This window comes from Ruegeria sp. CDSB013, from assembly GCF_059611165.1.
This window is the reverse complement of the sequence record NZ_JBXWPA010000006.1, coordinates 114,617-171,578: the sequence shown is the minus strand read 5'-3', so window position 1 is coordinate 171,578 and position 56,962 is coordinate 114,617. Positions and strand designations below refer to the sequence as shown.

At 54.1% G+C, this 56,962-nt stretch carries 54 protein-coding genes and 1 pseudogene (2 of these 55 cut by a window edge); 33 read left to right on the top strand and 22 right to left on the bottom strand.

What is annotated here, in order from left to right; all coding sequences use genetic code 11:
• Together AC2FJF_RS12590 and AC2FJF_RS12585 are read right to left on the bottom strand one after the other, a co-directional pair.
• On the bottom strand, nt 1-1,352 hold the 5' portion of the coding sequence (locus tag AC2FJF_RS12590) for an aldehyde dehydrogenase (RefSeq protein ID WP_496725712.1). Its footprint begins 109 nt before the window's first position; 1,352 of the gene's 1,461 nt are visible here — the first part of the coding sequence; the start codon lies at nt 1,350-1,352; its stop codon lies beyond the left edge, outside the window.
• Nucleotides 1,353-2,375 (bottom strand): succinylglutamate desuccinylase/aspartoacylase family protein, encoded by a 1,023-nt coding sequence (locus AC2FJF_RS12585; protein ID WP_496725711.1) that lies wholly within the window; start codon nt 2,373-2,375, stop codon nt 1,353-1,355.
• 130 nt (nt 2,376-2,505) lie between these two features.
• On the opposite strand from AC2FJF_RS12585, the gene AC2FJF_RS12580 reads away from it, so the two are divergent.
• Genes AC2FJF_RS12580 through AC2FJF_RS12570 form a run of 3 tightly spaced genes read left to right on the top strand, consistent with a single transcriptional unit; the run spans nt 2,506 to nt 4,717 of the window.
• Nucleotides 2,506-3,600: a pyridoxal phosphate-dependent aminotransferase gene (locus AC2FJF_RS12580; RefSeq protein WP_496725710.1), complete on the top strand. Its 1,095-nt coding sequence runs from the start codon at nt 2,506-2,508 to the stop codon at nt 3,598-3,600.
• The gene (locus AC2FJF_RS12575) at nt 3,600-4,148 is read left to right on the top strand and encodes a decarboxylase (protein WP_496725709.1); all 549 of its coding nucleotides are present in this window, start codon (nt 3,600-3,602) and stop codon (nt 4,146-4,148) included. The genes AC2FJF_RS12580 and AC2FJF_RS12575 overlap by 1 nt, the downstream gene beginning before the upstream one ends.
• Nucleotides 4,145-4,717 (top strand): thiamine pyrophosphate-dependent enzyme, encoded by a 573-nt coding sequence (locus AC2FJF_RS12570; RefSeq protein WP_496725708.1) that lies wholly within the window; start codon nt 4,145-4,147, stop codon nt 4,715-4,717. The genes AC2FJF_RS12575 and AC2FJF_RS12570 overlap by 4 nt, the downstream gene beginning before the upstream one ends.
• Here the strand turns inward: AC2FJF_RS12570 and AC2FJF_RS12565 are convergent.
• The 6 genes from AC2FJF_RS12565 to AC2FJF_RS12540 form a co-directional block, all read right to left on the bottom strand.
• On the bottom strand, nt 4,704-5,594 hold the full coding sequence (locus tag AC2FJF_RS12565) for a LysR substrate-binding domain-containing protein (RefSeq protein WP_496725707.1): 891 nt from the start codon (nt 5,592-5,594) through the stop codon (nt 4,704-4,706). The genes AC2FJF_RS12570 and AC2FJF_RS12565 overlap by 14 nt on opposite strands.
• A 119-nt stretch (nt 5,595-5,713) precedes the next feature.
• Nucleotides 5,714-6,292, bottom strand: a complete 579-nt coding sequence (locus AC2FJF_RS12560; RefSeq protein ID WP_496725706.1) for a helix-turn-helix domain-containing protein — start codon at nt 6,290-6,292, stop codon at nt 5,714-5,716.
• A 1,149-nt stretch (nt 6,293-7,441) separates the two neighbouring features.
• Nucleotides 7,442-8,467, bottom strand: coding sequence for an adenylate/guanylate cyclase domain-containing protein (locus AC2FJF_RS12555; RefSeq protein ID WP_496725705.1), 1,026 nt, complete (start codon nt 8,465-8,467; stop codon nt 7,442-7,444).
• Nucleotides 8,460-8,801 carry an Hpt domain-containing protein gene (locus tag AC2FJF_RS12550; protein WP_109310482.1) on the bottom strand — a complete coding sequence of 114 codons (342 nt, stop codon included), beginning with the start codon at nt 8,799-8,801 and terminating at the stop codon, nt 8,460-8,462. Before AC2FJF_RS12550 ends, AC2FJF_RS12555 begins: the two co-directional genes overlap by 8 nt.
• A gap of 3 nt (nt 8,802-8,804) precedes the next feature.
• On the bottom strand, nt 8,805-16,211 hold the full coding sequence (locus AC2FJF_RS12545) for a GAF domain-containing protein (RefSeq protein WP_496725704.1): 7,407 nt from the start codon (nt 16,209-16,211) through the stop codon (nt 8,805-8,807).
• 681 nt (nt 16,212-16,892) lie between these two features.
• The gene (locus tag AC2FJF_RS12540; protein ID WP_496725703.1) at nt 16,893-18,350 is read right to left on the bottom strand and encodes a pyridoxal phosphate-dependent decarboxylase family protein; all 1,458 of its coding nucleotides are present in this window, start codon (nt 18,348-18,350) and stop codon (nt 16,893-16,895) included.
• Nucleotides 18,351-18,945: 595 nt separating this feature from the next.
• On the opposite strand from AC2FJF_RS12540, the gene AC2FJF_RS12535 reads away from it, so the two are divergent.
• Complete coding sequence (locus AC2FJF_RS12535) at nt 18,946-19,929, top strand: ornithine cyclodeaminase family protein (RefSeq protein ID WP_496725702.1); 984 nt, start codon at nt 18,946-18,948, stop codon at nt 19,927-19,929.
• A gap of 448 nt (nt 19,930-20,377) precedes the next feature.
• A complete protein-coding gene (locus AC2FJF_RS12530) occupies nt 20,378-21,271 on the top strand; it encodes a helix-turn-helix domain-containing protein (RefSeq protein ID WP_496725701.1) in 894 nt (297 codons plus the stop codon).
• A 294-nt stretch (nt 21,272-21,565) separates the two neighbouring features.
• Here AC2FJF_RS12530 and AC2FJF_RS12525 read toward each other — a convergent pair whose 3' ends face one another.
• The gene (locus AC2FJF_RS12525) at nt 21,566-22,480 is read right to left on the bottom strand and encodes an NAD(P)-dependent oxidoreductase (protein ID WP_496725700.1); all 915 of its coding nucleotides are present in this window, start codon (nt 22,478-22,480) and stop codon (nt 21,566-21,568) included.
• A 75-nt stretch (nt 22,481-22,555) separates the two neighbouring features.
• On the opposite strand from AC2FJF_RS12525, the gene AC2FJF_RS12520 reads away from it, so the two are divergent.
• Nucleotides 22,556-23,449 carry a LysR family transcriptional regulator gene (locus AC2FJF_RS12520; RefSeq protein WP_496725699.1) on the top strand — a complete coding sequence of 298 codons (894 nt, stop codon included), beginning with the start codon at nt 22,556-22,558 and terminating at the stop codon, nt 23,447-23,449.
• Between the two features lie 88 nt (nt 23,450-23,537).
• Here the strand turns inward: AC2FJF_RS12520 and AC2FJF_RS12515 are convergent, their stop codons facing one another.
• The 5 genes and pseudogenes from AC2FJF_RS12515 to AC2FJF_RS12495 form a co-directional block, all read right to left on the bottom strand.
• Nucleotides 23,538-23,933, bottom strand: a complete 396-nt coding sequence (locus AC2FJF_RS12515; protein ID WP_170337324.1) for a nuclear transport factor 2 family protein — start codon at nt 23,931-23,933, stop codon at nt 23,538-23,540.
• 244 nt (nt 23,934-24,177) lie between these two features.
• Entirely contained in the window at nt 24,178-24,810 is a 633-nt protein-coding gene (locus tag AC2FJF_RS12510) for a tyrosine-type recombinase/integrase (protein WP_496725698.1), read from the bottom strand.
• A 231-nt stretch (nt 24,811-25,041) separates the two neighbouring features.
• The gene (locus tag AC2FJF_RS12505; protein ID WP_496725697.1) at nt 25,042-25,452 is read right to left on the bottom strand and encodes a universal stress protein; all 411 of its coding nucleotides are present in this window, start codon (nt 25,450-25,452) and stop codon (nt 25,042-25,044) included.
• 139 nt (nt 25,453-25,591) lie between these two features.
• Nucleotides 25,592-26,008: pseudogene (locus AC2FJF_RS12500) on the bottom strand (TRAP transporter large permease subunit); the annotation flags it as partial.
• 143 nt (nt 26,009-26,151) lie between these two features.
• The gene (locus AC2FJF_RS12495; protein WP_496725696.1) at nt 26,152-26,898 is read right to left on the bottom strand and encodes an IclR family transcriptional regulator; all 747 of its coding nucleotides are present in this window, start codon (nt 26,896-26,898) and stop codon (nt 26,152-26,154) included.
• A 216-nt stretch (nt 26,899-27,114) separates the two neighbouring features.
• Between AC2FJF_RS12495 and AC2FJF_RS12490 the strand changes: the two genes are divergently transcribed.
• The 11 genes from AC2FJF_RS12490 to AC2FJF_RS12440 all read left to right on the top strand — a co-directional run bounded on the left by AC2FJF_RS12490 (nt 27,115) and on the right by AC2FJF_RS12440 (nt 36,739).
• Nucleotides 27,115-27,951 (top strand): cyclase family protein, encoded by an 837-nt coding sequence (locus tag AC2FJF_RS12490; protein ID WP_496725695.1) that lies wholly within the window; start codon nt 27,115-27,117, stop codon nt 27,949-27,951.
• Between the two features lie 61 nt (nt 27,952-28,012).
• Complete coding sequence (locus AC2FJF_RS12485; RefSeq protein WP_496725694.1) at nt 28,013-28,357, top strand: cupin domain-containing protein; 345 nt, start codon at nt 28,013-28,015, stop codon at nt 28,355-28,357.
• 11 nt (nt 28,358-28,368) lie between these two features.
• A complete protein-coding gene (locus AC2FJF_RS12480; protein ID WP_496725693.1) occupies nt 28,369-29,154 on the top strand; it encodes an SDR family NAD(P)-dependent oxidoreductase in 786 nt (261 codons plus the stop codon).
• Nucleotides 29,155-29,157: 3 nt separating this feature from the next.
• Nucleotides 29,158-30,081, top strand: a complete 924-nt coding sequence (locus AC2FJF_RS12475) for a 3-hydroxyacyl-CoA dehydrogenase family protein (RefSeq protein WP_496725692.1) — start codon at nt 29,158-29,160, stop codon at nt 30,079-30,081.
• A gap of 43 nt (nt 30,082-30,124) precedes the next feature.
• Nucleotides 30,125-31,405 carry an ABC transporter substrate-binding protein gene (locus AC2FJF_RS12470; protein ID WP_496725691.1) on the top strand — a complete coding sequence of 427 codons (1,281 nt, stop codon included), beginning with the start codon at nt 30,125-30,127 and terminating at the stop codon, nt 31,403-31,405.
• A 50-nt stretch (nt 31,406-31,455) separates the two neighbouring features.
• Entirely contained in the window at nt 31,456-32,184 is a 729-nt protein-coding gene (locus AC2FJF_RS12465; RefSeq protein WP_496725690.1) for an ABC transporter ATP-binding protein, read from the top strand.
• Nucleotides 32,177-32,884: an ABC transporter ATP-binding protein gene (locus AC2FJF_RS12460; protein WP_496725689.1), complete on the top strand. Its 708-nt coding sequence runs from the start codon at nt 32,177-32,179 to the stop codon at nt 32,882-32,884. The genes AC2FJF_RS12465 and AC2FJF_RS12460 overlap by 8 nt, the downstream gene beginning before the upstream one ends.
• A 1-nt stretch (nt 32,885) precedes the next feature.
• Nucleotides 32,886-33,749, top strand: a complete 864-nt coding sequence (locus AC2FJF_RS12455) for a branched-chain amino acid ABC transporter permease (RefSeq protein WP_496725688.1) — start codon at nt 32,886-32,888, stop codon at nt 33,747-33,749.
• Nucleotides 33,746-34,774, top strand: coding sequence for a branched-chain amino acid ABC transporter permease (locus AC2FJF_RS12450; protein WP_496725687.1), 1,029 nt, complete (start codon nt 33,746-33,748; stop codon nt 34,772-34,774). The genes AC2FJF_RS12455 and AC2FJF_RS12450 overlap by 4 nt, the downstream gene beginning before the upstream one ends.
• 4 nt (nt 34,775-34,778) lie before the next feature.
• Complete coding sequence (kce, locus tag AC2FJF_RS12445) at nt 34,779-35,717, top strand: 3,5-dioxohexanoate:acetyl-CoA acetone transferase (protein ID WP_496725686.1); 939 nt, start codon at nt 34,779-34,781, stop codon at nt 35,715-35,717.
• Nucleotides 35,718-35,794: 77 nt separating this feature from the next.
• On the top strand, nt 35,795-36,739 hold the full coding sequence (locus tag AC2FJF_RS12440) for a YHYH protein (RefSeq protein ID WP_496725685.1): 945 nt from the start codon (nt 35,795-35,797) through the stop codon (nt 36,737-36,739).
• Between the two features lie 539 nt (nt 36,740-37,278).
• Here the strand turns inward: AC2FJF_RS12440 and yghX are convergent.
• The 5 genes from yghX to AC2FJF_RS12415 all read right to left on the bottom strand — a co-directional run bounded on the left by yghX (nt 37,279) and on the right by AC2FJF_RS12415 (nt 42,169).
• On the bottom strand, nt 37,279-38,166 hold the full coding sequence (gene yghX / locus AC2FJF_RS12435; protein ID WP_496725684.1) for a YghX family hydrolase: 888 nt from the start codon (nt 38,164-38,166) through the stop codon (nt 37,279-37,281).
• Between the two features lie 88 nt (nt 38,167-38,254).
• Complete coding sequence (locus tag AC2FJF_RS12430) at nt 38,255-39,778, bottom strand: malonate--CoA ligase (protein WP_496725683.1); 1,524 nt, start codon at nt 39,776-39,778, stop codon at nt 38,255-38,257.
• Nucleotides 39,775-41,073: a malonyl-CoA decarboxylase gene (locus AC2FJF_RS12425; protein WP_496725682.1), complete on the bottom strand. Its 1,299-nt coding sequence runs from the start codon at nt 41,071-41,073 to the stop codon at nt 39,775-39,777. Before AC2FJF_RS12425 ends, AC2FJF_RS12430 begins: the two co-directional genes overlap by 4 nt.
• A 1-nt stretch (nt 41,074) precedes the next feature.
• On the bottom strand, nt 41,075-41,731 hold the full coding sequence (locus AC2FJF_RS12420; RefSeq protein ID WP_496725681.1) for a GntR family transcriptional regulator: 657 nt from the start codon (nt 41,729-41,731) through the stop codon (nt 41,075-41,077).
• Nucleotides 41,732-41,782: 51 nt separating this feature from the next.
• Nucleotides 41,783-42,169, bottom strand: a complete 387-nt coding sequence (locus AC2FJF_RS12415; protein WP_496725680.1) for a YciI family protein — start codon at nt 42,167-42,169, stop codon at nt 41,783-41,785.
• Nucleotides 42,170-42,253: 84 nt separating this feature from the next.
• Here AC2FJF_RS12415 and AC2FJF_RS12410 point away from each other — a divergent pair, with 84 nt between their 5' ends.
• The 11 genes from AC2FJF_RS12410 to AC2FJF_RS12360 all read left to right on the top strand — a co-directional run bounded on the left by AC2FJF_RS12410 (nt 42,254) and on the right by AC2FJF_RS12360 (nt 52,126).
• A complete protein-coding gene (locus tag AC2FJF_RS12410) occupies nt 42,254-43,138 on the top strand; it encodes a fumarylacetoacetate hydrolase family protein (RefSeq protein ID WP_496725679.1) in 885 nt (294 codons plus the stop codon).
• On the top strand, nt 43,135-43,800 hold the full coding sequence (locus AC2FJF_RS12405) for a malonic semialdehyde reductase (protein WP_496725678.1): 666 nt from the start codon (nt 43,135-43,137) through the stop codon (nt 43,798-43,800). Before AC2FJF_RS12410 ends, AC2FJF_RS12405 begins: the two co-directional genes overlap by 4 nt.
• A gap of 18 nt (nt 43,801-43,818) precedes the next feature.
• A complete protein-coding gene (locus AC2FJF_RS12400; RefSeq protein ID WP_496725767.1) occupies nt 43,819-44,274 on the top strand; it encodes an OsmC family protein in 456 nt (151 codons plus the stop codon).
• A gap of 29 nt (nt 44,275-44,303) precedes the next feature.
• Entirely contained in the window at nt 44,304-45,377 is a 1,074-nt protein-coding gene (locus AC2FJF_RS12395) for a C4-dicarboxylate TRAP transporter substrate-binding protein (RefSeq protein ID WP_496725677.1), read from the top strand.
• Nucleotides 45,378-45,407: 30 nt separating this feature from the next.
• The gene (locus tag AC2FJF_RS12390) at nt 45,408-45,959 is read left to right on the top strand and encodes a TRAP transporter small permease subunit (protein ID WP_496725676.1); all 552 of its coding nucleotides are present in this window, start codon (nt 45,408-45,410) and stop codon (nt 45,957-45,959) included.
• Complete coding sequence (locus AC2FJF_RS12385) at nt 45,956-47,260, top strand: TRAP transporter large permease (protein ID WP_496725675.1); 1,305 nt, start codon at nt 45,956-45,958, stop codon at nt 47,258-47,260. Before AC2FJF_RS12390 ends, AC2FJF_RS12385 begins: the two co-directional genes overlap by 4 nt.
• 10 nt (nt 47,261-47,270) lie before the next feature.
• The gene (locus tag AC2FJF_RS12380) at nt 47,271-48,137 is read left to right on the top strand and encodes a dioxygenase family protein (protein ID WP_496725674.1); all 867 of its coding nucleotides are present in this window, start codon (nt 47,271-47,273) and stop codon (nt 48,135-48,137) included.
• A gap of 21 nt (nt 48,138-48,158) precedes the next feature.
• Nucleotides 48,159-48,965 carry an amidohydrolase family protein gene (locus AC2FJF_RS12375; RefSeq protein WP_496725673.1) on the top strand — a complete coding sequence of 269 codons (807 nt, stop codon included), beginning with the start codon at nt 48,159-48,161 and terminating at the stop codon, nt 48,963-48,965.
• A gap of 68 nt (nt 48,966-49,033) precedes the next feature.
• Nucleotides 49,034-49,339, top strand: a complete 306-nt coding sequence (locus tag AC2FJF_RS12370; RefSeq protein WP_496725672.1) for a hypothetical protein — start codon at nt 49,034-49,036, stop codon at nt 49,337-49,339.
• Nucleotides 49,336-50,463, top strand: coding sequence for a cytochrome-c peroxidase (locus AC2FJF_RS12365; protein WP_496725766.1), 1,128 nt, complete (start codon nt 49,336-49,338; stop codon nt 50,461-50,463). Before AC2FJF_RS12370 ends, AC2FJF_RS12365 begins: the two co-directional genes overlap by 4 nt.
• 1,447 nt (nt 50,464-51,910) lie before the next feature.
• Entirely contained in the window at nt 51,911-52,126 is a 216-nt protein-coding gene (locus tag AC2FJF_RS12360; RefSeq protein ID WP_496725671.1) for a hypothetical protein, read from the top strand.
• A 423-nt stretch (nt 52,127-52,549) separates the two neighbouring features.
• On the opposite strand, the gene AC2FJF_RS12355 is transcribed toward AC2FJF_RS12360, so the two are convergent.
• Nucleotides 52,550-52,765 (bottom strand): GDCCVxC domain-containing (seleno)protein, encoded by a 216-nt coding sequence (locus AC2FJF_RS12355; protein WP_496725670.1) that lies wholly within the window; start codon nt 52,763-52,765, stop codon nt 52,550-52,552.
• A gap of 7 nt (nt 52,766-52,772) precedes the next feature.
• Nucleotides 52,773-53,096, bottom strand: coding sequence for a hypothetical protein (locus tag AC2FJF_RS12350; protein ID WP_496725669.1), 324 nt, complete (start codon nt 53,094-53,096; stop codon nt 52,773-52,775).
• Between the two features lie 95 nt (nt 53,097-53,191).
• Between AC2FJF_RS12350 and AC2FJF_RS12345 the strand changes: the two genes are divergently transcribed.
• The 5 genes from AC2FJF_RS12345 (at nt 53,192) to AC2FJF_RS12325 (ending at nt 56,217) form a co-directional block, all read left to right on the top strand.
• On the top strand, nt 53,192-53,581 hold the full coding sequence (locus AC2FJF_RS12345) for a MerR family transcriptional regulator (RefSeq protein ID WP_496725668.1): 390 nt from the start codon (nt 53,192-53,194) through the stop codon (nt 53,579-53,581).
• A gap of 536 nt (nt 53,582-54,117) precedes the next feature.
• A complete protein-coding gene (locus AC2FJF_RS12340; RefSeq protein WP_496725667.1) occupies nt 54,118-54,549 on the top strand; it encodes a c-type cytochrome in 432 nt (143 codons plus the stop codon).
• Nucleotides 54,550-54,560: 11 nt separating this feature from the next.
• Nucleotides 54,561-54,902 carry a copper resistance CopC family protein gene (locus AC2FJF_RS12335; RefSeq protein ID WP_496725666.1) on the top strand — a complete coding sequence of 114 codons (342 nt, stop codon included), beginning with the start codon at nt 54,561-54,563 and terminating at the stop codon, nt 54,900-54,902.
• Between the two features lie 2 nt (nt 54,903-54,904).
• The gene (locus AC2FJF_RS12330) at nt 54,905-55,771 is read left to right on the top strand and encodes a CopD family protein (RefSeq protein WP_496725665.1); all 867 of its coding nucleotides are present in this window, start codon (nt 54,905-54,907) and stop codon (nt 55,769-55,771) included.
• An 8-nt stretch (nt 55,772-55,779) separates the two neighbouring features.
• Complete coding sequence (locus tag AC2FJF_RS12325) at nt 55,780-56,217, top strand: c-type cytochrome (RefSeq protein WP_496725664.1); 438 nt, start codon at nt 55,780-55,782, stop codon at nt 56,215-56,217.
• Between the two features lie 525 nt (nt 56,218-56,742).
• On the opposite strand, the gene ureG is transcribed toward AC2FJF_RS12325, so the two are convergent.
• A protein-coding gene (ureG, locus tag AC2FJF_RS12320) for an urease accessory protein UreG (RefSeq protein ID WP_170519465.1) crosses the window boundary here: on the bottom strand, nt 56,743-56,962 show its end. The gene runs 410 nt beyond the window's last position; 220 of the gene's 630 nt are visible here — the last part of the coding sequence; the start codon falls outside the window, past its right edge; its stop codon occupies nt 56,743-56,745.

Here is a 56,962-nt window from a genome sequence, read left to right as displayed (position 1 = left end):
ATCCCACCAATGGGGCAGGCAGGGTCAACGCTGCGATAATGGTTGATGTAAACAGTGCCCGCCTCGATTGCCTCGGCTACCCGCGCGCCCTTGTCGGCATCGGTGGTCCAGACACCGGCAGCCAGCCCGTAGTCGCTGTCATTGGCCAGCGCGATGGCTTCGTATTCGGTGGTGAAAGAGGTGACGGCCAGAACCGGTCCGAACACTTCTTCACGCCAGAGCTGCATGCCGGGCGTCACATCGTCGAAAACCGTTGGTCCGATATAGAACCCATTCCGGCCTGCAGTTGTGGCGGTGCCGTTCAATAAGCAAATCGCACCGTCGGCTTTGGCGCGTTCGATCATTGCCGTAACCTTTTGCAGATGCGGTTCATTGGCCAGCGGTGCGACCTGAGTATCCGGGTCCATCGGATCCCCCATCTGCAATGCGCGGGCGCGGTCGATCAGGCGGGATAACAGCCTGTCCTTCAGCACGGCCTCAACGATCAGCCGCGATCCGGCGACGCAAGTCTGGCCATTTGACAGGAAGATGCCGGACAGAATTCCGTTGACCGCATTGTCCATGTCACAATCGGCAAACGCCACTTGCGGAGATTTTCCGCCCAGTTCCAGCACCGCCGGGATTACACCGGCTGAGGCAGCCTCAGCCACTTTTCGTCCGCCAAAGTCCGAACCGGTAAAGGTGACCTTGCGTGTTAGAGGGTGGCGGACCAGTGCTTCGCCGACCTCATGACCGAGTCCGGTGACAACGTTGAGCACCCCGGGCGGTAGTCCCGCCTCATGTGCCAGCCGTGCGAATTCCAAGGTCGAGGCCGAAGCCATTTCCGAGGGCTTCACTACAACCGTATTGCCAGCTGCCAGTGCCGGGGCCAGTTTCCATGCAAGGATCATCAGCGGAGAATTCCAGGGCGTGATGGCGACCACGACGCCATAGGGCCTAAAGTGGCCCACGCTATGCACGCCGGGGATGGAATTGGCCTGAGGTTCGGGCTGCAGCTTGCGTGCCTCTGTCGCAAAAAATCGAAACCAGCTGTGCAGCCCGGCAAACTGCCCGCGCACCTCAGTAATGCGTTTTCCGTTGTCGCGAATTTCGGGTGTGACAAGGTCTTCCCACCGGGTTTCCAGCATGTCAGCTAAACGGTCAAGCATATCCGCCCGTTCTGTCGGCCCAGCTTTGGCCCATGGCCCGCTGCGGAAGGCCTGGTCGGCGTCCCGGATGGCTATGTCGGCGGTCTGTGCGTCGCTACGGGCGATCATGCTCCACACCTGACCGGTGGCGGGGTCGATACTGGGCAGGGTTTCACCGTCCCAATCGACAATGGCACCGGAAATGAACGGTGAATAGGTTTTCATTCAACTTTCCTCGGACAGAGGTTGAGCCACCAATGCCAACAGATCGCCACGGCGCACCATGCCACGATTGCCATGAGCCAGAACGTGCCCGGCTGTGGGAAATTTAAGTCCGACAGCCGAGCGTTCCGGTTCGGCGGGGAAATGCAGCGTGCCTGCCAGATCGCCTCGTTTAACCTGTTGTCCTGCGGAGCAGCGTCGGTCGAACAGTCCATCTGCGGGTGCATGGACCGAATGCGATGGATCGGCGATTTCGATACATTGCGTCGGAACAGGGTCCGGAGCACCGCCGGGCAAGATACCTAAATGCTGCAGACAGCGTTTAAGCCCGGCTTCGGCAAGGTCCGCGGCATGCGGATCGACACCACCTCCGCCGCTGAGTTCAGCCGCGATCATCGGGACACCAACACGCGCGGCCGCGGCATTCACACTTCGGTTGTCGTTATGGGCGCCTAGCACCCAGATCAGAGGCAACCCGAAAGCGCGTGCCAGTTCCATGTTGGAAGCAGTCAGGTCCGTGTCATTCCCCCGCGCTGCCAAGGCGCAGGGCTCGAATACAGACGCCTTGCCACCCGAGTGCAAGTCAATAGCGGCATCCACGCGCGGCAGCAGTATAGTCTCAACATAATGCGCCAGCATCGCTGTCGGACCTCCATTCGCGGCGCCAGGAAAAGCCCGGTTCAGGTTTTGCCCATCCAATGGCGAAACCCGCGATGAAGCCAGAAACGCGGGGGCGTTCAAGGCCGGGATCAGGATCACCTGTCCGGTCAGGTCAGATGGGTTCAGCTGGGCCGCTAGCCGCAGGATCGCAGCGGGTCCTTCGAATTCGTCTCCATGAGTGCCGCCCAAAATTAGAACAGAAGGTCCGGGTTTCCCACGTAAGCTGATGACCGGGATCGGGTGGTATCCCAACGGTACGGCATTGTCGGACCATTTCAGCATCAGATCACCGGACTGTCGACCTGGCGCATCCAGATCGATGGTCAGGTGAAGCCTGCTGGGTTGGGGTGAAAGCGTATCGGTCATCCAGGTTCTTTTGCTGAGTCACAGTCTTAATAACATAATTTTTTTGAAAGTGAATTGCTTAAACCACGACTCTATGTGATATATGGTGAAAATTGCCATTACCGCCCTCTGGCGGTGCCGGAGGAGTTGGATGGGCATTACCCTCGCAAAATCAGGAATAGGCAGGATCAAACCTCATATGGTTGGTGGAGTATCTGCTGACGTTCCACCGCCTGCGATTCTTTTGAACTCGAATGAAAGCGTGTTTGGTCCCAGCCCGTCTGCCCGCGCTGCTGCTTGTGCGGCAATCAGCAATGTCGAGCGTTATTTGGAAAACCCTGACGATATCCTGGCCCCGGCGATTGCTGCGCAGTACGGGTTGGATGCGGCCCGGATCACCACCGGACAGGGATCGGACGATCTGCTGGCTCGTCTGGCCCGCGCCTACCTAGGGCAGGGCACCGAGCTGATCCGCAGCGCCAATGGCTATCTCAAGGTGCCCAACTATGCTTTTGCCAACGATGCCGAGGTGGTGTCGGTGGCGGATGACGCATTCAAACCTTCGGTCGACCGGATGATCGATGCGTTGACCGAACGAACCCGGATCGTCTACCTCGCCAATCCGGAGAACCCGGCAGGCACCTATCTGAACGGCGCAGAGCTGCGGCGCCTGCATGCCGCGTTACCGGAAAACGTTCTGCTGATCATCGATGCTGCCTATGAGGAATATGTCGATGCGGCGGATTATGAGCCCGCGCATAAGTTGGTAGAGGCTGCCAAAAACGTGGTCATGTGCCGGACGTTTTCCAAGATATTCGGGCTGGCTGGGGCGCGTGTTGGTTGGATGTACGGGTCCAGCGATGTGGTGGACAATGTACGCCGGATCGGCCTGACCTTCCCGGTGGCGTCCTCTTCGGTCGCAGGGGCTGTTGCGGCGCTGGAAGACACGGCACATACCTGTTTCGTGCGAGAGACCAATTTGAACAACCGGGCCTGGATTAGCGCCGCGTTAGTGGAAATGGGTCTGCATGTTGTCCCAAGTCAGGCCAACTTCGTGCTGGTTCATTTTCCGAACCCCGGAAAATCTGCCGAAGCAGCCGATCTTTTCCTGCGCGGACAGGGGACTGCTGTACGCCGGTTCGCCTCACCCGCCTACCGTGATTATATTCGCATCACCATTGGTCACAGGCATGAACTGCAAGCGGCACGGGATGGGCTCGCCGCATTTCTGGACGGAGGTACCTGATGGTTGCGTCCCCCCTACCGACCGAATGTACGCCGCAGGTCAAGCATCCGTCCGGTGCGGCTATCATCGCTGCTATCAAGGCGGCGGGTGTCGGCGAAATCGTAGCATTGCCAGATATCGTTACCAGTGACGGGCTGCTCTGGCCGATCTCGCGAGATCCCGAATTTCGCCTGACCCGTATCTGCAAGGAGGATGAGGGCGTCAGCATCTGCGGGGCGATGTCCTATAACGGCACGCGCGCGATCCTGATGATGCAGCAAACAGGGCTGATGGATTCATTGAATGCGATCCGGGCCATTGGCGTCGATTATGAACTGCCGGTCGTTATGATGGTCGGTCTGCAGGGTAAGGAGCCACATATTCACCCCGACCAATCTGCCTCTTACGGGGTGCGGATTGTTCGGCCAGTGTTGGATGCGATGGAACTGTCACATTCCCTGATCGAATGGCCAGGGCACGAGGCTCATATCCCGCAGGCGATTGAAGCGGCATATGCAACTTCAAGACCCCATATTTTCCTGATCGGCCGAGCACCGGAGGCATCATGACCATGCACCGCGACGCAGCGCTTAAGGCCCTGATCCCTCATATCCTCGAGGACGATATTGTTGTTGCCGTGTATCAGAGCTGTTTCGACTGGCTTGCCTTGAACCCGCGCTACCTTAATTACGTGGCCGTCGGGGCGATGGGGCAGGCGTCGTCCCATGGTCTGGGTCTGGCGCTGGCCAACCCTGACAGGCGGGTCATCGTTCTGGATGGCGATGGCAGCCTGCTGATGAATCTTGGGACATTGGTGACGATTGCCAATGCAGGGGTGACGAACCTCTATCATTTTCTGTCGGCTAACCGGGTCTATGAAGTGAACGGGTCGCATCCCCTGCCTGGTGCGGATAGGGTTGATTTCGCCGCCATGGCCTGGGCCGCCGGGTATGCCAGTGTGCAGCGCTTTACGGATCTGGATCAGTTTTCAGCTGCGGTGCCTCAGGTTCTGTCATCCACCGGCCCGCAATTCGTCTCGATGGAACTGACGGCAGGTGCCCCTTACCCTCGGGACTACGCCTATATTCACAGCGCGCAGGCGCGAGCCAGTTTTCGCGAGGCGCTTAATCGTCGCTGATCTGCGATTGCACGATCTTCAAAAAGGACTGTCCCACAGCAGACAGGGGTTTGTTCCTGGACCAGAACAGGACTGCGCGAAACGTCAGAGGCGCCGCAAAAGGCAGCGCGACACAATCGGGAATGGTTTTGAGATAATCCAGACTTGCTCCGACAACCGAAACTCCTAGACCGCGCGCGACCAGACGGCACACCGCGTCGGTGGTGCGGGTCTCATACTGCATCTGACGTGAGATGCCTTTGGCCTCAAAAAACTGGTCAATCTCAAACCGGAAGCGCGACGATGGCATATATGAGATGAAGTTCTTACCCGCCAGGTCCTGCGCCTGAACTATGGTTTTCTCTGCCAGAGGATGGCCGGTTGGAACGACGCAACAGACGTCGCTGTTCCGGATAACCAGACTGTCAAAGGATGGGTTGGCGGGTTGGGTTGTCGTGATCCCGAAATCGTAATTCTGCGAAACCATCCATTCGACGGCATCATCGCTGGGCGCGATTTCCATTCGGGCCATGGCTTTTGGCCAAGTGGCAGAAAACTCCTGAAGCAGATCCGGAGCTAGCTGAGAAGACACCCCCGGGGTGATCACCAGGTTAAGCCGCGCGTGACCGAACTTTCCAATGGCTGTGGCGGATTCCTTTATGTGCTCCATGCCGCTGACGGCCTGCCGAACTTCTTCCACGAGCAGACGTGCCTCATCCGTTGGTACCAGAACCCGGCCCGAGCGCTGAAACAGCTGAAAACCGACTTCGGCCTCGAAATCCGAGAGCAGGCGGCTGACCGCGGGTTGTGAGATTCCCAGCATCGCTGCTGCCTCAGTTACAGTTCCGGTGGAGACGACGGTTCGAAATGCATCAACCTGTTTGAACGTAATTTTCATGGGGGCTCAGTGCCTGATTGGGATATGCGGTCGGATAATTCATAGTTTCACATAATACAAGAATATGAAACGGTCCGGATAGGTTATACGACCTGAGGGTGCCAAATCACGGTCTGAATTTACTGCGGGCGAGTTGATACCGTGATGAATTCGATCTCATCCGACACGATCTTGCAAAACCCGTGACGCAGCTTGGCATCGAAGCTTAGGGTATCGCCAGTTGCCATAACAAAATCCTCGGTGCCACACCTGTATATAGCGTCGCCCATTATCATGTAGAGAAAAACACTGCCTTCGTGCTGGTAACTGGGCAAGGTCCCAGATTGGTCCTTTGAAATGGTGATACGGGCAGATTGAAACAGACCTCCCGGCCCGCCATGTTTACCAAGTAAAAGGTAGTTATGCACGTGGCCCTGCGTAATACGCCGGGACATGAGACCTTCGCCTGCTTTGACGTGATGTACGTCGGCCGAAACTTCGGTGTCCGCAAACAGGGCCATCAGAGGAACATCCATCGCGTCCGCCAAAGCCTGTAGCGTGCCAAGAGACGGAGAGACGCTACCGTTCTCAATACGGCTGATCATCGAGGTCGAGACCTGCGATGTTGTCGCCAGCTCAGAGAGGATCAGATTGCGTTCCTGCCGTAACCTTTGCAATGTTTGCCCGACTTCACGCTCGATATCTCTTTGTTTGATCACGGATTTCAGTGCCGATACTGCTGTTGCTGCTTAGAAGATTGTTTGCTTTAGTTGTGTCAGTTTTTTGCATTCAGTCAATTGGTCTTTGTCAGGTTATTGAAGGCCGTTCAGCAGATTAACGATACACCATTCTGAAATTACCTGACTTGTCCCGCAGAGTTGATCCTCCGTTTCCTTACTATTGGGGTGGACCATTTCAGTGGAGGAGGATCAGACGGCAAGGGTACATTGAACCCCCACGCGTATGATAAACCCGTCATGACAAGGCTTTAGGACGTGACTGAAGACGCGACAGGGTTAAGCTGGGAGCTCTAGACCAACCGGGTACGATACGGTTGCTGATGCTATGCCTCAAGAGCAGAAATTAGTGCGCGCGTAACATCTGGAAGAACGAGTTCCTGTGAGGCATTGGCCTCTGTGTCGATGAATGGCCGGTATGCATATTGGGTCAGAATTACTTGACGTTTGGGTCAGAATTGAATGACGCGATTTACCGATTTATTGAGGTTTTGGTTGTCAATTGAGCCAAATATTCGTGATGTTCTACATTTACTATGTGGCGACAAATAGTTTTGCTTTTTGCGACAGAAATTTTCCTTTGCGCCGCATAGCTTTGCCTTCTGCCAATTGGTTGCGTTGAGCATGTTTCCCCATAAAAACTGGTTTTGAGCGAAGCCCTTGAGGGCGCTCGTCTCCAAAACCTGCTCCCAGCGAGGGTTGGGTGTAGCAAGTGCAAAACAATTCGACAGGGTGGTGCGCCCACAGGCGTTCGCCGAGGACACGGCCCTGTCTAATTGTATTGCGGGCGCGGGGGGCGACGTCCCCTAGTTCTGCTGTATTGCAGGTCGGGCGGAAACCGGTCGTTCGCTGCGGTGCAAAGAAAATGCTACACTACTCCAAATCAGTCATTGAATCGGACAGACTGCTCAAAAGACCCGGATGATAGTGATCTATCAAAGTTCGCTTCATCTGTTCTCCTCGCATCGAATAAAGCCCGATTTTTGTCTGTGGCAATAGGCCCATTGCCGGGCGTAAAAACAATCGACCCGTTTTCGCGAATCCAAATTGAGTGGCTGCGACGGCGGGGAGTTTAGTAGTAAGCGATCTTACAGGAAATGATATCGGAGAAACGATACTCGTGTCGGAAGATCACAAAGCGTGAATGTCGACTGGATCGGAGAAGCCCTTGATCTGGGTCCCGCCAAATGTCTCCTGAATATCGACCCCGTCGAGCAGATCCAGGGTCTCTTGATCAACCAAAATCCGGCTTCCTGTGTTCTGGGTTTCCGCTTCCAATCGGGCTGCGAGATTTACCGCGGATCCGATACAGGTATAGGTCGCCCGGTTGTCAGTGCCGGCATAGCCCGCGACGACTTCGCCTGTGGCGATACCGATCCCGATCCTGAGACTCCGTTCTCCATCCGCGAGCCGGTCATGATTCAGCATCTCTATCATGCTATGCATTTCATGCCCCGCAGCTACCGCGCTTTGCGCGGTATTGTTCAGAGGTTGTGGAACACCGAAGAGAGCCATCAACCCGTCACCAAGCATCAGGCTGACAATGCCGCCATTGCTGGTCACCGCCTCGAACATCAACGTGTAGAAGGTGTTGAGCAGATCAATTGTTGCCTCGGGCGCGAGGTTTTCCGAAAGGGCTGTGAAACCGCGAATGTCGCAAAAAAGAACCGATGCGTTTGCACGTTTGCCACCGATGGCAAAGCCAGACTCTTGCAGGTCTTGCGCAACTTCGGAGGTCGCGAAACGTTCGAGCAGGCGTCTTTGTTCGTCCCGCAATCGCTTCTTTTCGAGGCCGCTGGAGACGCGGGCGCTGAGAAGCGTCTTGTTCACCGGCTTGGGCAAGTAGTCTTCTGCGCCTAACTCGATGCAGCGCACAATATTGTCGAGCCCTTCGACAGAGGAGGTCACAATCACCGGCAATTCGCGCAGGTCGGGGTCCGCATTGATTGCCTCCAGAACCTGAAACCCGTCCATTTCCGGCATTTCGATATCGAGTAGAAGCAGGTCATAAGACTGACTCGACAACATCTCCATCGCGACGAGGCCGTTTTCCGCGACAGAGGCTTTGTGCCCCAACAATTCAACATTGCGAGACAGGAGTAGCCGATTGACTTTGTTGTCATCAACGATGAGGAGATGGCCGCGTGTATCAGTCATTGTTCAGGGTCCGCAGGGCCGCAGCAGCTTTGGCGAAAGCGGCCTCCAGAGCTTTCGCATCTGTAAGGTCACCAGTCGCTGGTATGTCCCCGAGCTCGATTTTTCTGGCCAACTCGGCCAGTGCAGTCGCACCAAAGGTGTTTGCATTCGACTTAATGGAATGAGCCGCGCGGCGATATCCATCAGCGTCAGACGCGTCGGCAGCCGCTTTCAATTCGGCGATCATGCCAGGGGCTTCGTCGAGGAAGGTGTTCACAAGCTCGGCGGCAAATTCGTCGCCTGTCGCGTCCTTGAGTTCAGCGAAGATATCAAGATCAATTGGACCGTTTGTCATGGATTACTTGCTTTTCCTAGGAACATTCAAAAGGGCTTCGATAAGAATAGGCAGGCGGATCGGTTTGGCGATGTAGTCGTCCATCCCGGCATCTAAACACATCTCGCGGTCGCCTTGCATGGCGTTAGCGGTCATGGCGACTATACGCGGTCGGTCTTCTCCGGGAAAATCTTGGTTTATGCAGCGTGAGGCTTCGAGCCCATCCATTTCGGGCATCTGCACGTCCATCAATACGACATCGTATGCTTGCCGGTTCACGCTTTCGACCGCCTCAGCGCCGTTGCTGGCCAGATCAGCGCGATAGCCCATCTGTTCAAGCAGGCGAAGCGCAAGTTTCTGGTTCACCAAATTATCCTCAGCCAACAGAATACGCAGAGGGTGGCGTTTTGCCATCTCTGGATCGGTCTGGGGTTTGTCTACGGGCTTGGCCGGCTTCACTGGGGTATCTTCGGTTGAAAACAACGTGACCAGAGTGTCAAAGAGATGCGACTGACGCAGCGGCTTGGTGAGGTTGGCAGCAAAGAGGCCGTCTTCGAGGTCAATGTCGCGCGGACCAAGAGAACTAAAGAGGATCAGCGGCAAGTCCGGATGCTTGGCCCGAATTTTCCGGGCAAGTTCCTCACCATCCATTTCTGGCATGTGCATGTCGAGAATTGCCAGATCGAACTTTTGAGCCTTCTCGAGTGTGGCCAGCGCATCGGACGGGGTTTCGCAGGTAGTGGTTTTAGTGCCCCATTTCTCGGTCTGGAGCGACAAGATTTTTCGGTTGGTGGCGTTATCATCCACCATAAGAATGCGCTTGCCTTCAAGCTCGGACTGAATGCCTACCAGATCGCGCGACGACGATTTGACCAGTTTGGAAGGTTTGGTCTGGATTGTAAACGTAAAGGTCGAACCGTGCCCCTCGCCGTCACTTCGTGCCCACATGGTGCCGCCCATGAGTTCCGCAAGACGTTTGGAAATCGCCAGACCAAGACCGGTGCCGCCATATTTGCGAGTTGTTGAGCTGTCTGCCTGACTGAAGGACTGGAACAGACGGCTCATTCCTTTTTCGCTCAGGCCAATACCTGTGTCGCGGACTTTGAAAGTTAGCTCAAGCGATCCTCGTTTCTCGGTGGTTTGTTCAACAGATAAAACCACTTCCCCGCTTTCGGTAAACTTCACGGCGTTTGAAAGCAGGTTCAGCAGGATCTGTCGCAACCGGGTCAGGTCAGCACTGATCGCAAGGGGCAGAGCGTCGTCAAATTCATAGGCCAGATCGAGCTGCTTTTCGGCGGCCTTGCCGCTGATCAGATCTAGCGCGCTTTCGATACATTCACGCAGGTCAAACGGATGGTTCTCGATGTCCATCTGCCCGGCTTCGATTTTTGAGAAATCGAGGATTTCGTTAATTATGCCCAGTAGTGCGTCACCACTGTCGCGGATCGTGTTGGCATAATCGCTTTGCTCGGCATCTAACTCGGTATCCATCAGGAGCCCACTCATCCCGATAACGGCATTCATCGGTGTACGGATTTCGTGGGACATGGTGGCGAGGAACGCACTTTTTGCTTCGTTAGCAGACTCGGCCACCTCACGGGCCTTTTCGGCCTCGCGGAAAAGGCGCACGTTCTCGATGGCAATAACAGACTGATCCGCAAAAGACTCAGCCATTGCAATATCGTCGTCCGAGAACGGTGTCTTTGATTTCCTGATGAAATAAAGCCCGCCCAAACACTTGTCTCCGCGCATTAACGGTATGCCAAGAAAAGCTTCAAATCCGTTTTCTTCGTGAAGCTTCTTTGCTAACCGAGGTAAGCCCTGCGACGTCAAATCGTGTACATGCATGGTTTTCCCGGACAGTAACACGGACGACAGAAAATTATCCTTCGGGTCCAACGGGTGTCGGGTTCGTCCGAAATCACGTAATAGGCCTTTTGGCGTCGCCAAAGCCACTTGCCACCAGAAACTGTCATCTGACAAAGCGGCGCCTGCCATGTCGCATGAAACAAGCCGTGTCGCGGAATTTACAATCGCCTCAAAAACAGGTGTGGTATCTGAAGGCGATTGGCTGATCACCCGCAGTACATCAGCACTGGCAGTCTGTCGCGCTAAGGAAGCCTGAGTTTCATTGAACAGACGCACGTTTTCCAGCGCGATGATAGCCTGATCCGCGAAAGATTCGGCAATGGCTACTTCGTCATCACTGAAAGCCTTCGACGTTTTCCGAATAAAGACGAGAGTGCCGAAACATTCTTTCCCTCGCATCAAGGGTACCATCAAGAACGACTTGAATCCTTGTCGCTCTACGATTTCCGTGTCCCGCGGAGATAGTTCATCAAAGCGCGATTCATCCAATTGCAGCGTCTTGCCGCTCTGGATGACGCGGGATGGCAGGTTGTCGTCGGGATCAATTGGCAGGCGCTCAGTCCAAGTGATTTCCTCTAAACCATCCAGAGTCGCGGCCGCCACTTGCCAGTATTCAGTTTTGTTAGCCTGCATGGCAATCGACAAGTCGCAATCGATAAGAGCTGTAGCCAGTCCGACAATCTTCTCAAAAACCGGTTTGGTATCTGTCGGGGATTCCGAGATCACTCTGAGGACATCCGCACTTGCCGTTTGGCGCGAGAGTGCGACTTGCGTATCGTTGAACAATTGAGAGTTTTGAATCGCTATGATCGCCTGCGAGGCAAAGGTCTCCATCTGCTTGATTTGCTTGTCCTCAAAGGCGGCTTTATTTCGGCTGCCCATACTGATGACACCAATCGTGTCACCGTCGCGTATCAAAGGTACAGAGAGAACCGACCTGTATCCTTGCAAGTTGGACCTAAGGACCGGATCATAGTTAGGGTCCGCTTGAGTATCCTCAACGTAGTCGGCGCGCCCATATAAAAGCGCCCGGGCGGTCGCCGACGTTTCCCCTGGCTCAAATGGATGCGACTCGAGGAATTTGGCAAAACTCTCTGTGAGATTGTGCCCGGCAAAGAAATGGAATTTTCCGTCCTCGGGTTTCTTTAGCGCCACAAAAGCATCCTGTAGGCGGCAGATGCGCGACGAAACCGCTACCAACGCTTCCAAAACCGGCTCTAAAGCGTCAGGGGAACGGGAAATAACCTCGAGCACTTCGGATGTCGCCTTCTGATACCCCAGTGCCTCTTCAACTTCTGCAGTGCGGGCCTGCACTTCTTTGAACAGTCGCGTATTGTTGATGGCGATCACGGCCTGGGACGCGAAGGTTTCGAGTAGGCTGACTTGTTTGTCGCTAAACGCAGCTGCCTGCCGATGCGCCATAACAATAACGCCAACGGTTACGCCATTGCTGACCAAGGGGACACCAAGAGTGGTAAGGTAGTCCCCGATCTCAGCCGCTTTTTTCCATGTGTAAGACGGATCCCCACGCGTATCCCTAATATAGACCGTCTTGCCGTGCAGGGCCGTGCGCCCGATGCAAGAACCCTCCTCTGGAGCGATAGGGTTGTCGGACAGGAACTTGAGAAATGCATCGCTGACATTGTGGGACATGGCCACGCGGTATAGGCCATCGTCAGCATCCTTCATTGCAAAGAACGCGTATTCCGGTGAACAGATCCGCGACGAGACCTCCAGGATGGCGTCCAAAACCGGTGGAAGATCGTTCGGTGAGCGCGAGATGACGTCGAGCACTTCGGACGTCGCCGTCTGATACTTCAGCGCCTCTTCGACTTCAGCAGTGCGTTCCTGAGTTTCCCGGAATAGCCGTGCGTTCTCGATGGCGATGCTGGCTTGATTGGCAAAACCCTGAACGAGCTCGACGCTGTTTTGTTGCGGCGGTCCGGCCTCGGCCCAACCGACAATTATGACGCCCCAAATCCGCGCCTCTGCCCGGATCGGTACGGCCATCAAGCGCCGATACCCAGCCTTTCGGGCAAGCTCTGGACTGAAATACTCAGGCCCCCGCGCATCTGCTAGATGCTGGACTTCGCCGCTTTCCACGACCAATGGAGCCAGATGACCCTTGGAAGCTTCCAAGGGATAATCCGAAGTCAGTGCCTTCAAAGTAGTCTGCGGAAACCCGTATTGTGCGCAGAAATGATAGAGATTGCCGTCAAAGCGTTCGAGGACGCAGAACTGCGCTCCACAAAGTTCAGCGGATTTTTGCACGACAAGGTCAAACACAGGCTGGATGTCGGAAGAAGCTTCGTTGATCAGTTGCAAGATTTCAGCACTGGAACGTTCGCGCACCAATGCGTCTTCAACTTCGGTCGTACGCGCCCGTACTTCCTCGAAGAGTTGAGTGTTATTGATGGCAATCAACGCTTGCGAGGCGAACGTCTCCAACAGAGATATCTGTTTTGAATCGAATGGTGCGACTTTGTCGTGGCAGAGCACGATCACACCGACCACAACCTTATCCTTGACCAAAGGGACACCCAGAAGCGAGCGATACTTGCCAATACGCGCGGCTTCCTTCCAGGCGTATTCGTCAGCTTCAGTGTCCTCGTAGTAGACTGTTTTGCCGCGTGAAGCTGTTTGGCCAATACCGCTTCCATGACCTGCCGGCACTGGGTGTGCTTTCATGAACTTCATGAAATCACTGTCAAAGTCGAGCATGATGTCAGTATGGTAAAGGTTGTCTTGCGGATTCAGGATCGAGATCGCAGCATATTTTGGCTCGCAGATCCGGCCAGCGACTCTCAGTATCTCTTTCAGCACCGGCTCCAGCTCATTCGGAGATCGCGAAATCACCGACAATACGTCTGACGTGGCAGTTTGATACTCCAGTGCCTGCGTGACTTCTTCCGTACGCTCCTCCAACTCGTGGAAAAGGTTTGCGTTGGTAATCGCGATAACGGCCTGATCTGCAAAAGTTTCCAGCAGTTTGATCTGTTTGGCGGAAAAACCCGAGACTACTGGCGCCCCAAGAGAGATAACGCCTACGACTTCACCGTTTTTAACCAGCGGAAGCCCAAGTAATGACTTGTAATCACCTACACCGCTTTCTTCTAACCAGGTGTAGGTGTCGTCCGCTTCGACATCTTCGACATAGCTTGTGCGTTTCGACAGGATCGCACGCCCGCTTACACCGTTCTCCGCTGGTGAAATCGGGTGAGCTTTGACGTACTCTGCAAAGGCCGTGTCTTGTGTGAGCGTCGAGTGCACATGAAAAAGCCCATCGTCCGGGTCGAGCATTGCGACATAGGCATCCTGCAATTCGCAGATGCGCGACGCTTCTTTAAGAATGGCGTCCAGAACGGGCGACAGTTGATTGGGAGACGCTGAGATCACACGCAGCACTTCGGATGTTGAAGTCTGATACTCCAAGGCTTGCGTGACTTCCGCCGTACGGTCCTGCACCTCTCGGAACTGGCGTACGTTATCCATTGCGATCACGGCTTGGGCCGCAAAGGTTTGGACCAGAGCGACATCATCATCCGAAAATGGCGAAACTTCACGGCGATAGAGAACGATCACCCCAAGACCGGTGTCGTCTTTCATCAACGGCACCGCAAGGACCGAGCGAGCACCTTCAATCTCAACCATCTGAACCCGTTTTGGGTCACGGTCCCGGTAGTATAGTGGATCATCGGCGATATCGTCTTGGCGGATAACTTGACCATCGATCATTGGTCTGATCGCAACCAGTTCAGTGCGCGTTAATGGCTCTACGAAATCTTTGAGCGCTTCATCAAAATCAGTTCTCGCACCGATATTGGCTGGAATCGTTGCGTGCCCTTGTTCGTGGTCAGCGACACACAAGAAGGCCAGCGGTGCTTTGCACAAACGGCTTGCGTTCTCGAGAATGCTATAAAAGACCGGTTTGTCGTCATCGCGGCTGCGGCTGATGACTTCGAGTATTTCACGCGACGCTTCTTCCCGTTCAAGTCGTTCCTGAACTTCACGAAACTGGCGCGTGTTTTCGATGGCAATGACTGCATGTTTGGCGAATTCTTCAATCAACTGCACGTCAGGGTCAGCAAATGGCCGCACCTCCCGGCGGCTAACTGCGATGGCTCCGATGGCCTGATCTCCTTGCATCAGGGGGACTGTAACGCGTGACCGAATGCCTTCGATCTCAACCATCATGGCAGCTGTAGGATGGCCCGAGCGATAAAAATCCGTGTCGGTCAAATCATCGATGCGACCAACCTTACCTGTTCGTATCGCAGTGGCTATTGGAATCGATTCGTCCAACTGCCACTCGTCTCCAACATCAAATTCGGTTCTCTGATGCCCCCAATTCGCCGCCAACCGCCCGTGGGTCCCTGCTGCGTTAATCAAAATAAGGACCGCCTGATCTGCATCACATACCCTGGTGGCCTGCTGAAGCACTGAATCAAAGACGCGCGCATCGTCATCACGGCTTTGGCTAATGACCGTTAGAATTTTCTGTGTTGCCGCCTGACGCTCCAACTGCGTATGCAGTTCATTCAATTGTCGCGTGTTATCCAAGGCGATCACGGCTTGGGCGGCGAAGCCCTCAACCAGAGAGATCTCGTCGTTTGTAAATGCGCGAACCTCACGTCGGTAAATCCCGATGACGCCCACGGGCGTGCCATCTGCCGACATTAGTGGGACCGTCAGAAATGACCGGACACCTTCTTCGTCTACAAGTTGACGGCGCCATGGGTCGCCTTTGATATACTGGTCAGTCAGGCGCAAATCTACATTGTGAATAACGCGTGCCTCGCGAACGGACTCCGCAATCTGGAGATGTGAGTCCAGTGACCAACGATCTACGCCAACCTCGTAGGTCGCCAACTGATCACCGAAATGGGCCGCATATTCGAGGTGGGTTCCTGCCTCATTCAAAAGGCTCAATGTGGCGACATCCGTTTCGCAAAGCCGGGCTGTGTTTTCCAGGATCGTCTGGAACACCGGCGTCTCATCTTCCCGCGATCGGCTAATTGTCTCGAGAACTTTACGCGTGGCGCCTTCGCGTGCCAGACGGATCTGCAATTCGCGAAATTGGCGAACATTCTCAATGGCGATTACCGCTTGGGCGGCAAAGTTTTCGACGAGCTTGACCTGATCGTCGGTATAGGGCCGGACCTCGTCTCGCGCCAACATCAAGCATCCGATTGCACCGCCATCCACCTTTAGAGGAACAAACAGATTGCTGCGGCACCCATGCTTGTCGACAATCAGCTTGAACCGCTCATCGCCGGATTTGTGGAAATCAGTGTCTCCCATATCCACAACGCGTTTGGTCTCGCCGCTGAGGATTGTTTCAGTCACCAGAGAATTGCCCGGCTCCATCGTGTATTTGCCGTCGCGCCAAAGCTGCTGAATGTCAGGGTGCAGGTTAACACTGGCCACGAGCCGCTGAAGTGTGTCGCCTTCCTGTCCAAGAACCAGACCAGCAAAAACAGCGTCGCAAAGGTCTTTGGCAAGCTCAACAATCAGATCGCAAACCGGCTGAACGTCGTCCTTGGTCACAGAGATCGCCTGCATCACCTGAGCGGTGGCTTCAAACCGCGCCTGTTGATCAGCTGCGCTTAACTCCGAACTTGGCGCAGATGATGGCGCGGGGCTTATCGAGGTCCCTGATGCCTTTTTGTCGCCCAACTGCGCCCAAACTCCCACGTCAATTCTGACTAACAACTGTCCGGAGTTTAGAGAGCATGTTATAGAAGTCACTGGAATTCTTTACCGATGATGCCCTTTGCATTCATGCACGCGCGAGCACGGCCCACTTAGCTCGGATCATCCGGCTGGTCAGCGCGATGAATCAACAGTGTAGTGCCAAGGCGCTGGATAGACTTGTAGGCCTTACTGTTCTGGCACTCCATATGCGCCTCGAAAACGTCAGGACGTTCGATCTCTGAAGCGCTCCACCGAGCGTCATTGCTTAAACCCAGACTTCTGTTGGCGAAAGGCAGCATGTGCTGGACACGCAAGCCCCTGTGAACTCTCTGGGAAGATGCACTGCGAAGTGTACTGCTCGCTTAAAAGGACGGCAGGCATGTTCCCATCTCGGCCATCGAAGCAAAGGAAATGTTGCAAATGTCGGAACGGCCGCTTTCAAGAAGCTGATTAGTTAATCATGATTCAAGCTCAATGTCCGGTTTGGGCCGGTAGGTCTGGGCCAAAAAACGACGTTTACAAACGCCTTAACAGTTATCAATAAGCGCGTTAGGCGGGCTGTTCCGATAGGATTTCTTCCGCGATCTGAAGCACATCGCGGAGGAACCGGTCTATGTCCTCGCGTTGGGTGCGGTGGTTGTTGAACGCACAGCGAAGCCCATGTTTGCCTTTCACCGTTGTGTCCGAAGGCATAGCGAGCCCGCGCTCCTGAATCCGAAGCATGATTTCGGTGTTAAGTGCTTTGGCTGCGTTTTCGTCTGCCGCTAGATGCCGGAAACACACAATGTTGAGCTCGACAGGAGCGACAAGTTCCAGAAGCGGATGCGCCTCTACTTGCGCGGCCATGTAGCGCCCAAAGCCTATGTCTTGCGCAATGAGCCGCCCGAACTTCGTCGCACCCTGTTCCTTGAAAGCCATCCAGATTTTCAACGCGCGAAAGCTGCGGCTAAGATCCAGACCGTAGTCAGCGAGGAACTTCCCGGCAATCATTCCGCGCTCCTGGAGTTGCAGGTAGGGGCCGTGCATCTCGAATGTTCTGAAATGCGCATCGGGGTCCTTGATCAATACAGCGCCAGCGTCAAAGGGAGTGTGCAGCCATTTGTGGGGATCAATGGAAACGGAGCCGGCGCGTTCGATCCCGGCGACCAGATGGGCGTGGTCGGGGGCAAGACGCAATACACCGCCAATGCACCCATCAACGTGGAACCACAGGTCCTCACGCTCACACAGCGTGGCGATCGCGGTCAGATCGTCAATCGCACCGGTGTTTGTCGTTCCAGCCGTTCCAATCACGCAAACAGGTTGCATCCCGTTCGCGCGATCTTGCTTGATTGCCTCTTCCAGCGCATCGAGCCGTATTCTTTGGTAGTCATCGCTCGCGATCTCTACCAGCGCCTTGGCGCCGAGGCCCAGCGTCTCCAACGCCTTCTGGTGGCAACTATGGGCCTGATCGGAGGCGTAAAACCTAATTGGCTTATCCAGCGCGGCAATACCATCCTGGCGAACGTCATATCCGGCGGTGACATTGCGGATCACGGTATGCGCCACAAGATTTGCCATTGAACCGCTGCTGGTTAGAGTGCCGCTCGCACACTTGGGAAACCCCGCAATTTCCTTTAGCCAATCGACAACTTGCTGTTCGACCTGCGCCGCTCCTGTGTTGCCACCCCCAAGATTGCTGCCCTCTACGGCCGCAAGAAAATCACCCAAAGCGCCGGTGAAGTTGCTGGCACCCATATACCACCCCCAGAAACGTGGATGGATATTGCCCATGGGATATGCGCGCACGGTCGCCCGATATTCATCGTAGACCTGCTCCAGAGACGAGGGATGTTCCGGCAAACCAGACTGGAACGTGGTATGGACATCGTCGGTCATAGGTCTCCAAACAGGACGCTCTCGCACCTGTTTCAGATGCTCGATGGCCTCATCGACCATCCTGTGGGCGAGCGCGCGGCTGGCCTCCCAATCGTCCGGATCAAGAGTTAATCTATTGGATTTCACCATCAACAGCGTCCCTTTTGTTTAGAGAAAAAAGGTGCGCGATAAACGTATTCAGTGCAACCGTTCTACGGCCTTGTTGAATCTCCAACAGATGGATATTTCTGTTGGGGCGATGGCGGATCGGAAGGCCTTTGCGTGCGCCTCTTTTTGATTGGCGAAACAGCTTTGTTGTCCGCAGAGCTACCACCCGATCATGGAAGATGCTGCACTTGCGCCTACGTCCACTTCTAGGAACGATGCAATGCAGTGATGGAGGCATCGACGACCGTCGGCTTTGGGCCGTGCTTGAGGTCATCAAAATGGTGGCCAGGGGCCTTGCAGCGCTATCTCTGATGACGGCTTTGGAACCCTGAGCTGCCGTAATCACACTTCGATCTTTTGCAAGTGCGGCACGTCGCGATCCGCGCATTCCGGACGTTTAGAACGAGTTGGCAGGAAGCAGGTGAGCGGAGGAACACAGACGTTCGGCTGAGTTCATATGTGAGAAAAAATGAAGACGAATTTCGTTTCTGCGCCTTGCGTCGGGCGATTGAAAGTAACCGCTTAATTGCTTCTGCAAAGGTAAACCGATGGCGAGAACAGCGGAAAATAATGTACTTTGTCAGAAAGCCAATTTGCTGATGTGAGGAACGTCGTGACCTCTGAGAACGCGCTAATTTATCTGTCTGACAAGGATCTCGGGGGTTTGGGCATCCAAACTTCTGAAGTTGCCGATGCCATCGAATCCGCCCTAGTAGCCAAAGTAGAAGGAAAGCTTCGCGCTTCTCCGAAAACAGTCATCTTGCCCGGCGACGGGCGCTACGCAATGTCTACCTTAGCAATGGGAGATGATGGTTTCATCGTGACCAAGCAGGTCACAGTGTGTCCGGAAAATCCGGCAAGTGGTCTTCCCGCGATTAACGGTGCAATCATGGTTATGGATGCGCAAACCGGACTACTTCGCGCGGTCTTGGGAGCGAATTGGATTACAGCAGTCAGAACAGCGGCTCTGTCAGTGGTGGCGGCGCGTAGGCTTGCTGACCCTCATGCCGAGACCGTGGCTTTTGTGGGCGCGGGTGTGCAAGCGCACGCCCATCTTGCTGCGTTTTCAGATCTATTTCCCTTGAAACGAATCCGCGTGTTCGGGCGAGGTAAGGAGAATGCCGACAAGCTTTGTCGTTATGCACGAAGCCTGGGACTGGACGCTGAATCATGCACCAGTGCAAAAGGCGCCCTGAATGATGCAGATCTGATAGTGACATCGGTAACTTTGGACTACTCAATCGAACCCTTTTTGGACGGCCGATGGCTGAAACCGACTGCCTTTGCGGCGATAACGGATGTCTGCATTCCGTGGATTCCAGCAGGTATGGCTGCTTTCGAAATGGTAATTGTCGACGACCGGCTACAGGAATTGGAAAGCGACAAGCCGATGTTGCCATATAAGAAAATTGCTGGCGATTTGGCGGAATTGGTCACCGGTAAAGTCGACATTCGCCTGCGCAACAAACCGGCCGCTTTTGCATTCAGAGGGATTTCATTGGGGGATTATGCTGCTTCGGTTCTCGCGGTTCGCCGGGCCTCCGAAATGCCCGTGAAGTGATACCAAAGACATAAATATGCACTTTGAAATAAAAGTTGAAAGGCTCGCTTTGGGCGGTCGTTCTCAGCAATCTGACTTGTACAGCAAATTCACATTTTGTGCCTTTGATCTAGTAGTCAAGATCTCTCATAAACCGGTGGCGACGCATCGGGGAAACAGGCCAATCGCGTTTCATTCGCTTTGAACAGCGGATGTCACGTCTCCGACGACTCCGGGTTTCAGGGGCGGATGCAAACCCAAAAAAAATTGCGTCGAGCGTACCGGGTGACTGACATATGCGACGTGACATTGCAGGTTCCTTTTGTGTATGTGTCAAGCTTGGCTCGTCTCAGGGAACTCGGCCACGGACGTGATCCGCCTGAACCCGTAAGTCATCCATAAGTCGCTTGGGCAATCACCCAATTTTAGGCATATTGATAAGCAGCGGCACGACCATTTCGGAGACAACATGACCGCCCCTTCGTCCATCTTCGCCGACAAGCTTCGAAGCCATCGAGCTCGCAACGGTATCGACGGCCGCATGTCACAGGAACAATTGGCTGCTTTGCTGGGATTAAGTGTAGATGCGGTCAGCAAATATGAGCGATCACTGTCGTACATCCGAGGTGACCTGGAGCACCTTTTAGTAGAAAAACTCGGATGGACGCGGGATGAAGTTGTGGCTTGCCGCGAGGATTGGGAAAGCCGTTCGAGTAGAACGCATGCGTCCTACCGGGTTCTTCGCGAACATGAAGTGGCGCTGGAATACGGATCTATCGAGTTTGCCGATGCCGCCGTTCAGGCCTTGGAACTCGAAGGTGCTCATGAGTTTCCCGACGGGTTTTCCGCCTGCGACCCCATCTGGGCGGAGATCTTAAAGGATGGGGCGATGTCCGGCGTATATGTCATGATTGGAGATGAGTTGGCCGCTCATATCTCGCTTATTTTCCTGGATGAAGACTTGGAAACCAAGTTCCGTGAGTGCCGGCTGGTTGAAGCCGAATTTAGTCTGGAATCCCTTCGACGCCCGGTTCTTCCTGGCGACTATTTCGGCTATTGCGCCGGCGTCTACATCGCGCAGGGGCATCAAAATTCTGCGCTTCATCTGCTAAATGGGTTTGTGAAAGTACTCGAAGATCTCGTGATAAGGGAAGTCTATCTAAAAGATCTAGCCGCCATCGCCGCAAGCCCAATAGGGCATCAGCTGTGCAAGGATCTGAGTTTCCAATTCATCGGCCCACACGTTGACGCTACAGGTCTCGAATTCTGGCACCTCGCCGGGGAAAACATACTCTATTCTCTCTTTGCTCGACGCAGCCCTATGCTCAAGAAGGCATATGCTGACCGTTTCGAAAGTACTTAACTACCGTCTGACAATTTATCGTATCGATAAAGTCCAGCTCAACGGTTCAACCCTAGGTGTTTCGTGAAACAGCATTTTGTGAAACGCTACGTTGATGTGGCCAAAAAACCGAATGTCCGGTTCGGGCTGACTGCGTGCGTGGGTCGCCGTAGGCCCAATGTCAGGTTGTTCGCGGTCCAGACTTCGTTTGGCCTTCCTGCTTTGCGCTTGCAGCGAATGTCTCCTTCTGACGGTCCGCACTGCAGCATCGCTAATCCTCGGGCAATGGCAGCAATTGGCCGGAGCATTATTGCATCAGGCATCTGTCATATGCTGGACCAGTGAGGTCAGCTGTCTGTCGCAGTAGCCATCGTCCCAAGCCGTTTTGGTGCGGTCATGCATCAACTGGATGAAATCAGCGGGCGCATTAAGTGAGAGATAGGTCTTCAACGCATCCTCTTGCGCCATCGCGTAAACCTTCAGGGAAGCTTCCGCACTGTCGTAATCCTCAAACGGAACAGTTCTGGCAAAGAGATCATGGTAGTCATTGACCAGTTTGATCGTGGCAGGGAGTTGGTCGGCATAAACCTGCATCGGGATGCCCGCTTTTTGGCAGACAAGTGCACCGTAGATCATTCCGAACATGAACCCCTGTCGAACCGTGAAGAGGCCGGCAAAGAGCGCGGCAAGTGCAGTTGGTTTCTCTCCGACATGGGCGGACTTTCCACCCAGTTCTCTGATGATACTGCCATAGCGGTCCCAGGTTCCGGCACTGCCCACCGTAAGGATTGTGGTTTCGTCACCACCAATGCCGGAAGGGTAGGCATTGATCATGCCCAGCATGTAGCCAGCCCCCTGTCCCTCAAGGATGGCGACCAGTCTATCGGCATCCGAGGTATCGCCCGTGCTCATGTCACAGATGGTCTTACCCTTTAGCGAGACGCTCAGCCCGTTGACCAGTTCAATAGTTTTCTTGTGGCTCTTGATACAGATGATGACAAAATCAGACGCCGCAATAGCATCATTCGGTGAAGAGCAGATCGTGGCTCCAGCCTCAGCAAAAACCTCTACCTTTTCCGATGTGCGGTTCCAAACGCTGACTTCGTGGCCTGCCTTGAGCAAGCAATGCGCCAGCGCTGAGCCCATATTGCCCAGTCCCAAAACAGCAATTTTCATGATGTTTGTCTCCGATGGTCGCCAATGAATTACTGCACCAGCATGCGCCGGCATCGGGGGATCACATAGTTGTAAATTATTCTATATTGTTAGATGATCTTACTTATGGATTGGCGCACACTTCCCTCTTTGACATCTCTCAGAGCCTTCGCCGCCGCTGCCGAGTTTCGAAATCTGACCCGGGCGGCAGAGGCACTGAACGTGACCCATTCCGCAGTCAGCCAGCAAATCCGCGGGCTCGAACAACATCTCGACACTCGGCTTATCACTCGTACCCGACATGGCATTTCTCTGACATCGCAAGGCGAATTCCTGTCAGCTGGCCTGCTTGAAGCCTTCGCTGAAATGGCCTCCGTGACCGAGAGCGTGTCGAGTGCAGAGGCGGTTCGACCGTTGGTGGTTAGCGCGACTCCGATGTTTTCAAGCGCGTTCCTTATGCCGCGTCTGTCGACGTTTATTGACGAATTCCCCAATATCGAGTTGAGGATCGATTCAACGATCCAAGCTGTCGACCTCAAGCCGGGCGGAATTGATATGGCCATCCGATATGGAACAGGTCGCTGGCAAGGGCTTGTCTCGCAGGTGCTGCTGCCAGGCTGTCTGACGGTCGTCGCGTCCAGCGAACTCATCGGAAACCGGGTGCTCACGAATCCTGCAGAATTGCTTGATTTCACACTTCTTCAGGAACAAGGGTCAGTCGAATTTGACCTGTGGTTAGAAAAAGTCGGAATTCCGACCGACGCCGACCGGAGAGTTGTCCGCGTGCCGGGCAATATGCTGCTGGATGGCATCCGTCGCGGTGATGGTATCGGGGCGACGGTACCGGCTTTTGTTTCTGACGAGTTGAAGTCGGGACAACTCGTGGCGCTGTTCGACGATCCAATACCGCAGATCGGCTACTACCTTGTCACGTTGCCGGGCCCGGTCCGACCAGCGGCAAAGCTGTTCATGCGGTGGCTCTCGAAATCAATTACCGAATATGAGAAAAGCCTTTTCCGATGGACGCCCTCTCACTTGCTGTAGGCAGTAAAGAGCACCGACTACAGTCAAATTGGGTCTGACATACCGTATACGACTGTGCGTACAGGGCGCGAATTGGCGCCGGATATGATCATGTTCCCGCAACTTGGCGTTCATAATCCACACCATCATACCAACCGAGCGATTTGGTGACGTTCAGGTTGTCGTCTAAGTCCCATTCTTCCCAGCCCGAGAAACGAACATGGTTGCCAGTCTCTTTATGATGGCCTTCGAAAGTCCACGCATAGACCATATGGTGATCGGCGACGAGAACCGCGTCGAGGCTAAGAACGAGGTCAGGGAAGTCAGCCATAAATCCCGCCGCCATGTCGCCAATCTCCGCCTGGCTCTCCATTGGGTCGCCACCGTTCATTATCATGATTGTATGTTCAGCATATCTTCCGGCGACATCGCCAGGTGCCCGGTTTGTCCAAGCAGCGCAATGGTCTTGAGCTATGCGGTGGGCGGTTTGTACATCAGGTGTCATCTATATCTACATGTCCTAAAAATCGCGAAAAATATGGTTACAGAAACGTTAGTCGGGTCTCTGAAAGCAATCAAGTTTGCTAAACAGCGCATCTCAACGTTTGCAGGTTTGTTTGCCTCACTGCCATCCGCTCATTGAAATTTCTGCGTTTTGAACGAACGGCAGCTTTCGGGAAGCCGATAGGTGAACTCTGAGAGATATCGAATGTCGGCTGTGGGCCGCCAACGAATGCGGCCCGTAGTAGTCAGATTTCAATGGCCTCTGCTATGGCAAGTGCATCCTCAAGCTCAACACCGAGATACCGAACGGTGCTGTCCATCTTAGTATGCCCAAGCAAGAGTTGTACCGCGCGCAGATTGCCTGTCTTCGTGTAAATTTGAGTGACCTTTGCCCGCCGCATTGAATGTGTGCCATATGCGCTTGCTTCCAAACCTATCGACGTGACCCAATCACGCACGATCCGCGCACACTGGCGCGTTGAAATGTGTAAACGCTCATGGAAACGCCTTGGCCAAAGGTATTCAGATCCGACCATGAGATTGTCTTCCATCCACCTTTCGACTGAGCTTCGAGTTCCTTCAGAAACCTCGAAACGGACCGGCTTCTGAGTTTTGCTTTGCAACACCGAAGCCCGCTCCTTGACCTGACTAGAAGCCATGATGTCTACGACTTTCATTTTCACCAAGTCACAGCCGCGCAACTTACTATCGATGGCCATATTGAAGAGAGCGAGGTCGCGATGGTTCACTGCGAGTTCTAACCTTACTCGAATTGCCCAGACGTGTTTGGGTTTCAACGGCCGTTTCTGACCGACGATGCGTCCCTTGTTCCAAGCTGGGCGAAGAGCGCGAATGGCAGGTAAGTTTGGTGTGTCCATAACTGATCCTCCGATCCGCCATGCCCGCCCACAACGACAACCCGACGTTGACGAAAGAGGATATCACAAGATGCCGCGTTGCCGCCGAGGTTGGCCGTGAGCCCTACCTCTCAAATGCCGCAAAGTGAAATTCTGGTAGGTATGCCAATAGCAGACCATGGTCGCAGTAAGGCATGCTTATCACCGCAGATTATACAGGACAGAGTTACTTACGCGCTGCGGGCGCCAGCGTCAAAGACGGAGTACATGCACCGAACATTGAGCGTGTCGAACGACGAAAGCGGCTGTTGAACCCAAAAAGAACTCTTTCATTCCAGGTTTGTGCGAAGCAAGGACGATACAATCGATGCGATGTTTGTTTGCGTACTCGGTGATTGCTCGGCCAGCTGATTGGCTCTCGATCAAGACCGAAGAGATTTCTGCTTCTTCTTTCAGGCGTTCAGCTAAGCGTGTCTTTGCTTTTTGAAAGGATTTTTCTGCAATCCCTTCATCCATATAGTACATTACTTGTCTGTTTGGTGGTTCGTGAATATGTGCTGCTGTGATTTTTCCGCCTTCGGATACAAGGGCATGTGCCGCGGACAATGCATGTTCACTGATGCCGTGTTCCAGAGACAGCGCGACTAGGATATTTTTGTACATTTCAGACTTCTATTTTCAGATTTAGGATTTCCGCTGCGAACTAGTCTCTCCCACGTCATGGTTGAGAGAGCGCCCTTGCACCCCAATCATTGGAGTGGGGTGCGTGCATTTTGTCTTGTGCGTTGGCGCTTTCCGCCCATTATCTGCTGAGCAGGAGGTCAGGCAGGAAGAGGGCTAACTCTGGTACAAAAGTTGTCAGCATCAACGTCGGCAGCCAGGCAAAAACGATGAACACCAAAGTCGGCCAAAGCATACGCGAAACCGGTTCATCGCAGACCTGAGCGCCAAGATAGAGAAGCGGCGCTGTAGGTGGAGTGATGTTGGCCATAACCAGGTTCACGCCGATCTCAGCCGCAAAATGGATCGGGTCCATGCCAGTGCTCTGCGCAATGGGCAGCAAGATCGGTGTCGCCAGAAGCAGACCCGAGATATCGTCCATCAGCATCCCGATCAGGATCAACACGATGTTGATCATCAACAGAACCACAATCGGATTTTCAGATACTGAATAGACCATTTGTTTTGCCAGCTGTGGCGCACCTTGCGCAATAAGGTTAAACACGAATGGCAACCTTCGCGACCATGCGGAACTAGCAGCAATCTGTTGGGTGCAGTGTATGGATTTTTTCCATTGGAAGCGCGGGTTGCCAAACAGGGTGGATCGTGAGACCCAACCTGCGTCATGTCGGCTTCACAAGCTTATTGGAAAGTTTGATGTATATTTGTGGATGTCTCGATAAGTGCTTGTTCGATGGTTGCTCTTTGCCGTGCAAATCGTGTCGTTGGCACTGGAATTGAGATCGCGTGCAGATCTCCGACCCAGTCAACGAAAGAAAATCCGATCGCCGACACGCCGACAGAATGCTCGTCCAAATCATAGGCAAGGCCCTGTTCGCGGACCGTATTCAGTTCGGAAAGGAAGTCATCCAAATTCCTTTGGATACCATTCCGTTCCCATTCGTTTTGAATGAGTTTTGTCGCATCTCCTTCATCGAGCTGAGCGAGACAAGCTTTCCCATTCGCAGTGGTGGTCAGCGGAAAAACCTCGCCCACTTGCGAAACGGTCGTCAATCGATAGACGCCTGGGACCTGATCTAAGAAAACCATGCCGATACCGCGCATGACGGCGAGGTCTGTGGTTTCCCCGGTCTTTTGGGTCAGCTCCGTCAAAAGCAGCCGGCAATGTTCGACGATGCTGTACTGCGCAGCACCCGCGAGAGCGCTTAGTTCGGGGCCGAGCCTCAAGCCACCCCCGTTTGCATCTGCTATGACAAGTTTTTCTTCAGCAAGTGCGCTTGTGATTCTCTGTACCGTAGAGCGGGGCAGGCCAACACGCTCTGCAATTTTCCCCAAGCTCATTCCGGATTGATTTTCTTTCAGAACACGCAAAATCGAGGCCGCTCTGGAAATGACCTGAATGCCACCTTTATCCGCTTTTTCAGACATTTAACCTACCTAATCCTGTCCTGGCATCGTAATTTCGGATACCTGGTAATTTATTAGTGATGTACCACAATGCGGTGCAAGTCAACCGTATAGTGAGTTTTTAGTTGACCGTAATGCGGTGCGCATGCATCATCATACGGGACAGGTGGGGAGGCCACCCAGATATTAGAAAAGCGAACACCGCCGCGTTGTCGGCGAACAGAGGAGATATGCCCAATGGTCGAAATCCGCGGCATTGAGTTTCAGGCAAACACTGACAATGACATGGGGCTTGAGTTTTACAACCTGAGCCACAGATACGGGTTTCAGTGCCCCAACTGGCCGTATTTCAAGGACGTCCAGATCGACCGAAAGCACTACATGGCCAAGTCAGGCGTGTTGTCTCAGACGATTACGACGACCATGCACGTGACCACTCATATTGATGCACCGGCCCATGTCGTTCAGGGAACGCCGTTCATCGACGAGGTGCCGCTGCCGCATTTCTTCGGTACGGGATTGGTCGTCTCGGTTCCCAAGAAGAAGTGGGAGCAAATCACGGGAGACGATCTGGAGAAGGCTTGCGGGCACGCAATCCGCAAGGGCGACGTTCTGATTATCAACACCGGTTGGCATAAGCAGTACGAAGACGGTGACTACTTTGCTTATTGCCCGGGTCTCGTTCCTTCCGCTGCTGAGTGGATGATCGAGAAAGGCGTGAAAGTCGTTGGCCACGACACCCAGGCAAACGATCACCCTCTGGCAACGGCCATTGGCCCGCAGCGTAACGGTCCGATCCTGCCGCACCTTGAGAAAGAGTATCTTGAATGGTCAGGCGGCACCCCCTGGGAGGTTGACTTCCCCGAGTGGGAACCGGTTCACAACATGCTTTTCTCTAAGGGTATCCTCGGCATCGAAAATGTCGGTGGTGATCTGGATGCGGTGACCGGTAAGCGTTGCACCTTCGCGTTCTTCCCTTGGAATTGGGACCGTGGCGACGGCTGCATTATCCGATTGGTTGCGATGATCGACAAGAACCAGTCCTACCGTATCGAGGCTGGCGAAGAGTTCTGAACACTCACGGACCGGTCGCCGGTATTCCGGTGGCCGCCACTAAACCTGAGCGGAGACGGATATGTATCTGAAGCGTTTTCAAGACGCCCAACCCTACGAAGCACCGAACCACATTGGGTGTCATGGGCTTCGCTTACAGGGGTTTGAAGAAGGCGGGCCGACAAATCAGTGGATTGGCTTGAGCCAGTTCCTACCAGGCGGAGGTGCCGGGCCGGACTCTACGCCTTTTGAAAAAGTCTACGTCGTTCTGGAGGGTGAAATGACTGTCATCGTTGACGGCACAGAAACCATCCTTGGGCCCATGGATAGCTGCACGATCGCACCGGGCGAAATACGCAAAATTGAAAACCGCACCAACCACACCTGCAAAATGCTGGTGGTCATTCCGTATCCGCCAGAAAGCTGAGGACGAAAAGAATGTCTGATCCACTCAAGATGTTTGACGTTAATGAAAACGTCGCGCTGATCACCGGAGCCTCGGGTGCGTTTGGCATGGTTGCTGCGCGCGTTCTGGCTAGCGCTGGGTGCAATCTGGTTCTGGCTGCGGGCAATCAGGACGCGCTCGACGAGATTGCCAAAGAGTGCGAGGCGCTTGGTGCGACCGTCGTTGCGGTGAATACGCGCCCGTCCGATGAGGCGTCATGCGACGCATTGGTCGATGAAGCGGTCAGCACCTTTGGCAAGCTGGACATTCTCGTCGTCGCGTCCGGCATGAACAAAGTCGCTCCAATCAACGAAATGGCTCCCGAAACCTTCGATGCCGTGATGGATGCCAACGTCAATCAAAGCTGGTTGCTCGCGCGTTCGGCTGCGAAACAGATGAAGGTCAGCGAATACGGCAAGATCATCTTCGTCAGTTCCGCTCGCAGTATCCTTGGCCACCCGGCTGGCTATACTGCGTATTGCGCCTCAAAGGCTGCAGTAAACGGGATCACCAAAGCCTTGGGGTGTGAGCTCGGGCCGACTGGAATTACCGTCAACGCGATTGCTCCGACAGTGTTCAGGTCTCCTTTGACAGCTTGGATGTTCGAAGACACCGACGAAGCGAAGGCAGTGCGCGATGGCTTCCTGACCCGTGTTCCCAAAGGACGACTAGGTGAGCCAGAAGACCTGGCGGGTCCGCTTTTGTTTCTCGCGTCGCGAGCATCTGATTTTTACACCGGGCATATCCTTCATGCCGACGGCGGATATACGGCGGGTTAAAGAATGGTGCGCAAGAAACAGCGGATAGCAGTAATTGGCGCGGGGCTTATGGGGCACGGTATCGCCCTGACCATAGCAAAAGCAGGTCAATACGTTGCCATCACGGATCCCGTTGAAGAGGCGCGAGCCACCGTGCCCGACCGCATCCGCGCCAGCATGGCCGCGATGGGGGATGACGAGGTTACAATCACAAAAACCCTAAAAATGATTGAGATCTTTGCGACGACTGAAGGTGCGGTTCGAAACGCCGATGCTGTATTCGAAGCGGCGCCGGAAAAGCTGGAGCTTAAGCAAGCGATTTTTGCTGAGATTGAAGCGCACGCACCAGAGACCTGCATTCTCGCATCAAATACTTCGGTCATGCCGATCACTCAGATCATGTCTGGGCTGCGGCTAAAAAACAGGGCCCTCGGAACACATTGGTGGAACCCCCCGCACATGATCCCGTTGGTTGAAGTCATCAAGACGGAATGGACGGACCCCGAGATCGCACAGACGATGTTCGATCTGCTGAAGGACGCTGGAAAGACTCCGGTGATGGTCGAAAAGGACGTACCGGGTTTTATTGGCAACCGCCTTCAGCATGCGCTGTGGCGCGAAGCGGTCAGTTTGGTTGAAAACGGAATTTGTGACGCGGAAGCTGTTGATACTGTGATCAAGTCCAGCTTTGGACGGCGGCTGGCGGTCCTCGGGCCGTTAGAGAATGCTGATCTGGTTGGCACCGACCTGACGCTCGATATCCATGAGAATGTATTACACGACCTTGAGACGCAAAAAGGCCCTTCATCCTACCTGAAGTCGCTTGTTGAAGCGGGCAAGCTAGGCATGAAGTCAGGCGAAGGCTTTAGGAAATGGGCCGAGGGCGAGGCGGATCAGGTTCGCCAGCGCGTTGCGACACATCTGAAAAATCTCGAGAAGACTTTGTAAGATCAATCAAACACTGGCGGGAGGCCGGTGAAGGGAGGACGTAATGACAAGGACTTTCAAAACGGCCACGAGGCGCAGTTTTATTGCCGGGGCTACGGCGGCAATCGCTGCTCCGGCCATCCTCCGGGCAACGCGTGCCTATGCGGCAAACCCGACGCTAAGGATTGGCAATGTCAGCCCACGTACTGGTCCACTGGCTGGTTTCGCGGAGGCCGACGAATACGTGCTTCAAGCCATACAGCAGGTCTATTCGGCTGGGTTGGATAACAATGGCAAGACCTGGAATGTCGAGATCATCTCGAAAGACAGCCAGTCCAACCCGAACCGAGCAGCCGAGGTCGCGGCAGATCTGATCTTGGGTGATGAAGTTGATATCATCGTGGCGGCGTCAACTCCGGACACAGTAAATCCTGTCGCCGATCAGGCAGAGATAAACGAAGTTCCTTGCATCACGACCGACTGCCCGTGGCAGCCTTACTTCTTTGGCCGCAATGGTGTTCCGGGTGAGGGGTTTGAAACGACCTATCACTTCTTCTGGGGCCTAGAGGATGTGATCGCAGCGTTCCTTGATATGTGGGACAAGACTGGCGTGACCAAGACCGTGGGCGGTCTTTTCCCCAACGATGCTGACGGTAATGCTTGGGGCGATGCGGAACTGGGACTGCCAAAACCGCTGGCCGCCGCTGGCTACACGCTGACCGATCCCGGTCGCTATCAGCCGTTATCCGACGACTTCTCAAACCAGATCGCTTCGTTCAAGGCTGCTGGTTGCGAAATCGTCACTGGCAACATGATCCCGCCAGATTTCGCTACGTTCTGGAGCCAGGCTGCCCAGCAAGGGTTCAACCCAAAGGTCGTTACCATTGGCAAAGCACTGCTGTTCCCATCGGTCATTGAATCGCTTGGCGACCGTGGTGACGGGTTGTCGACCGAGGTCTGGTGGTCTCCGCATCATCCTTTCTCGTCCTCACTCACCGGCATTTCTTCGAAAGACCTTGCCGAAGGTTACACGGCGGAGTCGGGCCGTCCTTGGACGCAACCGCTCGGCTTTAAGCACGCACTGTTCGAGGTCGTCGCAGATGTCATCAAACGGGCGGATGATCTGGAAGACCCGTCTTCGATCATTTCCGCAATCACGTCCACGAACCTAAACACAATCGTCGGGCCGGTGAACTGGGGTGATGGACCCATGAACAACGTCACCAAAACTCCGCTGGTCGGCGGTCAGTGGCAAAAGTCCGGCGACGGGTATGAGTTGCAGATCGTTGCAAACAGCACTGCGCCCGAAGTTCCGATCACGGCAGATATGAAGCTGTTGGGCTGACTAGACGTTCGGCGCCGATCTTGGCGCCGAACCCTCTATCCGAGAGAAGCATGACGACAATCTTGAGAATCCAAGACCTGAGCAAGGCATTTGGCGCGGTCACTGTCGCCGATGCTATGAGCTATGAGGTCCAGCAAGGCGAGGCACTCGGGGTAATAGGTCCCAACGGTGCCGGTAAAACCTCGATGTTCAATCTGATCACTGGGACGCTCAAATCCAATTCCGGGGTGATAGAATTCAGTGGGCAGAACGTCACAAAATGGAGCGCCGCAAAGCGGAGCCATGCAGGCATCGCGCGTTCTTTTCAGGTTCCGCAGCCGTTTTCGGGAATGACTGTTTTCGAAAACGCAATGATCGCAGCCACGCAGTCGGCCGGCTTGCATGGGCATCAGGCTGAGCGCTTTTGTCTGGAGATTTTGGACCAAACGGAGCTTATGCCCAAGGCAAACGTTCTAGCGGGCAGCCTGACTTTGTTGGAACGCAAACGCCTGGAACTGACACGCGCGCTTTGCGCTAAGCCCAAACTTCTGTTGTTGGATGAGATTGCCGGTGGTTTGACCGAAGCTGAGTGCAAGTCACTGGTTCAGACCATCAAGGACATCCACGCGTCTGGCGTCACCATTATCTGGATCGAACATGTCGTTCATGCGCTGCTGGCCGTTGTTGACCGCCTGATCGTTATCGACTTCGGGAAGAAAATCGCCGAGGGCGCGCCACAGGCAATTATGGAAAGCGCTGAAGTCAAGGAAATCTATCTGGGGATCGAAGCCGATGCCTGACTCAATTCTTCAGATACGCGGTTTGAACTCCTACTACGGCGATTTCCAAGCGCTCTATGATGTCGAATTGGACGTCGGCGAGGGAGAAGTTCTGGCAATCATTGGTGCAAACGGCGCAGGCAAGACGACCCTGATGCGGTCAATCACCGGGTTGCTGACGAACGGAGTGGATCAGATTCACTATCGAGGTCAGGATATCAGCCGGCTTCGCGCAGACGAGGTTGCAGAACTTGGCCTCGCCATGGTTCCAGAAGGTCGCCAGTTATTCCCTTCTTTGTCAGTCAAAGAAAACCTGATGATCGGAGCCCAAGTTGGTCGCTCGGGCCCTTGGGATCTGAAAGCTGTCTATGATCTGTTTCCGATCCTTGAGGAGCGCAAAGATCAGGCATCAACATCGCTTTCGGGCGGTCAGCAGCAGATGGTCGCCATCGGGCGCGCATTGATGGCCAATCCTGATCTGATCCTGTTCGACGAAATTAGCTTGGGGCTGGCACCGATCATCATCAAAGACATCTACGACGCTTTGCCCGGCATTATCGGTGAGGGCATGAGTGCGATCATCGTCGAGCAGGACATAACGAGGGCACTGTCGGTCTCGAGCCGGGTCTACTGCCTGCAGGAGGGGCGCGTTTCGCTGGAAAGCACGTCTGACACCGTATCGCGTGAAGATATTTCACGCGCGTATTTCGGGATCGAATAATATGGAATGGCTGAACGCTATCGTGCAGGGAACACTGCTGGGTGGGTTATACGCGCTGTTTGCCGCGGGTCTGTCGTTGATCTTTGGGGTCATGCGGCTCGTCAATATCGCCCATGGCGATTTGATCGTGCTGGCCGCGTATCTCGGGCTGACCGTAACGACCGCGACAGGGATGCACCCGATTGCCGCGTTGGTGATTGTCGTTCCCGCAATGGCGCTGATTGGGTATACCCTTCAACGCGGTCTGCTTAACCAAACTCTGGGCGAAGATATTCTTCCACCGCTGCTTGTGACATTCGGGCTGAGTGTAATTATCCAGAACGGGTTGCTTGAGATCTACACTGCCGACCCTCAAACATTGAATGCTGGCACCCTGGAAACAGCAAGCGTCGCAGTGGGCGGAGTGACCCTTGGGATATTACCGCTCCTGACCTTCGGGATTGCGATCGCGGTGATCTGGGGGCTGCAATGGACCTTCTATCATACAGCTTTGGGACGTGCATTCCGGGCCGTTTCAGACAATCAAGACATCGCCCAGCTCATGGGTCTCAATCGTCGGCACATCTTTGGCTTGGCCATGGCGCTGGCCCTCGGTGTGACAGCGATCGCCGGTATTCTGCTTGGCATTCGGACAAGCTTTGATCCTTCAATTGGAGGCGGTCGCCTGATCTTTGGCTTTGAGGCCGTTATCATCGGTGGGCTTGGCAACCTTTGGGGTACATTAATTGGCGGCGTTATCCTTGGCGTCGCGCAAACCATCGGAGCCAAGATTGATCCGGGTTGGCAAGTGCTTGCCGGACATATCGCTTTCCTTGTCATTCTTGCCGTTCGTCCGAACGGCCTCTTCCCGAGGGTTTCTGGATGAATCTGCAAGATTATTCCGTATCTCGATCATCAAAGGCAGCGCGAGCTGCCGCGATCCTGGCCGCAATCGGTTTGCTTGTTCTGGTTGCAGCGCCCTGGTGGGCAGGCCGCGCCGACATGCGCTTGATGGGAGAGCTGTTTCTCTACCTGTCCCTCGCCACTCTTTGGAACCTCATGGCGGGTTACGCTGGTCTCGTCTCGGTTGGTCAGCAGGCCTATGTGGGCTTCGGCGGCTATATGCTCTTTGCGCTTACAATGTTGGGCGGGCTGAACCCATTGGTTGCTATCGCAGCCGCAGGCGTGCTGGGGGCTTTGATCTCGATCCCGGTTGCTGTTCTGATCTTCAGGCTTCGGGGCGCATATTTTGCCATAGGTACCTGGGTCATCGCTGAAGTCTTTCGGCTGAGCTTTGCACAAATTTCTGCGCTTGGCGGGGGATCGGGATCTTCGCTACCCGTCGCCATCGTCAAATCTTTGGCGTCCGGTCGCGCGATGCGAGAGGCGCTGAGCTATTGGCTGGCGCTCGGAGCCGCTGTGCTGGTGGTGACGGCCGTGTATCTCTTCCTGCGCTCGCGCCAAGGTTTGGCGTTGACGGCAATTCGCGACAACGAATTGGCCGCCGGTAGCCTCGGCATCGATATCTGGCGCACGAAGTTCATTGTTTACGTCGTCACGTCGGCGTTCACGGCGATGATCGGCGCGCTGATCTTCTTGCAAAAGTTGCGCATTTCGCCGGATGCGGCGTTCAGCGTCAACGACTGGACCGCCTTCGTCATCTTCATCGTCGTAATCGGCGGCATCGGTACCATCGAAGGACCGATCATCGGCACACTCGTCTTCTTTGCGCTGCGCGAAACGCTGGCCGACCTTGGGACAACGTACCTCATCGTTCTCGGAGTGGTTGCGATTGTCGTCATGCTCAAGGCGCCGAAAGGCATCTGGGGCGTGATCCGTAGCCGTTTTGATCTGCAACTTTTCCCGCTGGGCTATCGCGTAAAGCACATCGGACAATCCAAGGAAAACTGAACTCATGGCCCGTCAGAAAAAGACTATCATTACATGTGCTGTAACAGGAGCGATCCACACACCAACGATGTCGGATGCACTCCCCTACACCTATGATGACATCGCACGGCAGGCGATCGAGGCCGCCGAGGCCGGAGCGTCGATCCTGCACCTGCATGCGCGCGACCCAAAGGACGGTTCTCCATCGGTTGACCCGAATGATTTTGCGCCTTTCCTGCCGCGCATCAAACAGGCTACCGACGCAGTTGTGAATCTATCGACCGGTGGATCGCTGACTCTGTCTATTCAGGACCGGATCAATCCGGCTAAGACCTTCAGTCCCGAAATGTGCTCGATGAATATGGGTTCGATGAACTTCTCGTTTCACCCATTGGCCAATCGGTATGGCGACGACGACTGGAAGTTTGATTGGGAGAAAGACTATGTCGCGAACTCCGATCAGAACATCTTTCGCAATACGTTCCGGGACATTCGCGAGGCGGCGGAAACGCTTGCGCCTCATGACATCAAGTTCGAACACGAATGCTATGATGTCGGGCATTTGTACAACCTGAAATTCTGCATGGATATCGGACTGTTCAAGGCACCTATTTTCATTCAGTTCATCTTTGGCATCCTCGGCGGCATTGGACCCGAAGTCGACAATCTGATCTTCATGAAACGCACGGCAGACCGTCTGTTCGGTGACGACTATCGGTGGTCGGTCTTGGGCGCAGGAGGAGCACAGATGTCCCTTGCCACGACGGCAAGCCAGATGGGCGGCAACATTCGCGTCGGTCTTGAAGACAGCCTGTTCATCTCTCGTGGAAAACTGGCCGAAAGCAATGCTCAGCAAGTCGCCAAAATTCGAAGTATTGTAGAAGATTTGGGCAGTCAGGTCGCAACTCCCGACGAAGCGAGAGAAATTCTGGATTTGAAAGGAGGAGGCCGCGTCGCATTCTGAGGCTAGGGTGACAGGCATCAACTCATATCGAGCGACTTGTTTGTTTGAAAATTTCGAAACACCGAGGAGATTGAGCCATGCGACTGGAGATTTTGACATTCAGCGCGCTTATGGCAGGATTTACGGCCGTTCAGGCTCCTGCGCAGAACGCAGCGGCTCAGGACATCACCGATCTTTTGCTCAGCAACCGGTCCGCCGACTGTGCGGACTATGCGGGCGTGTATTCCGCTTCAGTGGAAGACGTCACCCGCCAGCAACGTTTTAACTCCGAAATCGAAATCTCGTCTGATAGTCAGCACTGCACTTTCAAGACCAATGGCATTCCTAACCATGATTTCAATGGGCCTACAGCCAACTTCGCCAACGATGTGAGGGAATTGTCAGGCACATTCCGGATTCCTAGGAACCCAGAAAAAACGGACAGTCAAGCTGCGCTTTCACAACGTAGCTATGACGCATTACTGCTCAACGGTGTGCCGGTCGATTTGCTCTCGGCCGGGTGTTATCGCCCAAGCGGCCCACGTGCAGACAAGAATGGCAACGTCCTTGCAGGGTGTCGGGATACTGATCCCTGGTTGCTCGACCCGCCGTCTTACGATCAGTACTTTGGCGTAGACCTCCACAATGCCCACGCCCAGCCAGACGGCAGGTATCACTATCATTCCAATCCGAATGCGCTGTTTCTGGATCACGACCTTGATAAGCCGTCACCAGTTATCGGCTTCGCGGCTGACGGATTTCCGATCTATGGTACGATATTCAAAGACAGCGATGGTACTATAAGACCTGCGATTTCCGGCTACCAACTCAAAACCACGCCTCGGCCTGCGCCGCCTACCGGGCCGGGTGGTACTCCGGACGGGACGTATATCGACGATTACGAGTTTACCGGGACGGGCGATCTGGATGAGTGCAATGGCATGACCGTTGATGGCCAGTACGGGTACTATGTCACCACAAGCTACCCGTGGGTGCTCAACTGTTTGGTCGGAGAGCCTGACAGCTCATTCGACAAAAGGTGATCGTTAGTCCTTATTTCTGAGGCGCAGTTTCGGCCTATCCTGGATTTATCCAGACACCTGGTGTTTCCCCCGCGATACTAGCAATACGGCCGAATTGCTCGCAATTCTGATCTTATTGGGTTTGCCATCTGTTTAAAGCGGTCACAGTGGTTCATTTAATTTGCGACTGCCGCCTTGGCGCTTATGTCAGGTGTTCTTTGCAAGCATGGTCAAAGGATGAATTCAGGCAGGGCTAGGTGATTGTGCTGGCTATATACTGACAAGCTGACCACTCAATCAGAGAACGCTTCACATAACTCCCACAGGACGCTCGTGTTTCGGTGTTGTTCAGTAAACAGCCAGTGGTCTTGTACCCCGCCAATGAAGGCTTCTGTTAACGATGATGTCTTTTTTGCACCCAAGCCTTTAGCCAAGCGTTCCTTTCAGCTTCTCTGATCATGAGAGATAGAATACTGGGGCTTCAAATGACTTGGCCCCGGTAAACTGTGCGTTGCGACGAAGCTATGAAAACACAATGCTCGCTTCGCCGTGCGCTGTAGTTACTTCAGATAAGTGTTGAACCAATCAATGGTGCGGTCCCAGGCTAGGTTTGCCATTTCCTCGTCATAACGAGGCGTGCTGTCGTTATGAAAACCGTGGTTGGCATTTTCGTAGATGTAGGCCTCATAAACCTTGCCGTTGGATTGCAGAGCGGCTTCAAAATCTGGCCAACCTGCGTTGATGCGGTCATCAAGCTCTCCCATCTGAATCAGCAGCGGTGCCTGAATTTTGGCTACATCTTCGGCTGCTGGCTGGCGGCCATAGAACGGCACACCCGCCGCCAGTTCCGGGTAGGCCACCGCAATTGCGCTGACCACACCACCGCCATAGCAGAAACCCACAGCGCCAACCTTCCCGGTGCAGTCTTCTCGGTTCAATAGGTATTCAAAGCCATTGAAGAAATCATTCATCAGCGCGACCCGATCGACCGTCTTTTGCAGCTCGCGCCCATCAGCATCGTTGCCTGGGTATCCGCCAACTGACGTCAGACCATCTGGAGCCAGAGCCATAAAGCCTGCTTTCGCCAAGCGTCGCGCCACATCTTCGATGTAGGGATTAAGGCCGCGGTTTTCGTGGATCACCAGCACCGCGGGCAGAGGCTCGTCCACACCAGCAGGTCGGACAAGGTAGCCCCGTACGTCGCCGGTCCCATTTGGCGAGGGATAGGTGATGTAGTCTGCATGGATATCGGGATCGTTGAATGACACCTGCTCGGCCAATGCATAGTTCGGGCTGAGCATGTTCAGCAACGCGACCGCAGATAAACCACCAACTGCGAACTTACCTGCGCGGTCCAGAAACTGACGCTTGGTTATTTTGCCGTGCGCGTAAAAATCGTACAGGTCCAGAAGTTCCTGGTCGAAGTCTTTTGCCGTCATGCGAGTCATGGTCAATCTCCTGATGAGGTGGCGGTTAAAGCCGTAGGGTATTTTAGATCAAAAGGTCATGGCTTGTTTGAGGCTTAAGGCAGGTCTGCTAGGACATTGCCGACGCGGTTTCCTTTTCTGTGCGCTGATCGCGCAGTACGTTCTTTTGGACCTTTCCCATTGTGTTTCGTGGCAACTCTTGGACGAGTTCGTAGCGGCGCGGATGTTTGAATCGCGAAAGCTTGTTCCTGATGATCGACTCGATCTGTTCCACCTGAAGCTGTGCACCGGGCTCGGCAACCAAAGCAGCAATAATTGCTTCGCCAAATTCGTTGTCGGGAACCCCGAAGACCGCCGATTCCAGAACACCATCGATATCGTTCAAAACGTCTTCAATTTCTTTGGGGTAGACGTTGTAACCACCAGTGATGATCAGGTCTTTTGAACGACCTACAATCGACAGGTAGCCATCCTCGCTGTATTGACCCAGATCTCCGGTGATAAAGAACCCATTCTCGCGAAGTTCTTCAGCGGTTTTTTCGGGCATCTGCCAATAGCCCTGAAAAACATTGGGGCCGCGTACCTCGATCATTCCGACCTCGCCCTGGGGCAGCGGTTCTCCTGTTTCGGGGTTGGTTACGATCACCTCGGTGCCGGGTAGAGGCATACCAACAGTTCCCGCGCGACGCTCACCGCTATAAGGGTTAGAGGTGTTCATGTTCGTCTCGGTCATACCGTATCGCTCGAGGATGCGGTGGCCGGTGCGTGTTTCGAACGCCAGATGGGTTTCTGCCAGCAATGGGGCTGAACCGGAAATGAATAGACGCATGTTCTCTGTGATCTCGTCGGTGAAGCCGTCATCCGCCAGCAATCGGGTATAGAAAGTCGGGACACCCATCAGAAGGGTCGAGTGGGGCAATTCCTCCAAGATCATACCAGTGTCGAATTTTTCCATCAGCCGCACTTTGGAACCGGCGAGTAGTGATGTGTTCATCGCCACGAAAAGCCCGTGCGTGTGAAAGATGGGCAACGCGTGAATCAAGCGATCAGAGCCGGTGATACCCCACAAATCCACAAGGGCTTGGGCATTGGAAAGCAGGTTTCGGTGGCTGAGCATCGCGCCCTTTGACCGGCCCGTGGTACCTGATGTGTAAAGAAGCGCCGCGAGGTCTTCTGGCGCGCGATCCACGGTTTCGAATACACAAGGCTGTGCGTCCGCTTCGCGGCTCAGGCTTGGATTTTCGCCACCCAAGGTCAGCAGTTTTGCACCAGACCGGGTCGCCATTTGTTCGAATTCAACTTTGTCGTTGCTGTCGCAAACGATTAACGCAGGTTGTGCGTCAGAGATGAAATAGTCCAACTCTGCCATGGTATAGGCAGTGTTAAGGGGCAGGTAGACAGCACCTGCCTGAACCGAAGCGGCATAGAGCGCAATCGTGTCGGCCATTTGGGGGGCCTGCACAACGATGCGATCGCCGGGGGAAACTCCGCTGTTCTGCAAGACATGCGCGATCTGGGCGGTGCGCTGCAGAAACGCGCCATAAGAGACTACCTGGCCATTATCGAGTTCCAGGAATGGAGCCGTGCTGCCCTCGTGGCGGGCAAACAAACTGTCGTAGAGTGTATTAGTCACGCTGTATTTTCCCTAGGCTTTACCGCAAGCGTCGCAGTTGAAGCCGCGCGAATTGAACGCGAGGCTTGGATCGTGGCACGTGTCGCGAATTCTTCGTGGTAACGTTCTGTTTTGTTCAAATCGTAAAGGTAGTTGACCATCGCACCTCCGGACTGGGCGCGTCCGTTCGGCGAGGGATCGGCTTCGGCATGCACTTCATGAAGCTCGGCGCCATTGCCCAGATGAAAGCGGGCCACAGGGTCCAGTGGCATCCCATCTTCGCGCTTGGCGAACATCAAGTATCGGGCAGCCATCGCGCGCGTGTCCTGCGGTGCTGCTGTTTCCGCAAGCACGGCCTCGGCGGCATGCCCGTGTTCTGGGTGGTCTGTTTCACCAGCCAGCCACCGGTTTAGCCCCGGTATCGGCGACAATGTCACAAAGGTATCAAGCCCGCGAAGCTCTCGCGAAAGCTCGGTCACAACCTGCTTTATCAATAGATTCCCAAAGCTGATGCCCGCCAAACCCTTTTGGCAGTTTGAAATGGAATAGAACGCCGCGACCTTTGCCTGCTCGGCTTCGATCGGTTCTCGTGCTTCGGATAGAAGCGTATCTATTGCATCCGGGATTTCAACGGTCAGAGCGACCTCGACAAATATCAGTGGCTCATCTGGCATCGAAGGATGGAAGAACGCAAAACAACGACGGTCTGGCGGGTAGAGTCTTCGCCGCAAATCGTCCAGATCGTTGATCTGGTGCACCGCTTCATAGGCGACGATCTTATCCAGAACGCGGGCAGGGGTGTCCCAGCTGATTTGTTTGAGAACCAGAAAGCCCCGGTTGAACCAGCTGCGCAATAAATGGACGAAATCGATATCCGTTCGCTTGAGTTCCGGTTTGGATTTGAGAAAGCGCAGCAGATCAACGCGCATGGCCACAAGTTCCTGCGTCGCACCAGACGGCTGGTTCAGCCGTCGCAACAACTCTTGTCGCCTTGGTTCTGATACTTCACTAAGTCTTTGATAAAGGTTGACACTGCGGTCACTGGCGTAGAGGCGGGCTGCTTCCGAAAGCTGATTTGCGTCCAACTCAAGTTGGTCATTTAAATAGACAAAAAAGTTTAGTTTCTCCGCGTCATTCAGGGTGTGGTAGCGCTCAAGGATAGTAGACGCTAGCGTGAAACCTGAAACTTCACCTTCGGCAGATAAAAGCGCCTCACATAGTTCGGCAATGGACCGTTTGTCGTCCTTGCCACGCCTTTTGTCGGGACGGTCCAGCAATTGGTTTAGTAGATCACCCAGAAACCAATTCCGCTGCATTTCAGGGCTCCATCTGGCTGCTAAGGTACTCACCTGTTCGGCGGTAGTGATCGATCAAGTGCCGAGTTGCGCTGTCTGCGTCGTGATTTAATGCGGCGTCCAGGATTTGCTGATGTTCGGCGGCGATGTCCCGCTTTTTGTAGCTCGACCCGCCGGCCGCCAGATATCGGTAGCGAATGTTCAGGTCATAAAGCTGCGAGCAATACCGCAGCAGCAACGGCAGTTTCGAATTGTCCAACAAGGCCATATGAAACGCCTTGTGAGCGTCCTCAAAGTCTCGCGCCCCTTTTTGGCCGGCCTTTTTCATATGGTGGTGACGCAAGACAAGCCGATCTTCCCAGGCCGCATCCGCATTGGTGATGGACGCGCGCAACGCGGTTTCTTCAAGGTTGCATCGAAGCAGAAGGATTTCCTCAAAGTTACACTTGCTAACTGGCGCTGCCCGAAATCCGCGCTGATCAATCCGCTCGACCAACATGTCTGAAGTCAAAAGGCTAAGCGCTTCACGAACCGGACTAGCGCCAGTATCCAAAAGCCCGCGAAGCTGTTCGATCTTGAGTTTTTGACCCGGAGGTAATTCTCCGGTCAGGATCATTTCGCGCAGCCTTCGATACGCTCCATGAGTGGCTGATGTCTCTTTGCCCTCAGTATCAAGCATGGCGTCCATATCCGACTGTTCCTATTTCTCGGCAAATACTCGTGAGTGCACTTAACTGAAGGCACTCGTTCCAGTCGATAGACCAACTGAAAGGTTCAGCGAGCCTTCGTTGATCAACCAGCGCCGAAGTACAAAGCTACGCGCCCCGCTTTTGTGCATAGGATCGTCTTCCGCCAGCTTCCGCGCGGCTTCAAGACTGTCAGCGCGATAGATGATCAGGCCCATTCCTTGCATATGCTCGCCGGTTTCATCCGACATGGGGCCTGCAAAAGCTAGTTGCCCCGAACGTTCCAACTGCGCCTGATACGCCAAGTGATCTGGCAGTGACGCCTTTACATTTTCGGGCGCTTTGGCTGGCGTGCTCAGCGCGACGTAAAGCTCCAAAGCAAGCGCACCGCGGCTTTTTGCTTCTGATTTGTAGTCTGGCCAAGCAACCATTTGCCGTCTCCAAAAATATCGATATTATTTGACATATGGCAAAATAGTCGGCAAAAATCAAGCGAACTGACATGGATGGTGAAAATGAAATACCTGGTGGGAGAGACTTCGGAAGGCACAGCGGTTTTTGCTGTAAACGGCGAAAACGCAGTGAATCTAACGGCTTTGGACCCTGCTGTCGGTTCGGATTTGATGGGTTTGATAGCCAAGCCTGAGCTGGCCGACTCACTGTCTGACCAAATCGCCGCTGCAGACAGTGTGCCTGTGTCGTCTATCAAGCCAGCATTGCCGGTGGTCGCGCCCGGCACGATCATTTGCATGGGTTTGAACTACACGGACCACATCAAGGAAGGCGGATATGATATTCCGGAGTATCCGACGCTTTTCATGCGTGGGAAAAACTCGATCATGGCGGCGGGGCAGCCCATGGTGCGGCCTACCTGTTCTGAGAAGCTAGACTACGAAGCCGAGCTTATGCTGATCGTTGGAAAAAGAGGTCGGCATATCTCGGAAGAGGACGCACTGGATTATGTCTTTGGCTACACCGTGTTCAACGACGGGTCGCTGCGGGATTATCAGCGCAAAACCGTTCAATGGACGCCGGGCAAGAACTTCGATGATACGGGAGCGATCGGTCCTTTCACCGTAACGCCGGACGAACTGCCCGAAGGGGCTTCCGGTCTGAAGATCGAAAGCCGCGTGGGCGATGAAATCCTACAAAGCTCGAACACGGCCAACATGATCTGGGGCGTTCGTCAGGTCATTGCGACGATTTCGGAATACACCACTCTGGAACCCGGAGACCTGATTGCGTTGGGCACACCACCGGGTGTCGGTCACGCCAAAAAGCCCAATCCCCGTTGGTTGAAGCCGGGTGAAACCGTCGAGGTTGAAATTGAAGGCATTGGAATCTGCGCCAGCCCGGTTATCGACGAAAAGGACTCCAAGTCAAAGGTGGCCGCAGAATGAGCGCACCAACCGGGGCAGAGCTGGAGGCACTTCGCGCCAAGGCGCAGCAGGATCATCGCGATCTGCGCGATCGCATTCCACGTTTGTCGGATGACGCGATTGCCTTGATCCTGCGCGAATCCAGATCGCACTACGCGTGGACCAACAAGCCTGTTTCTGACGACATACTTGAAGAGATCTACGACATTACGATCAACGGCGCGACCAGCATGAATACGTTGCCCGCGCGCTTCGTTTTCGTGAAAAGTCCCGAAGGGAAAGAGCGGCTTGCAAAGTCTTTAAAGCCGAAGAATGTGCCAAAAATGATGGATGCTCCGGTCACGGCGATCATTGCCTATGACATGGACTTCTGGAAGGAACTGCCCTTTCTTTTCCCGCACGAAGATCGTCGGTCATTGTTCAAAAGCAAGCCCGACTACGTGGCAGACACGGCCTTTCGAAATGGCACGCTTCAGGGCGCTTACTTCATGATTGCGGCCCGGGCGGTCGGGTTGGACGTCGGCGCCATGTCAGGTTTTTCGAACAAGATCGTCGATGAGGAGTTCTTCGCGGGCACGACGCTCAAGTCCAATTTTCTTTGCAATCTGGGCTACGCGGACGAGACCGGATTGTTCCAGAAGCTTCCACGTTTTCCATTCGAAAAGGTTTGCTCTTATGCCTGAGGAAGTGACGCTGTGGCTATGAAAGTGAAACCCGTCGTGACTTACCGCACGACAGCTCAGTGCCCGACTCATGCGCGGACTGAAATACCAATTCGCGATCTTGATGTTGTTGTCGATGAACCCGTCGAACGCGGCGGGACAAATCTTGGTCCGTCTCCGACCGAAACCGCAATGGCAGCCCTGATCGCCTGTACAAATGTCATCGGGCACAAGAACGCACATCGGTTGGGAGTTGAACTCGGCACGGTGACAATCGACGCGAAATGCAGGTTGGACCGGCGTGGTGTGCTGATGGAGGAGGAGATCGATGTTCCGTTTCCGGAAATCGAACTCACCGTGAATTGTGAGACGCCCGCCAGTCAGGAGGAGCTGACACGCGTGGGCGAGGAGACAGCCAAGTATTGCGCCATCGCAAAACTGTTTGAAGCGGCAGGCACGGACCTGACCGTCAACTGGGTCAAAGCAAAAAAATAAAAAAGACCCAACTTTCTGGGAGGAGAGAAATGAAAAACTGGACCAAACGCAGCCTAGTGGGCGCTGCTCTGGCAAGCGTCATGGCGATGCCTCTCGCGGCAGAGGAGACCATCTCTGCCGTCGTAATTGACGGCTATCCCGACCGCGCGTTGTGGGTGAAAGAATTCACCAACTACTTCATTCCAGAAGTGGACAAACGGCTGGGCGAGTCCGGCAACTATAAAATGAACTGGCAAGAGAACTACGGCGGTTCAATCGTTAAGCCGAAAGGCGTTTTGGAAGGGATTCAGCTTGGCCTTGGCGACATAGGTATCGTCACAACCATTTTTCATTCTTCTAAGCTGCCCAGCCAGGGCATATCCGGATCGACACCCTTCGTGGCATCGGACTCCCGTGCCGTGGCCAAGGCAGTGGATGAAATCGCGCGCGAATATCCTGCGATGCAGAACGAGTTTGCTGCACAGAACCAAGTTTACCTTGCCACAGGCGTTGTGCTCGACACCTATCAAATTTTCTGCACGGAACCTGTTTCTTCGGTTGCCGATCTTGAGGGCCGCAAAATCGCGGGAGCAGGCCTGAACCTGCGTTATCTTGAAGGGATCAAGGATGCCGCCGGTGTACGCGGGGGGCTAACCGATTTCTACAACATGCTTCAAACCGGCCTCGTCGATTGCGGCATGCTTTGGCCCGAAGCCGCAAAGACGTTTAAGATCGCGGAAGTGGCACCTTACATGCTCAAGGCTGATCTGGGAGCAGTGAATTCCAAGACCATCACCGTCAATGCCGACTACTGGGCTAGCCTCCCGGACGAAGTCAAAGACGTGTTGAAGGCCGTCGCCATCGACTACCGTGACCATGTCGCCGGCATCGCGATGGACCGCGCCGCTGCTTCGCGGGATGCGTATGTTGAAGCGGGTGGAACAATTGTTGAGGTTTCGGACGAAGACCGTGCCGCTTGGGCAAACGCCATGCCGAATGTCGCGCAGGAATGGGCTGCGACGCTGAACGACAATGGCGAGCAGGGCACAGAGATGCTGGCCGCCTACCTTGGCAAGCTTCAGGACGCCGGATTCATCGGTGTACGTGATTGGACGGCTGAATAACTGTCTGGCGATCCACGAAAGGGGCCTTTCATGCTGAAGACCGCAGTTGCTGGCCTGTCGCGGGTCGCCAATTCGCTCGCAATTGCCGCCAACGCCTTGGGTACGCTTGTCGTCCTTGCGTTGGTGGTTGTTCTGAATGTCGACGTTATTGCACGTGGCCTGTTTTCAGCCCCTTTGCGTGGCACTTATGAGGTGGTGCAGTTTTCGGTCGTGATGATCGTCTTTCTACAGTTGGCCGACGTCGTCAGAGTGGATCGGCTGACGCGCTCAGACGGGTTCCTGAATCTGCTGCACCATCGTCGCCCGGGTCTGACAGCCAGCCTGAGGCGCATCATCAACGCCATATCGGCAATCTTTATGGCTTTGATTGCGTATGTGACCTTCCCAGAATTTCTTCATATGTGGGAGACACAGGACTACTTCGGAGTACCCGGTCTTTTCACATTACCATGGTGGCCGGTCAAACTGGTCATCGCGTGCGGGACTGCGCTTGCCTGCGTGATCTTCCTGCTTAAGGTCGTCACGGCGCAGGACCGCCCGCAGCTTGTCCGAACCCCTGAACATGACGAGGCTGCAAAATGACGCCGATTGAGATTGGCCTGATCTCGGTCGTTGCCATCGTCTTTTTGATTTACGCGGGCGTCTACATTCCGATTGCTTTGGGCGTAGTCTCCTTCGTGTCGATCTGGCTGATGCGGGACAACTTCACACTTGCGCTCAACCTGCTGAAGGTTGCGGTGGGCGACAGCGCGATGGAATACAGTTTCGCGACGATCCCGCTGTTTACCTTTATGGGGCTCATCGTTTCAAAAGCGGGACTAGGCAGGGATATTTACGAGGTCATGACCATGCGATTTCGCAAGGTCAAAGGCGGTATCGGAATGGCGACCGTCGGAGCAAATGCCGTGTTTGCGGCCGTTACCGGGTCGTCCATTGCGTCCGCATCCGTGTTCACCAAGGTCTCGGTCCCGCAGATGATGGCGCAGGCATATAATCCACGTTTTGCGGTTGGGGTTGTGGCCGGGTCGTCGGTTTTGGGGATGATTATTCCACCCTCCGCGATGCTGATCATCTATTCCTTTGTCGCCGAACAGTCCGTAGGGGACATGTTTCTGGCGGGAGTAATACCCGGTATCATGCTGGCGATAGCTTATGTGGGCGCGATCTGGTTGATGGGCCGCTTCACACCTGCATTTGTGGGCGGTCGGGTCGTCGAAGACACCGAATGGATGTCCGGACGCGAGATCGCATCCAAGACCCTGCCCACATTGTTCATTATCACGGTAGTGCTTGGTGGCATTTACACAGGATGGCTAACCGCTGTCGAGGCGGGTGCCGCCGGGGCACTGGTTGCGCTCGTGATCGCAGTCGTGCGCAAGTCCATGACACCACGAGCGTTCTGGGACGCGTTGCTGGAAACCGGTCACATTACAGCGGCGATCTTGTTCTTGATTACTGCAGCTTCGATTTACAGCCGCATGCTGGGACTGGCCGGGTTGCCCAATCAGTTGCAGGACTTACTTGCGGGGAATTCAGCGTCCTTTTGGTCGATCATGCTGCTCTACGTCCTCTTGATGCTTTTTCTGGGAACTTTGCTCGATACGGCGTCCATCATTCTGATCGTCGTCCCGCTGTTCCTGCCCATGGCCGAAGCGCTGGACATGTCGTTGATCTGGTTCGGGATCGTCACCGTAGTCGGAGCCGAAATCGGACTATTGACCCCGCCTTTGGGCATATCTTGCTTCGTCATCAAATCGACGATCAATGATGACCGGATATCACTCAAAGACGTGTTCATGGGCGCGCTTCCCTTTGCGTTCGTGATGCTGATCGTTCTGTTTATTCTGATCGAGTTCCCGATCCTCAGCCTTGCCCTGATTTAAGGAGGCCCAGATGCGCTCTGTCACCAAAGACAATATCACCGACGTGTTCATGGGATACCTGTCCAAGGACACCGATCCGCGGATGCGAGAAATCATCGGGTCTCTGGTCAAACACCTCCACGATTTCGCGCGGGAAACCAACCTGACACATGACGAATGGCGCGCCGGGATTGCATTTCTGGAGGGCTGCGCTGCGGTGGAAACCGAGGACAGGCATGAATTCGTGCTCGCCTCGGATGTGCTGGGCCTTTCGTCATTGGTGGACATGTTGCATTCTAGTTCTGATGCAACAAGTTCATCAGTGCTTGGCCCTTTTCATGTCTCTGGCGCGCCGCCTCTGCCATTCGGCGGGGATATGAAGCGCCACTACGGTGGACCTGTGCTGCTTGCTGAAGGCGTGATCCGGGATACCGATGGCAATCCGATTTCCGGTGCAGAACTGGATATCTGGCAAACCGCACCGAATGGAATGTATGCAAGTCAGGACGAAGAACAGGACACCTTTTCTTTTCACGGCCTGATGACCACGGGTGACGACGGTAAGTATGCATTCACGACCGTCAAGCCAGTTGAATACACGGTACCGTCAGACGGGCCTGTCGGAGACATCCTGCGCGCCTGCGGCCGCCATCCCTGGCGACCTTCGCACCTGCACTATATCGTCAAAGCTCCTGGTTATCGATCTTTGGTGACTGAGATTTTCCCCGACGACGATCCTTATTTGGATCAAGATACGGTCTTTGGTGTTCGGGATGATCTGGTGATGACCTATGCCGAAAGGCCAGTTTCGGAATTTCCGGATGGCATGGAGCTTTCTGGTAAGATCACTGAACCTTTCTTGCACGTGAAATTCGATGTGAAGCTTGCCAGATCCTGAACGATATTGAGGAGGCTTGAGGTGCTGAAACATATCTTCATTTTAGGTGCCGCGCTGTTTTGCAGTACCGCCATCGCAGAAGAGCGCCCGATCTTTGACGCGCATATTCATTACAGCCACGATGCCGTCAAACTGGTTCCTCCCGAACAGGTGGCCAAAATCCTTCGGGACGCGGGCGTCCGTAAAGCCCTGGTCTCCAGCTCGGATGACAATGGCACTCAACTATTGTTGGCCGCAGCACCAGATATCGTTGTTCCTGCACTGCGCCCTTACCGTCGCCGCGGTGAAATCAACACCTGGATGCACGATGAAACTGTAATCGACTATTTAGAAGCAAATCTGGCCAAGAACGACTACGAAGCCATCGGCGAATTTCACGCGTACGGAGATGACATTAATACGCCGGTCATCCAGCGCATGATTGCACTGGCGAAAGAGCGGAACCTCATTCTACACCACCACGGCGATCGAGAGGCAGTTGACTTGATCTTCGAAACCTGGCCTGAAGCTCGGGTACTGTGGGCCCATTCTGGCTTTGATGATCCGGCGAGTGTTGTTGACGCGCTGGACACCTATCCCAGGCTTTGGGCCGATTTGGCATTTCGTTCGGACATGGTCTCACGAGGCAGTGTCGACCCGAATTGGAAGGCTGCGTTCGAAGCCCATCCCGATCGGTTTATGGTCGGTACGGATACATTTGCGCCGGAACGTTGGTACTATGTCGGCCCCCACGCAGATTTTTCGCGTGAATGGTTGGATTTGCTGCCGGACCAGATTGCGGACAACATCGCCTATGCCAACGCAGAACGTTTGTTGGCATCAGAATGATCCGCTGCGCTGTCTGGTTTCTGATTTGGTCCAGCACGGCTTTTGCTTGTGATGTAACTGGGCACCGTATGAATTCGGAAGTTCAAAACGCAGCCGAGGTTTATCTGTTCGTCGATGAAATTCCGTTGGCTCAACCGTTTTCAGTACTGGTTTCTATTTGTAGTGAAACTGCCGTGGGTCAAATGCGTGTTGATGCAATCATGCCCGCTCATCGACACGGTATGAACTATACCCCCAAAGTTACCGCATTGGGCGGCGGAGCGTTCCGTGTTGATGATATGCTGTTTCACATGCCGGGTTTGTGGGAGCTGCAGGTCGATGTCGACATCAATGGCCAATCAATTTTCTACTCGTCAGAAATTACGCTGAAATGAAGCTGTGGTTTACAGCTGCGCTAATAGCCCTGACAGGTGCAGTGCGTGCAGAGGTCTTGTTGTCTGCAGACGAAATTGAACAAACGCTTTCCTTTGGGCCTTGGCCACCATCCTTCCAGTCGGACCCAAGCAATAGGGTTTCGAACAATGCCGGAGCGATCGCGCTTGGAGAGGCCTTGTTCAACGATCCGGTGTTGTCCGTCGACGATGCAATTTCTTGCGCAAGTTGTCATGATCCTGAACAGGCATTTACAACGCCAGAGGCCCGGGCGCTCGGCCGTGTACTGTTAGATCGAAACACTCCATCGCTGCGGAACCTGGCCGGACTCCGCTGGTATGGGTGGGGTGGCAAAAGCGATAACCTTTGGACAGCCAGCCTGCATCCGATCATCGAAGAACAAGAGATGGCCCACAGTGCCGATAGCCTAAAAACCGCTATCTCAGAAAGTACCTACATTGATGAATTTGAAGCCATATTTGGCGACATACAGGTTCAAGATTCAGAGCTTGTGCTGGTGAACATTGCCAAAACTCTATCCGCCTACTTGGAAACTTTGGCTACGGACTGGACACAGTTTGATGAATTCCGTGATGCATTGGAGAACCAAGATTCAGCAGCGGCTGCGAGCTACCCCGAAGCTGCACAGCGAGGTCTTCAGTTGTTCATAGGGCGTGGAAACTGTGTGTTGTGCCACAATGGTCCGAGATTTTCCAATAACGAGTTCCATGACGCTGGCGTACCATATTTTCTGAATGAAACCGAGGTCGACGAAGGGCGGTTCGGTGGACTGAACTTTTTACTCTCAAGCCCCTATACTCTGGACGGCGACTGGAATGACGATCCGGATAAGCAAGGTGCTTGGGCGGTTCGAAATGTACGTCGAAGCCACGCTGATTTTGGAACCTTCCGCACGCCCAGCCTGCGCGGAGCGGCCGAAACCGCACCGTACATGCATGACGGCAGCCTAAGTGATCTGAACGCAGTGATCCGGCATTACAGCAAAATCAATACGGAAAGGCTGCACGCCGACGGTGAAGCCATTCTCTCGCAATTGAATTTGTCTGAGCAAGAGATTGCAGACTTAGTTGCGTTTTTGATGACGCTGTCCAAGGCGCCTTACTAAAGCGTTTGTGTTTAACGCTCGTGAATGGGCTATTTGGCAGGCTGGTTCGGAGACTATCGTTAGCAGTGCCGATGAGGGGGTTCTGCTCGCTCTGGGTCAGAAATGGATGACGTGATCGGCCGATTTGTTGAGGTTTTGGATTTCGATTGAGTCAAGTATCAGTGACGTTCCACATCTGTTGAACGTCACACGAACCTGACCCAACCGTCACAGTTGGATCAGAGTCGGGATGAATGTTCGACATCGGAAGGCACCCCCAACGTTGGACATCAGTAGAGTTTGACCTTTGCGTCATCAACCAACACGCCGCCCGCATTTCATACTCTCGCAGACAGTTTGGTTTGATCCGACTTCCCTTTCGGAAATTAGGGTTGATTTGCAGACCAGACGGCGAAGCCGCCTGTTACTAGGAATCTGCAACGGGGCGAACGCGGGAGGAAGACGGCCGCGCCCTCACCCTGTCGGTGAAAGGCGTTTGGCTTGTCCAAATCCCGCCGGCTCAAAAATGGAAATCGGTGAGGAAGAAAGCCTGCGGCCATTTGCAGTTGTGCCATTCTATCGAACTGCAATAAGTAATGGCCACAAAGCTGCCGTTCGCTGCCTTTGCGGCATGGTTCGCTTCAAATGGCAGCTACGCGCACATGTCGGTCGTTGCAAAGTTGGATGCTTATTGAGTTTCCTAAGTTGCTTTTCTCGTTTTGTGACACCACTGTCAGCCCTGTGTACGAGCGCAAGTATTTTTTATCAATTTTGTGGCAAGGCATCGTTAAGGATCGCCGCTAGCGTGTATAGATCGGACAGAATGATGAACGGTTGGTTTCCAGAAAAGTTGTTTAGGTATCGCGGAACAACTTCCAAGCACTTTGATGAAGAGCTTGAGCAACTTCGGGATAACAGGGTTTGGTTGAATTTCCTGGATACTCAAAATGATCCATTTGAGGGATGCGTTAGTCACCGGGTAGGTACTTACGATGAGTTCACGTCTAGGCACCGTGAATAGCGCGATCTGCTGGCAAAACAGTTTCCGGATTTTGAGCTTTTGCCGGAGACTATTTCAGAGCAGGACTTCAATATCTGTAATATCCAAAGCCCCCTGTTTCACGAGACAGTTAGACAGCAAGCTGTAGTCGCATCCTTTAGTAAAGGGTGGCAGAATACACTGATGTGGGGGCACTATGCAGACGCCTTCAAAGGAATTTGCTTGCAGTTCACTGCAAATCCAACGGCTGGTGTTGAAGGGCCGCCCTTCTTTCCTGTGCAGTACTGGAAAGAAGAGCCCCCTGAGTTTTCGTCAATTGACTTTTTCGTCCAAACGCGTGTGGCGATGAGCTAGAGCGGACTTACAGAAAGTGAACAACGCTCCAAGATAGAAAACCTTGCCTACGAAAAAATAAAAATTGCAGCCACATCAAAAAGCTATGACTGGGTCTATGAGGAAGAATTCCGAATGGCATCATTTTTGGGGGTGCCGGGATATTACCAAGTGCCAGGTATGAAGCTGACAGGCGTTATTTTCGGGCCACGGGTAGAGGCACCAACATATTCAAGAGTTATGAACGCGCTTGGCGAAGGCATTGACTACTTTAGGATGGACTTGCGAGCCAATGCTTATGGCTATGTACTTTTTCCAATAACTACACCGGCGAAGCAGGCAATCATTTAGGTGTGGGCTATGTGTGGTTTGTAACTTGCTGCACCGGCGAGACATCAAAAGGTGACCAAAGGCGGTAATGGGTTCCAAGCCACCCACTTAAACCTGCTACAGAGAACGACTATTCAGAGCCCAAAGTGACCAGTGGTACGCCGGGCTTGAATGGCGACAATGCGCAGTAAGCTGACCTTGCAAAGTTCAACTTTCGGCCAATTCTAATAATTCGGGGAGGTGCTGAATTTCTGCGCCCGAAACGATGACCACTGTTGTGTCCGTGGGACCCGCCGAAGCCGCGTGACGTAGTGTCGCGAGAAGCACGCCAAACGAAGTCAGAGGGCCGTTTCCCAAGATCACAGACCGGAGCAACGGTTGGGCAAATTGTCGAAATCCTCCGGTGGCAAGTTCACCAAGTGAGCAACACCGGAATCCTTCACACTATTCGCAGCAGCCATTACCCGACTGAATTGGTGGACAGGGCACGTTGGCATAGGAACAGTAGACGCAACAGTCGCCTTCCAACGGCTTCAAGACTGTTTTGCATGACTTGCATTCATAGAACCACTGACAGGCATCCGTAGGCATTTTTTCGGTTTCACTGTGCCCACAGTTTGGGCAAGTCAGTGTGCTTTCAAGCACAACAGTTTGTTCCATCATTGTCTCACATCTGCGTAATCAGGAAATCGTTGATTCGAGCCTCATAGAACACGACAACCCAAGCCAATCCGGTCATCGCGGTCGTTCCCCAAAGCCACCATTTCAACTTTGGCAATGACCCGCGCTGATAACAAACCAGCCAAGACACCGCGACAAGAGTGGTCGAAATCGCCAGAACATAAAAGCTTGCTGCTGCTATCTTCCCAAAGATCGCTAACCAGCTGCCGCCCAGTCCTAGAAGCATCATTGTCATGGGCATTACGCAGCAGGTCGCGACGCCAAGCGCGGACAAAGATCCTATGTAACTGAGGCTAAGGTATTTCTGCATTTTTGTTCCTGACGCCTTTTTGTGCGGAATTGTCTAAGCGGCGATTACTGGTATAACCTCTGTAGTGACTACAGGATCAAGACGGAACATCTCACATGTTTGCGATTGGGGAAGCATCCCGTCAAAGCGGTGTCGGCATTGAAACGATCCGCTACTACGAACGCGAAGGGATCGTGCCTAAACCGGAACGCGCTTCAAATAACCGGCGGATGTACTCTACGCACGACATTGGACGGCTTCGGTTTCTAAAGAAATGCCGTGACTTGGGCTTTCCGCTTGCCGATGCGAGGACACTCCTGGAATTATCCGAAGGCGATAGCGAAGACTGCCAATCCGTTAAGGAATTGGCTGAGCACCACGTTTTCAATGTGCGCGAAAAGATAAAGGAACTTGAGCGTTTGGAAGCGGCGTTGACTGAACTCACAGCCAATTGCGACAGCGGGAATGTTTCATGCCCTATGCTTTCTCAATTGCGTACACTGTAGCCGGACGTTGGGTATTGCGCCCCTTTGGCCCGCGCGTTGTGTTCGGTCAGAATCCGGGGTAGCTTCGCCACGTGAAGTACCTTCGGCCAATAACCACGACACTTCTTACGGTTTTTCTGATCCTTGTAATGGGGCTTGGGAACGTCGCGCATGTGCTAGCCAATGAGTGCGTTGGCGGGCATTGTATTGATCATATGGCGACAAGTGTTGAGGTGCAACACGCTAACCACGGGCTGGTCGCTCCTAGCGAAGACAGACAGCATGAACCGGGCAGCTCGGCGCATGAAGGATGCAACCCATTCCTGTGTAACGTTCTCGCGCTCACGACGCAGGCATTCGAAACCAAACCTAACCAAGCAGCGGTCGTGTTGGCACTACAGGCAACAAACTTCTCGACGCTCAATGAACCGGACAACCCGGACAGGCCACCTAACACTTAAAACAGACTCCCGACGCTGTTCACGGCACTGAACACGTTCCGGTGTGCTGCGAATTGTTTGCGGCACCACTTTGTTACACAAGGTTAGGACCAGTACATGAACCAAAAATATCTCCTGATCGGCGCATGCGCCTTAGTAGCCGTCGCTATCTATATCACTCTACGCCCCGCGCCAGTTGAGGAAGCCGCGCAGTCGGCAGCTACCGAAGGCGATGCAATGGTAGCAATTCAGATGCCGCTTATCGAAGGAAATGCCGCCATCGGAAAGCGAATATTCGACAACGCCTGCGCCGCATGCCACGGCAGCAACGCGGTCGGCGTTGACAGCGCTGGTCCGCCGCTGATCCATGTTATTTACGAACCCAGCCATCATGCGGACGAGTCCTTCCAACGCGCGGTGGCAATGGGCGTTAGAAGCCACCACTGGCAGTTTGGCGACATGCCTCCGGTTGAAGGCTTGACTCGTGGCGATGTGGCTATGGTCATCGACTACATCCGCGAAATCCAGCGCGCTAATGGAATAAATTGAGGAACCTCTTAATGAAGAAGCTCACCACATTTGCATTGATTTCCATGCTTGCCACAAACGCTTTTGCCCATTCGAGCGTGGACACCACCACACCCGAAAACGGCGCGACAGTTGCCGTAGTGCCCTCTGAGATCAGTTTCAAATTCGCGGATGATATTCGCCTGACAAAGGTCAACATGATCCATCAGGAAGCTCACACCGTTACGCTCGACCTGGGAGACCAGACAAGTTTTGGACGCGCGTTCGCGCTCCCGCTTCAAAGCATGGGTGAAGGCACCTATCGCATTGAATGGCGGGGCTTGGGTGCAGACGGGCACGCCATGCAGGGCGAGTTCACATTCACAGTGGACTGACCATGCTCGATGTATGGGGAATAGGCGCTATACTGTCCAAGCTGATGCTCTATGTCGGTATTGGTGGTGCGACTGGTCTGTTGATCATTCGGGCCGTTTTTGCCGACTTGGTGTCACCTCTGAGCGATAAGACGCGTGTGCAGGTTGCGCTGCTGGCGGGGCTTGCGCTTGCGGGCTCTGTCCTTGGGTTCATGCTGCGCGGTGCAGCTCTTACGGGCGGAGCTGATGGTATGACCGATCCAGAAATGCTCGGTCTGTTGTGGCAAACCCCGGTTGGAGACGTTCTGATCTATCGGGTTGTCGGGGCGGTTCTGATAATCTTCGGGATATTTATACCCCTAGTCGGCCAATGGGTCGCACTTGCAGGCGGATTGTTCGCGCTTTGGTCATTTGCTCAGGTCGGGCATGTCCCCGCGTTGGAGAAAACTGGCTTCCGATTGCTATTGCTCCTGCACCTTCTGGGAGTTGCGTTTTGGATCGGTATCCTTGGGCCGTTGCGCGCCCTGTCCCAACGGCCAGAATATCTGAACAACGCGGCCATGTTGGGGCATCGGTTTGGGCAGGCGGCTTCGATTATTGTTCCTGTATTGATTTTGGCGGGACTGCTGATGGCTTGGATGTTGCTTGGCGATATGTGGGCGATAACGACAACAGGTTACGGGCAAACCCTGCTGATCAAACTTGCACTTGTGGGCGTGGTCCTGACGTTGGCAGCCGCAAACAAGCTCCGCTTCGTTCCGGCCATGCAGTCCGGGGATGATAATGCCGCCCGCCACTTGGTACGCTCCATTGAAATCGAAGCCGCAATCATTCTGGTGGTCCTTGCAGCAACCGCGACGCTCACCAGCGTTTTGACTCTACCGAATTGAGGTATCCCATGAGCAGGCGAGACTTTTTGATCGTCACAATTTTCAGCTGCGCAACGAGTGTAAGTGCTGGTCACGAAATGGAAGACCGGGATTTGACCAGTGGGCAGGCACTATACGCTGAACAATGCGCGTCATGTCATGGCGTCAATCTCGAAGGACAGCCGGATTGGCGGACGCCTGACGACAACGGCATTCTGCCTGCGCCGCCTCATGACGAGACCGGGCATACCTGGCACCACGACAACCAGCTTCTATTCGAATACACACTGTTGGGTGGCGAGGAGGCGTTAGCCGCGCGTGGCGTCGACGGCTTTGCAAGTGGCATGCCTGGATTTGGTGATACCCTCACCAATAACGATATTTGGGACATTCTCGCCTACATAAGGTCCACTTGGCCCGAGCGCGTTCAGGAAATTCAAGCGAGCCGCAACCCACCGCATGACTAAGGATGACAACCTTCGCCACATGGTCGGTGCGGTGACACTTCAATTGCGCGGCGACTACAGAGCCATAGTCCGGCAGGATTAGGTCGAAGAACTGAGCGCGCCCAAAACACTAGGCGCGCCCTTGATTGCCGACCTTGGCGCTAGCGCAGCGAATTGGTGCTTTGTCCCGCGAGGCAGTCTTTAGAACTTGTTCCACTGAACGGCCATCACTCAACCAGAGATTGCTTCACATAACACCGCTTCAACGACGTTCGCGGTTTGTTACAGCGCGGCAAGTCACCCGATGGTTGCGAAAACTTGCCATTCGATGCGCTGGTTACTGATAGCTGGGATACGCAACAAGCGGGTCAAGGAAAAGGTTTTTCTTAACAAATTTTGTCAAAATGCCGTGGTGAATTTCGTTTGCAGTTAGCCTGCAGACAAAAACAAAATATTACATCCAGACAAATGCCAACATGATGATCGTGCTTTCGGTTTGTCCAATCAGCTTTGAGCATCGATAACTTGGCCTCTTCGTCTCGGGGGCTAACTCGCTTTCGAAACCTCTAAACCTCCCCCTTTCACAAGCAGATCCACAATTGTGTCGACCCCGCTTCTGTGACGAAGTGACGAGAACAAGAAGGGCCGTCCTTTACGCATTCTTTGCGCATCACGTTCCATAACCTCCAGCGAAGCGCCAACATGCGGCGCAAGGTCGGTCTTGTTGATTACAAGGATGTCCGATTTCGTAATCGCCGGTCCGCCT

Excerpts from the sequence above, each read along its gene's own strand:
- AC2FJF_RS12410 (WP_496725679.1), top strand. The coding sequence starts at position 42,254 with ATGAAATACCTGGTGGGAGAGACTTCGGAAGGCACAGCGGTTTTTGCT.
- kce (WP_496725686.1), top strand. The coding sequence starts at position 34,779 with ATGGCCCGTCAGAAAAAGACTATCATTACATGTGCTGTAACAGGAGCG.
- AC2FJF_RS12480 (WP_496725693.1), top strand. The coding sequence starts at position 28,369 with ATGTCTGATCCACTCAAGATGTTTGACGTTAATGAAAACGTCGCGCTG.
- AC2FJF_RS12565 (WP_496725707.1), bottom strand. The coding sequence starts at position 5,594 with ATGAAAATTACGTTCAAACAGGTTGATGCATTTCGAACCGTCGTCTCC.
- AC2FJF_RS12510 (WP_496725698.1), bottom strand. The coding sequence starts at position 24,810 with ATGGACACACCAAACTTACCTGCCATTCGCGCTCTTCGCCCAGCTTGG.
- AC2FJF_RS12325 (WP_496725664.1), top strand. The coding sequence starts at position 55,780 with ATGAGCAGGCGAGACTTTTTGATCGTCACAATTTTCAGCTGCGCAACG.
- AC2FJF_RS12570 (WP_496725708.1), top strand. The coding sequence starts at position 4,145 with ATGACCATGCACCGCGACGCAGCGCTTAAGGCCCTGATCCCTCATATC.
- AC2FJF_RS12495 (WP_496725696.1), bottom strand. The coding sequence starts at position 26,898 with ATGTCTGAAAAAGCGGATAAAGGTGGCATTCAGGTCATTTCCAGAGCG.
- AC2FJF_RS12345 (WP_496725668.1), top strand. The coding sequence starts at position 53,192 with ATGTTTGCGATTGGGGAAGCATCCCGTCAAAGCGGTGTCGGCATTGAA.
- AC2FJF_RS12380 (WP_496725674.1), top strand. The coding sequence starts at position 47,271 with ATGCGCTCTGTCACCAAAGACAATATCACCGACGTGTTCATGGGATAC.
- AC2FJF_RS12415 (WP_496725680.1), bottom strand. The coding sequence starts at position 42,169 with ATGGTTGCTTGGCCAGACTACAAATCAGAAGCAAAAAGCCGCGGTGCG.
- AC2FJF_RS12575 (WP_496725709.1), top strand. The coding sequence starts at position 3,600 with ATGGTTGCGTCCCCCCTACCGACCGAATGTACGCCGCAGGTCAAGCAT.
- AC2FJF_RS12395 (WP_496725677.1), top strand. The coding sequence starts at position 44,304 with ATGAAAAACTGGACCAAACGCAGCCTAGTGGGCGCTGCTCTGGCAAGC.
- AC2FJF_RS12580 (WP_496725710.1), top strand. The coding sequence starts at position 2,506 with ATGGGCATTACCCTCGCAAAATCAGGAATAGGCAGGATCAAACCTCAT.
- yghX (WP_496725684.1), bottom strand. The coding sequence starts at position 38,166 with ATGACTCGCATGACGGCAAAAGACTTCGACCAGGAACTTCTGGACCTG.
- AC2FJF_RS12370 (WP_496725672.1), top strand. The coding sequence starts at position 49,034 with ATGAATTCGGAAGTTCAAAACGCAGCCGAGGTTTATCTGTTCGTCGAT.
- AC2FJF_RS12450 (WP_496725687.1), top strand. The coding sequence starts at position 33,746 with ATGAATCTGCAAGATTATTCCGTATCTCGATCATCAAAGGCAGCGCGA.
- AC2FJF_RS12350 (WP_496725669.1), bottom strand. The coding sequence starts at position 53,096 with ATGCAGAAATACCTTAGCCTCAGTTACATAGGATCTTTGTCCGCGCTT.
- AC2FJF_RS12525 (WP_496725700.1), bottom strand. The coding sequence starts at position 22,480 with ATGCCGGCGCATGCTGGTGCAGTAATTCATTGGCGACCATCGGAGACA.
- AC2FJF_RS12475 (WP_496725692.1), top strand. The coding sequence starts at position 29,158 with ATGGTGCGCAAGAAACAGCGGATAGCAGTAATTGGCGCGGGGCTTATG.
- AC2FJF_RS12405 (WP_496725678.1), top strand. The coding sequence starts at position 43,135 with ATGAGCGCACCAACCGGGGCAGAGCTGGAGGCACTTCGCGCCAAGGCG.
- AC2FJF_RS12515 (WP_170337324.1), bottom strand. The coding sequence starts at position 23,933 with ATGACACCTGATGTACAAACCGCCCACCGCATAGCTCAAGACCATTGC.
- AC2FJF_RS12460 (WP_496725689.1), top strand. The coding sequence starts at position 32,177 with ATGCCTGACTCAATTCTTCAGATACGCGGTTTGAACTCCTACTACGGC.
- AC2FJF_RS12390 (WP_496725676.1), top strand. The coding sequence starts at position 45,408 with ATGCTGAAGACCGCAGTTGCTGGCCTGTCGCGGGTCGCCAATTCGCTC.
- AC2FJF_RS12485 (WP_496725694.1), top strand. The coding sequence starts at position 28,013 with ATGTATCTGAAGCGTTTTCAAGACGCCCAACCCTACGAAGCACCGAAC.
- AC2FJF_RS12400 (WP_496725767.1), top strand. The coding sequence starts at position 43,819 with ATGAAAGTGAAACCCGTCGTGACTTACCGCACGACAGCTCAGTGCCCG.
- AC2FJF_RS12360 (WP_496725671.1), top strand. The coding sequence starts at position 51,911 with ATGGCATCATTTTTGGGGGTGCCGGGATATTACCAAGTGCCAGGTATG.
- AC2FJF_RS12585 (WP_496725711.1), bottom strand. The coding sequence starts at position 2,375 with ATGACCGATACGCTTTCACCCCAACCCAGCAGGCTTCACCTGACCATC.
- AC2FJF_RS12355 (WP_496725670.1), bottom strand. The coding sequence starts at position 52,765 with ATGGAACAAACTGTTGTGCTTGAAAGCACACTGACTTGCCCAAACTGT.
- AC2FJF_RS12425 (WP_496725682.1), bottom strand. The coding sequence starts at position 41,073 with ATGCAGCGGAATTGGTTTCTGGGTGATCTACTAAACCAATTGCTGGAC.
- AC2FJF_RS12470 (WP_496725691.1), top strand. The coding sequence starts at position 30,125 with ATGACAAGGACTTTCAAAACGGCCACGAGGCGCAGTTTTATTGCCGGG.
- AC2FJF_RS12455 (WP_496725688.1), top strand. The coding sequence starts at position 32,886 with ATGGAATGGCTGAACGCTATCGTGCAGGGAACACTGCTGGGTGGGTTA.
- AC2FJF_RS12555 (WP_496725705.1), bottom strand. The coding sequence starts at position 8,467 with ATGACTGATACACGCGGCCATCTCCTCATCGTTGATGACAACAAAGTC.
- AC2FJF_RS12550 (WP_109310482.1), bottom strand. The coding sequence starts at position 8,801 with ATGACAAACGGTCCAATTGATCTTGATATCTTCGCTGAACTCAAGGAC.
- AC2FJF_RS12335 (WP_496725666.1), top strand. The coding sequence starts at position 54,561 with ATGAAGAAGCTCACCACATTTGCATTGATTTCCATGCTTGCCACAAAC.
- AC2FJF_RS12465 (WP_496725690.1), top strand. The coding sequence starts at position 31,456 with ATGACGACAATCTTGAGAATCCAAGACCTGAGCAAGGCATTTGGCGCG.
- AC2FJF_RS12505 (WP_496725697.1), bottom strand. The coding sequence starts at position 25,452 with ATGTACAAAAATATCCTAGTCGCGCTGTCTCTGGAACACGGCATCAGT.
- AC2FJF_RS12540 (WP_496725703.1), bottom strand. The coding sequence starts at position 18,350 with ATGGTGAAATCCAATAGATTAACTCTTGATCCGGACGATTGGGAGGCC.
- AC2FJF_RS12530 (WP_496725701.1), top strand. The coding sequence starts at position 20,378 with ATGACCGCCCCTTCGTCCATCTTCGCCGACAAGCTTCGAAGCCATCGA.
- AC2FJF_RS12420 (WP_496725681.1), bottom strand. The coding sequence starts at position 41,731 with ATGCTTGATACTGAGGGCAAAGAGACATCAGCCACTCATGGAGCGTAT.
- AC2FJF_RS12365 (WP_496725766.1), top strand. The coding sequence starts at position 49,336 with ATGAAGCTGTGGTTTACAGCTGCGCTAATAGCCCTGACAGGTGCAGTG.
- AC2FJF_RS12440 (WP_496725685.1), top strand. The coding sequence starts at position 35,795 with ATGCGACTGGAGATTTTGACATTCAGCGCGCTTATGGCAGGATTTACG.
- AC2FJF_RS12490 (WP_496725695.1), top strand. The coding sequence starts at position 27,115 with ATGGTCGAAATCCGCGGCATTGAGTTTCAGGCAAACACTGACAATGAC.
- AC2FJF_RS12545 (WP_496725704.1), bottom strand. The coding sequence starts at position 16,211 with ATGCAGGCGATCTCTGTGACCAAGGACGACGTTCAGCCGGTTTGCGAT.
- AC2FJF_RS12340 (WP_496725667.1), top strand. The coding sequence starts at position 54,118 with ATGAACCAAAAATATCTCCTGATCGGCGCATGCGCCTTAGTAGCCGTC.
- AC2FJF_RS12330 (WP_496725665.1), top strand. The coding sequence starts at position 54,905 with ATGCTCGATGTATGGGGAATAGGCGCTATACTGTCCAAGCTGATGCTC.
- AC2FJF_RS12385 (WP_496725675.1), top strand. The coding sequence starts at position 45,956 with ATGACGCCGATTGAGATTGGCCTGATCTCGGTCGTTGCCATCGTCTTT.